Here is a 55,798-nt window from a genome sequence, read left to right as displayed (position 1 = left end):
GCTTGGGACGGCGCGGTGTCGACCGCCGCTGACCTCATGACTGCCTACACCCCGTTTGGCATTCCGCGCGGTGATGCGAGGAACTTCGTCGGAAAGCTACAGCGAAGCGGGTTAACAAAGGGGAAAACCTGACGCCGCTACTTTAGGATTTTGGATTATTCCCCGCGCCCGCCGTCGAATACGACCAGATGACGGATGCGGCGCGCCTGGCCGAGCGCCGAAATCGTCTGGGGCGGATCGAGTTCCGACGGGACAAGCGAGGGAACGTCGATGGCCGGCCGGTTCTTGAGGAATATCGGTTCCTTGTCCGGATCGACGACACGGATCGAATCGATCAGGGAGTCGGCGATCGGATCCGCGCCCAGCCAGAAGGGTTTTTCAGCGGCGCTTATCACGCCAAGGCAGCGCGGATTTTCGACGCCGCCGTCGAGCGGCAGGGCGAGCAGCTCGAACTTGCTGGAACGGTCGGTGCGGCTGAAACCTTCATAGGTGATGAGCACTACGGATTTCTGATCGAAGACGCCGTGGATCAGTTTCGAGATAAGCCGCTGGTCCTTCTCGCGCCACAGCGAGGGAAAGGAAAACCCCTTGAGTTCACGGCCATAGACCGCGCAAAGCCTGGTGCCGGCGAGCCGGAATACCGCTTCGCCGCGCGTATCCTTTTCCAGGATGAATGTGTCGGCCAGCAGCGACTTGATGTCGGCTGGCTCGACTTCCGAACGCTTCGGGGCAGGGCGCCCGTCACGCAGCCGGTTCCAATAATGGAACAGCGTGATCGATCCGTTCTGGTTCATGCTATGCTGCTCCGCGCAATCTGTCGTCTGATGTCCCATCGGTGAACAGAAGGGCGCCCTCCGAGGACCTACATGCGTTGCGGAGCAGGATGCGTGCCAGCATCGTTAACACTTGTTCACGGGTCGGGGCCGTTAAGGTTAACAAGTGGTTTACGTTGCGCTCCGCCCAGGCCCGTGGCACGTTAAAACCACTCCAGAAGCGGTCGTTTCGCAGCGATCGGCAGCATTTCAGTCAAGAGTTTTGGGGAGCACGGGGGCTCGACCAGCCGTTCAAGGGCAACCTTGGACGGCTTCTTTTTGATTCGCGCCAATTTTGATTCGCGCCATTTTGATTTGCGTGGGGCGATTCGCCCCTTTGTGAATCGGGTGACCGTGATCTACATGCTCGCGAAGTCGAATCCAGCGACTGAGTGCGAGCCATATGAGCGAACCAGCAAGCCCCTCGGAAATCGAACAGGGCGAGGGCGGACCTGTCGACCGCGAGCCGGAGCCGCGCCGCGAGCCGGTGTTCAACATGCCGCCCGTTGTGCTGGCGGTGATCGGCATCTGCGTCGTCGTTCACCTGATCCGGTTCTACTGGCTCACCGACGACCAGGATTTCTCCCTGCTGATCCGGACCGCCTTCATTCCGATCCGCTATTCCGGTCGCTTCGACCTCGATTTCTACGCGTTTTCGAGCCCATTCACCTATGCCTTCCTGCATGGTGGCTTTGCACATCTAGCCATCAACATGGTGTGGCTGGCGGCTTTCGGCTCACCGCTGGCGAACCGCTTCGGCGCGCTTCGTTTCAGTTCTTCGGGGCGACGGGGCTGGCGGCGGTACTGCTGTTCTGGGCGGTGCATCCGCTCGGCCAGACGCCGCTGGTCGGCGCATCGGGGGCGATTTCCGGCATGATGGGGGCCGCCGCCCGCTTCGGCTTCCGCATCGACCGCTCGTCCGGCAAGGCCGCCTTCGCCGGCGCGCCGCTGCCGATGGCGGCAGTGTTCCGCTCGCGCGGCGTTGTGACTTTTCTTGTCATCTGGATGGTGATCAATCTCGCCACCGGCCTCGTTGCCTTCGCGCCCGGCATCGACAGCCAGATCGCCTGGGAGGCCCATATTGGCGGTTTCGTCGCCGGTTTCTTCGGCCTGCGGGCTTTCGATCGGCGGCAGCAGGCGGATGAGTTCAGGGCCTGAAGTATGTCGCCCAAAAGCATGCCCTCGGTTTTGAACCGAGGCTGCGCCGCGGTTTGCGACAACGACATGCGATGCGCATTAAGGCGCCGCACTTGAAAACCAATCGATCGCGGCGCACGATGTCTGGCACTAGGAAAAGCCGGTCAGGGCAGGAACCGGCAAGTAAAACTGAGGAGGACGCCATGACTGTTAAGGCAATTCTCGAGCAGAAAGGCCACGACGTGTTGACGCTCGGGCCGAACGAAAAGCTGAGCGAGGCCATTCGTATCCTGGCCGAGCACAGGATCGGTGCGCTGGTCATCACCAATGGCGATCACAAGATCGTCGGCATTCTTTCCGAGCGCGACGTCGTGCGGGTCCTCGCCAGGGAAGGGGCCGCAGCATTGGATATCGCGGTCCGTTCGGCGATGACGCCCAAGGTGAAGATCTGCAATGAGAACCACACCGTCAACGAGGTCATGGAGATCATGACCAGTGGCCGTTTCCGCCATCTGCCTGTGGAAAAGGACGGCCTGCTCGACGGCATCGTATCGATAGGCGACGTGGTCAAACGGCGCATCGAGGATGTCGAGCGCGAGGCAGCGGAGATCAGGGCCTATATAGCGACGGCCTGACAACTTGTTTCTTCGGCCGGCTGGCGATTTGATATGAAAGCGCCAGCTTCGGCTTTGCGCTTGTCTCTTTTTGTGGTTTGCACTAGCGAGTGACTTTCACGTCCGACGTGACGGAATTCACGCCTTGACGTGAATTCCGTCACCGATAACTCGCAGGCCATTATGACCCTCATCGACACCCGCACGCCCGACGCCAAGCGCCTGATATCAGGCGCCACCGGCGATTGGGAGATCATCATCGGCCTCGAGGTCCATGCGCAGGTGACCTCGCAAGCAAAACTGTTCTCCGGCGCCTCGACGGCTTTCGGCGCGCCGCCAAACGCAAATGTCAGCCTCGTCGATGCGGCGATGCCGGGCATGCTGCCGGTCATCAACGAGGAATGCGTCAAGCAGGCGATCCGCACCGGCCTCGGACTGAAAGCCGAGATCAACCACAAGTCGGTCTTCGACCGCAAAAATTATTTTTATCCCGATTTGCCGCAGGGCTACCAGATCTCGCAGTTCAAGCAGCCGATCGTCGGCGAGGGCAAGGTGATCGTCTCTGTCGGCCCGGACCGGCAGGGCGAGTTCGAGGACATCGAGGTCGGCATCGAGCGGCTGCATCTGGAGCAGGATGCCGGCAAGTCGATGCACGACCAGCATGCGACGATGTCCTATGTCGATCTCAACCGCTCCGGCGTGGCGCTGATGGAGATCGTCTCCAAGCCCGACATGCGCTCCGCCGATGAGGCAAAGGCCTATGTCACCAAGCTGCGCACCATCGTGCGCTATCTCGGCACTTGCGACGGCAATATGGACGAAGGCTCGCTGCGTGCCGATGTCAACGTCTCGGTGCGCAGGCCCGGCGGCGAATTCGGCACGCGCTGCGAGATCAAGAACGTCAACTCGATCCGCTTCATCGGCCAGGCTATCGACTACGAGGCGCGCCGCCAGATCGCCATCCTCGAGGACGGCGGCAAGATTGACCAGGAAACGCGGCTGTTCGACCCCAACAAGGGCGAGACGCGCTCGATGCGGTCCAAGGAAGAAGCGCACGACTACCGCTATTTCCCGGATCCCGACCTTCTGCCGCTGGAATTCGACCAGGCCTATGTCGATGCGCTGGCAAAGGATCTGCCTGAACTGCCCGACGCCAAGAAGGCGCGGCTGATCTCCTCGCTCGGCCTGTCGACCTACGACGCCTCGATCCTGGTGTCGGAAAAGGCGGTCGCCGACTATTTCGAGAAGGTGGCCGCTGGTCGCGACGGCAAGCTCGCCGCCAATTGGGTCATCAACGATCTGCTCGGTGCATTGAACAGAGCCGGCAAGGGCATTGAAAACGCTCCGGTTTCGCCCGATCAGCTCGGCGCGGTCATCGACCTGATCAAGGAGGGCATCATCTCCGGCAAGATCGCCAAGGATCTGTTCGAGATCGTCTGGAACGAAGGCGGCGATCCGCGCCAGCTGGTCGAAAGCCGCGGCATGAAACAGGTCACCGACACCGGTGCCATCGAAAAGGCGGTCGATGAGGTGATATCAGCCAATCCCGATAAGGTCGAGCAGGCGCGCGCCAAGCCGAGCATGGCCGGCTGGTTCGTCGGCCAGGTGATGAAGGCGACAGGCGGCAAGGCCAACCCGCAAGCGGTCAACGACCTCGTCAAGGCCAAGCTCGGGATCGAATAGCGCAATGAACGCAAGACCACGGCCGCGCAATCAGGCAGGCGTCTCGTCGGCGCTGCTGGTCGCAGGTGCCGTGCTGCTTTTCGTCGGCACGCTGCTGCATCCGATGCATGAGGACCCGAATGATGCGCTTCGCGCCTTCGGTGAGTATTCCGCCGATCACAATTGGCTTTTTAGTCACATGGCTCAACTTGCCGGTGTCGTGGCGATGGTCGCCGGCATGCTGTTGATCATTGGCCGTCTGTTCGACGGTCCGGCGCGGGATTTTGCTCTGCTCACCATTGTATTTGGCGCGGCGTCGCTTGCGGCTGCGGCGGCTTTGCAGGCAGTCGACGGCATCGCGCTGAAGGCCATGGTCGACGCATGGGCCGTGGCCGACGATGCCGCAAAGGCATCGCTGTTCAACGCTACCTTTGCGGTGCGGCAGATCGAAATCGGCTTTGCCGCGGTGAGCGCCGTGCTGCTCGGCCTGACCGTCCTGCTCGCCAACATCGCGTTGCAGCAGGCGAAGCACTGTCCAGTCTGGATGTCGTTGCTCGGCAGCGCGGGGGCCGTTGGCGTCTTGATTGGCGGCGTCGCCACGGCGGCAACCGGTTTCTCCGATATCGCCATGGCGGCCAACATCCCGGGCAGCCTGGTGCTCCTCATTTGGGTCGTGCTGCTTGCCGTGATCGAACTCAAACGCAAGCCTGTCGAAGCATAAGGCGAGCCGTCAGCGAGAAAACCGATGTTCGTCCGCACTGCCAGCGAACGCGATCTGGTTGCCATCCGGGCGCTGCTGGTCGAAACGTGGCATGCCACCTATGACGCCATCTATGGTGCTGCCAAAGTCACCGAGATGACAAATGAGTGGCATTCGATCGCTTCGCTCAAGGCGCGGCTGACACGGCCGAACTCCGAATTCCTGGTCGCAGACGACGGCAAGCGCATCGGCGGCATGGCTTTCGCCGCAGCCACTACGGATGCGAAGATCGTCATGCTGAACCAGCTCTACGTGCATCCGAACTTACAGAGGCAAGGGATAGGCCATTCGCTGCTGGAAGAGGTCGAGGCCAGCTTTCCGGAGGCGCTGACGCTGCGTGTCGAAGTGGAAGAGGCAAACGCTCCGGCCGTCGCCTTCTACCGCTCGAAAGGGTTTTTGCCCGCCGGGAACACCGCCGACTGTGGCGGTGGCTCAGGGCTGCCGGCGCTGATTTTGGAAAAGGCGATCGGATAGATCTGACTGCCCGGCCACGTCGAGGTCAGCAGCGCTTTACGGGCTACGCCGGTCGGCTGCGGGTAGCCATGACGTCAATGCTGGCTTTTGAGGACGACAAGATAGCCGCGCTCGACGTGAAGGCGGAAAGCGATTTGCTCTGAAATCCCGGCGTCCTTGGATTTGTCGATGACATAGCCGACAGGATGGGAGCGAAGCCATTCCTCGGGATTGTCTGTTCTTTCGAGCGGCTTCTGCAGCCGGGCAAGAAAGCCGACCTCGTCCTGATAGTCGAAGGCGATAGCCCAGTCCGCATTCTTTCGCTCGTCGATGAAGTTGGCCAGCGGCATGAGATCTTCGCGTTTGAAAGCGGTCGCTGATGCCGCGGCATGACCGATGCCGAAAATGGCGAGCAGGACGAAAGCCGAGTTTCTGAGCTTCGCGAGGGGAATCTCCGCCATGAAATACCCAAACAGGATGGTCGCAAACGGCAACATCGGCACCACATAGTGAGGCTGCTTGCCAGATATGGCGCTGAAAACCAATAAAACCGCGACGAACGAGAACGACAGCAGGCGCAGCGCCCGCAGGTCCGGCGATCTCGTGTCGATCAGGCCACGTATCCGGGCGCCCAGCTTCAGCCGCCGCACTTCGGGTATGAAGATCCACGGCATGAGCATGATCGGCAGCAGCACGATATAGAAATAGAACGGCCGGCCATGGGAGTTGTGCAGGTTGCCGGTGACACGCCCTGCCGACTGGTTCCAGACAAGGTCATAGACGAAGTTGCCTTTCGTCTGGATGGTCGCCGGCACCAGCCAGATCGCCACCGGGATCAATGCAGCGAGAATTGCCAGACCTGCCCCGGCGAGGAATGTCGGGGTCGTCAGCCCGGCCTGCCGATCGCGCCAGAACGGATAGAGCAGGATTGGCGCGCCGACATGGATCAGCACCACCGGACCTTTCGTCAAGACACCCAGTCCGATGAACAGGCCCGCCAGCACGGCGTGCCAACGGTTGCCGCTCCTGGCAAAGGCAAGCAACGACAAAAGCGCGGCGAGCACGAAGACCGTCAGCAGCATGTCGAACAGGATCAGCGTCGAATAAATCACGAAGACGGTGCTGCCGGCGACGAGCCAGGGGATACGGCTTGCGATGTCGTCGCGCCCGGGAAAGAGGGTTTTAGCCAGACGCGTCGTCAGCCAGATGACGAGTGACGAGGCGACGATGATGACGAGCATCGCGGCAACCCGGCTTGCGCCGAAAATGCCCCAGGCCAGGTCGATAAGCCAGAACAGCAGCGGCGGCTTTTGCAGATAGGGCGCGAAATTCATCGTCGGAACGAAGATCTGGCCGCTCAGATACATCTCCCAGGTGACGCTGAGATATCGCGTTTCATCGACAGGCAGGAGCGGCCGAAAGCCGAGCGCGATGCAGATCAACGCAAGCAGGAACAGATAGGGGAGCAGCCGCTCGACTTGTGCCGGGTTCAAGATTGGGGATCCGCGCCAGAAATCATTGTCGTTCAAGCCGAGCATGTCCTTCCAGCCGAGCAATGATGCTGCGCTCCTGGAGCGCGCAGCACCGCATCATGATTTTGGCCGAATTGTAACGGAATCGGCTCGGTTCTCCGGATTTTGGCAATCAGCCATGCATCTTGTGCCAGAAATCCGAGGGACGGTGTCACACCCGATATTCCGCCGTGGCAGAGGCCAAGTCCTCCACATCGTCGGGGCGAACCATTGTATCGGGCAGGCGTGTTTGAGGCGGGGCCACTGTTCTGCAATTCTTGCCTGAATTTCTTTCTCGGCTGGGGTGCGCAAAGATGCTCGCAGGCATGAATTCACCAGTGGCTAACGCTGCGGCAAAAAAGCATGGTGCGACGCACAAAAATGTTGCAATGCAATGCAGATACCGTAACGTCAGGGTCCTAGATGAACGAGACGGCTTTTTTACAAAGGTCGCCCGCCGCAAAGGATGGAAACTATGACCAAGACCGCTGATAAAACTGCTGAAGTCATCGAGAACGTGGAAGTCCCGACCGAGGTAACCGATCAGTTCCGCGCTGTCGCCGAAAAGGGCGTCGAGCAGTCGAAAGAAGCCTTATCGAAATTTGCGACCGGCGCCGAGGCGACCCAGAAGGCCCTCAAATCGTCCATTGAAACAGCCAAGGCCGCCAGCGATGAACTGTCGCTGAAGACGATCGCCGCTGTGCGCGCAAATGTTGAGGCCAGTTTTTCTCACCTCGAAGCCCTGGTTGCCGTGAAATCGCCCTCCGAGTTCATCGAACTGCAGACTGCCTTCTTGCGCCAGCAAGTGGAAAAGACAATCGAGCAGGGCAAAGAGTTTCAGGCGGCGGCGACGAAAGCCGCAGAAGACGTATCCAAGCCGATCAAAGATGTCTACGAGAAGGCGATGAAGAACCTCAAGGTCGCCTGATTGGCCTAGGCGGAGGGAACTTCCACATTGTCGATCAGCCTGGTCTTGCCCAGCCAGGCGGCTGCGAGCAGGCGCCCGTCGCGGTTTCGCCGCCACGGGGCGAGCGTCAGGCTCTCGCGCGCCGCGACATAGTCGACTTTGTCGAAGCCGGCCTCGACGAGCGCGCGGCTGGCCTCGGCGGTCGCGCTGCCTTCATCCGCGCCTGCCGCAAGTGCCGCCGCCGCCCGGCGCAATATGGCGTTGAGCTGGCGCGCCGCCTTGAGCTCGGCATCGCCGAGATAGGCGTTGCGGGACGACATGGCGAGGCCGTGCGCGTCGCGTATTGTTGGCGCGCCGATGATGTCCACCGCCAGATCAAGATCGCGGCAGAGTTGCCTGACGACGCAAAGCTGCTGGTAGTCTTTCTCGCCGAAGACCGCGCAGTCGGGCGATGCCTGCAGGAAAAGCTTTGCCACGACCGTCGCGACGCCGTCGAAGAAGGTCGGCCGGAAATCCGATTCCAGCCCGGCGGCTGGCCCGCCGACCGCGATCGTGGTGGCGAAGCCGGCCGGGTACATCTCCGCCACACCAGGGGTGAAGGCGAGTTGTGCGCCGGCCTCGGCCAGCCGATCAAGGTCGCGGCCGAGCTGGCGCGGATATTTGTCGAGGTCTTCGCTCGGCGCGAACTGGGTTGGGTTGACGAAGATCGAGACGACGCAGCGATCGGCCTTTTCCAGCGCGATCCTGATCAGCGAGATATGGCCGTCATGCAGCGCACCCATGGTCGGCACCATGGCAAGGCTAAGGCCCTCGCGACGCCAGTCGCGGATTTGCGCGCGAAGGGCGGCGACGCTGTGGACGACGAGAGGCCGGCTCATTCTTTGTTCTTGTCGGCTGTGGCGGAAAAGACGTGGTCCGGGCTCGGAAAAGTCCGGCTTCGCACCTCCGCTGCATAGCTGGCTGCTGCCTGCGATATGACGCTGCGCAGGTTGGCATATTGCTTGACGAATTTCGGCACCCGGTCGACGGTCAGGCCGACCATGTCGTCGATGACCAGGATCTGGCCGTCGCAGTCGCCGCTGGCGCCGATGCCGATGGTTGGGATGGAAATGTGCCGGGTGAGGTCGGCGGCGACGGTCTCGACGGTGCCTTCTATGACTACCGAAAACGCGCCGGCCTTTTCGACCGCTTCGGCGTCGCGATAAAGCGCATCCACATTCTCCTCGGTCCGGCCCTTGATCCTGTAGCCCCCCTCGCTTTCCACCGATTGCGGCTGCAAGCCGATATGCCCCATGACCGGAATGCCGGCAGCGACAATCGCCGCAATCTGTCGGGCAACCGTGACGCCACCCTCCAGCTTGACGGCCTGACAACCGGTTTCGCCGACGACCCGCCGCGCCGAGGCGACGGCTTGGCGCGGCGTTGCCTCGTAGCTTCCGGCCGGCATGTCGACCACCACACAGGCCCTGGCTGACCCTCGCATCACCGCTTGTCCATGGGCGATCATCATCTCCAGCGAGGCGCCCAGCGTGGTCTTGTGGCCATGGAGAACCATGGCGACGCTGTCGCCGACCAGAAGCAGGTCGACATGATCATCGAGCAGGCGAGCGACGGGATAGGTATAGGCGGTGAGGCAGACGACCGGCACGCCGCCCTTGCGCAGGCGAATGGAGCTGGCACTTATCCGCAACTCAGGGTCGGATGCATCCGGGGTCATCTTTACCTCCTCAACCGTCAACCAGGCTGGGTACCTGCATGCGGCGCGCAGAGCTTTAGAAAGACGGGGCAGCCTTGGCAAGGCATGCCTCGACAGGACGCGAAAGGCTTGCCACGGTGCGTCGCTTTTCCGACGGCCATTTGGGCGGCTCGTGCGGCAAAACCCTTGCCTTGGCGATGGCCTGACGCCATAAGCAGGAAACGGGCGCCGCCGCTGTCGCCGCGAGGACTTGCCACTAGGACTTGCCACTAGGACTTGCCGCGAGGATTTGGATGAAGACTTTCCTTCTGCAGTTTTTCACCTGGTGGAACAGCCAGACGCTGGGCACGCGCTTCCACACCTGGCGGCATGGCAAGGAAGTCGGGCAGGACGAGGCTGGCAACGTCTATTACGAGGGCGGTGTCGATTCGGAAGGCCGCACACGCCGCTGGGTCATCTATCGCGACTATTCGGAAGCTTCGATGATTCCGCCCGGCTGGCATGGCTGGATGCATCACCGGGTCGATACGCCGCCGCCGAGCGAAAACTACAAGCCACGCGACTGGCAGAAGCCGCATCAGCCGAACCTCACCGGAAGTGCCGCGGCCTATCGCCCCAAGGGCTCCATACTCAGCAATCAGCACCGCCCGCAGGTGACCGGCGATTACGACGCCTGGACGCCGGGGTCGTAACCGCTCGCCGGGGATCGGTCCTTTATCGCCACAATTGGCGTTTAGCTGCTTGTCGATCTGACAGCAGCGACTAGCCTTGGGCGCGACAGAATCACCCCGGGCGCAAACCACCGGATCCTTGCATGAGCATTTTCAGCCGAATTTCGATGGGCGGACTGACGGTGGCCGCCGCTTTTGCGGCTTTTAGCATCGCCGCCGCACAGACGCTGGAGGCGCCAGTGGACCCGGGGGCGCCGTCGGAGTTTGAGGCACCAGTGGATCCGGGGGCGCCGACGGAATTCGAGGCACCAGTGGACCCGGGGGCGCCGACGGAATTTGAGGCGCCGATGGAGCCGGATGCGACAATGGAACCGGGTTCGCCATTGGAACCGGATGCGACCGTGGCTCCAGCGGCGCCGGCGGCGCCGCAACGCATCACCAATCCCGTCGCCGAATTCGCCGGCATCGACAAGATCACCGGCCGCATCATCACCTTCGATGTCTATATCGACGAGACGGTGCAGTTCGGCGCTTTGCAGGTGACGCCGCGCATCTGCTATTCGCGGCCGCAGACCGAAGAGCCGAAAACCGATTCCTTCGTCGAGGTCGACGAGATCACGCTCGATCGCAAGATCCGCCGTATCTTCACCGGCTGGATGTTTGCCGAAAGCCCCGGCCTCAACGCCGTCGAGCACGCGGTCTACGACGTCTGGCTGAAGGGCTGCAAGCAGAAGTCGGAGGTGCCGGCACCCGACGCGGCCAAAACCAATTAGCCAGGACCAATTATAATGCCTGGCGTGCGGGATCGCCTGTTCGCAATCACACACTGAGCCTTCCGGAACCGCACTGTTTGTCCGTGCGTTTGTCATCACTGGCGGTTCGGAGGATGTACCCATGATGGCTAACAAAAGCGAGCTTCTCGAACTCGAAAAAGGGTTCTGGACCGGCGACGCTGCCTATTTCAAAGCCAATGCCGACACCGAGTGCCTGGTGGCTTTCCCACAGATGGCGCAAACGATGAGCAATGCCGATCTGGCCGAAACCGCGACGGACCCAAATCGCTGGCGCGATCTCGACATCGACCTCAAGGGCATCATCGAGCCGGGCAGCGACATTGTCATGCTGACCTATGAGGCCCATGCCACTCGCGAGAATGGCGAGCCTTATGCGGCGCTGGTCAGCACCGGCTATGTCCATCGCGTCAATGGCTGGAAGATGATGTTCCACGCGCAGACGCCGCTTGAGCCTGCCGCAAAAACCTGACCAAGAACCTGACCTTTGGCGCAGATCATGGGAAAAAGACCGCCTCGCCCTTCAGCGCGTCGGCCAGCATCTTTTCGTATTTGCCCCTTGGCACGTCGACCGCGCCGAAGCGTTTGAGGTGCTCGGTGGTGAACTGCGTGTCGAGCAACGCGAAGTGTCGTTGCTTGAGGCGTTCGACCAGGTGCACCAGGCAGACCTTCGACGCGTCCGTTTCCCTGGCGAACATGCTTTCGCCGAAGAACACCCGGCCGAGAGACACGCCGTAGAGGCCGCCAACCAGCCGACCCTCGCGCCAGGCTTCGACCGAATGGCAATGGCCCATCCGATGGAGTTCGACGTAGGCCTCGCGGATCGGCGCGTTGATCCAGGTCGACCGGCGTTCCTCGCGCCTCTCGGCACAGCCGTCGATCGTCGCCTCGAAATCAAAATCGAAACGGATATCGAACAGGTCTTTCCGGATCGCCTTCCTCAGGCTTTTGGGCGTGTGAAAACCATCCAGCGGGATGATGCCGCGCGTCTCCGGCCGCACCCAGAACACTTCGGGATCGGTGGCGCTTTCGGCCATCGGAAAGACGCCCGAGGCGTAGGCCTTGAGCAACAGGTCGGTCGGGATGCGATAGCCTGGCGCGTAGGGACGGGTCATCGCGACATTATATTCTATAAGTTCACGTCCTAATCCTTATCAGCCAGATATTTTTCCAGCCAGTGGATGTCATATTCGCCGTTGGCGATATCGGCATTGCCGACGAGATCGCGAAACAGCGGCAGCGTCGTCTTGATGCCGTCGACGACGAATTCGTCGAGCGCCCGCCGCAGCCGCATCATGCATTCGACGCGATTGCGGCCGTGCACGATCAGCTTGCCGATCAAACTGTCGTAGTAGGGCGGGATCTTGTAGCCGGAATAGACGCCGGAATCGACACGGATGCCGAGGCCGCCCGGCGTGTGGAAGTGGGTGATCGTGCCGGGCGAGGGGGTGAAGGTGCGCGGATCCTCGGCATTGATGCGGCATTCGATGGCGTGGCCCTGAAAGCGGATCTCTTCCTGGCGCATGGAAAGCCCGCCGCCCGAGGCGACGCGGATCTGCTCGTGCACGAGGTCGATGCCGGTGATTGCCTCCGTCACCGGATGCTCGACCTGCAGGCGCGTGTTCATCTCGATGAAGTAGAACTCGCCGTTCTCGTAGAGGAATTCGATGGTGCCAGCCCCGGAGTAGCCGAGATCGGCGATCGCCCTGGCACAGACGCCGCCGATATGCGCGCGCTCCTCGGCATTGAGCGCTGGCGAGGGCGCCTCTTCCCAGACTTTCTGGTGGCGGCGCTGCAGCGAACAGTCGCGTTCGCCGAAATGCACGCCGCGGCCGGCTCCGTCGCCGAACACCTGGACCTCGATGTGGCGCGGCTTTTCGAGATATTTTTCGATGTAAACGGCGTCGTCGCCAAAAGCGGCACCGGCTTCCGAGCGCGCTGTCTGCAGCGCCACCACAAGATCGGCTTCGCTGCGCGCCACCTTCATGCCGCGTCCGCCGCCGCCGGCCGACGCCTTGATGATCACGGGATAGCCGATCTCGCCGGCGATGCGTCTGGCTTCCTTTTCCTCGGTGACCGCCCCGTCGGAGCCGGGCACCACCGGAATGCCAAGGTGCTTTGCGGTGCGCTTGGCCTCGATCTTGTCACCCATGATGCGGATGTGATCGCCGGACGGGCCGATGAATGTGATATTGTGAGCGGCGAGGATATCGGCGAATTTGGCATTCTCCGACAGGAACCCGTAGCCCGGATGCACCGCGTCGGCGCCGGTGATCTCGCACGCCGCGACGATCTGGTGGATGTTGAGATAGCTGTCGCGCGACGGCGGCGGGCCGATGCAGACGCTCTCGTCGGCGAGCCGCACATGCATGGCGTCGGCGTCGGCGGTGGAATGCACCACCACCGTCTGGATGCCGAGCTCCTTACAGGCGCGCAGCACCCTCAGAGCGATTTCGCCGCGATTGGCGATGAGGATTTTCTGGAACATTTTTCGGCTGTTCCCGGCTCTACTCGATCACGACGAGCGGCATGCCATATTCGACCGGCTGCGCATCCTCGAACAGGATCGCCGTCACCGTTCCGGCACGGGGCGAGGGGATCTGGTTCATCGTCTTCATCGCCTCGATGATCAGCAGCGTCTGGCCTTCCTTGACTTGTTGGCCGACCTCGATAAACGCCTTGGCGTCGGGCGATGGCGCCAGGTAGGCGGTGCCGACCATGGGCGAGGTCACTGCATTCTTCGACACGTCGGCCGCTGCCGGGGCGGCTGCGCCAGCCGGCTGCGCTGCCGGCGGCGCATAGGCCGGCTGCGGTGCGGCGACCGCATGAACGGCCGGCGCCTGTCGCGACACCCGCACCTTCAAGTCGCCCAGCTCGACCTCGATCTCGGTGAGGTTGGTGTCGTTCAGTATGCCCGCCAGATCACGGATAAGCTGCTGGTCAACACCATTCTTCTTTATCGACATTTTCGAGCCTTCTGTTTGTTGGCCGGTCATAGGCGTGCGACCAGCGCCTGCAGCGCCAGTGTGTAGCCGAGCGGCCCGAACCCGCAGATCACGCCGACGGCGACCGGCGAGACCATGGAGACGTGGCGGAATGATTCCCGCGCATGGATGTTGGAAAGATGAACTTCGGCGACGGGCAATGGCGCGACGGAGCGGATGGCGTCGTGGATAGCGATCGAGGTGTGGCTGTAGGCGCCCGGATTGATGACGATGCCGACAGCCTTGTCGGCGGCTTCCTGTATCCAGTCGACGAGGTCGCCCTCATGGTTCGACTGACGGAAATCGATCTCGAGCCCAAGTGCCGCACCTGCCTGCTTGCAATCGTCGGCGATCGCGGCCAGCGTCTTGCCGCCATAGATACCAGGCTCGCGCTTGCCGAGCGCGTTGAGGTTGGGACCGTTCAGGACGAAAACCGTTTTCAAAATGCCGACCTTTCCCCACGCCGGCATCAGTCGGCGCGCCGGACCTCTATAATGGGCTTAAACGCCTGCGAAAAGAGCGCAAGTGGGTTCTTTCGCTGTCCACAACAGCCGGAAAATGGCCTGCGCCGAAAGCCAGCGGCCGATCAGAGTGCGGCCTTGGCCGCCTCGATCTTCTCCGCCAGCACGTCCTGGCCGAGCGCACCGAACACCACCTCATTGCCGACCACATAGGAGGGCGTTCCGGTGATGGCCAGCTTGTTGGCAAGATCATAGGTCTTGGAGAGCGCCTCGGCGATCGAGGGATCCTTCATCTTGTCGCGCAGCGTCGCTTCGTTGGCGCCGAGCGAAAGCGCTACCTTGATCGCCGCCGCTTCGGTGGCGCGTCCCTGGGCGCCGAGCAGCGCGTTGTGGAACTCGCCGTATTTCTCCGGCATCATCAGGTGGAAGGCCATCGAGACGACGCTCGCCTTCTGCGAATCCGGGCCGAGGATCGGGAACTCCTTGAGCACGAAGCGCAGCTCCGGATCCGCTGTCGTCAGCGTCTGCATGTCCTCCATGGCGCGTTTGCAGTAGCCGCAATTGTAATCGTAGAATTCGACGATGGTGACCTTGCCGTTCGGATTGCCGACGACGCCGTCGAAGGCCGAATTGAAGATCTGGTCCTTGGCATCTTTGATGACGCCGAGACTGGCGACGCGCTGCGCCTCCTTCTGCTTGGCCTCGAGCGCTTCCTGAGCTTCCAGCAGCACTTCCGGGTTCTTCAGGAGATAATCGCGGATGATGCCTTCGACTTCAGCCCGGTCGATCTTGGTGTCGGCGGAGGCTGCCTGGGCGATCTGCGTGGCATCGGCCTTTGCCGTCTGCGGACTTCCGGTCACGAACCCGAAACCCAGCATGGCGAGAGCGACCGCCACGCCCGTGGTGCCCAGCAGAATTGCCTTGTTCATAATCGCTAATCCTCTTGCCTGGTTCCGGCCCGGTTGTCCGACCCGATTGGGTCCGACTACCCGATTGGTCCGACTACTTGTCGCCGCGCACGGCCGGACGGTTCACTTTTTCTTGCCTGATGGTGCGTAGTTTATGATGTCCTGCGCGCGGATCCAGCCCGGCTCGCCGCGCTTCATTTTCATCTGCGCGCGCATTGCGAAGATCTTGGCATCCTTGTAGGCGCCGGAATAGAAATGGCCTTCGGCGGTCGCAAGGTCGGCGGCCGGTATGTTGCCAAGCTCGCCATAGGCCTGCGCGAGGTGGCGGTAACCGACGGCGTTTTCTCGGTCGCGCCCGAGACCCTTGTTTATCTGCACCACCGCTTTCTCCAGGGAATCGGGCGTGCCGACGGCCATCAGCGCCTGGCCGTGGGAAACCGGCAGCAGCCCGGATCGCGCTGGGTCGAGGCTGACCGCCTTGGCATAGGCTTCCGCGGCAGCTTTCGGTCTGTTCGCCTTCATCAGGATGTCGCCGCGCAACTCCTGGAAATAGGGGTTCTTCGGCTGTGCCTTGATCAGCGCGTTGGCCTTGGCGAGCGCCCCGGCCAGATCGCCGAAAAGATAGCTCGTCTGCGCGTCGCCATATTGCGAGGCGAGGCTACCCGGCATCTTGCGCATCAGCCGCGATGCGGCGGCCTGGCCTCCCATATAGGCGGCGATCTTGACGCGCATCATGTCATGCCGCTGCTGCAGCGCCGGCGCATCGACCTTGTCGACATGGGGGCTCTTCTTGACCAGCACTTCGAGGTTGGCGATGCGTTCGCGCGGCAGCGGATGGCTGATCCGGTAGGGGTCGACCTGCGCCCCTGACAGCGAGAGCGCGCTCTGAAAGCGGCCGAAGGTCTTCAGCATGCCCAGGCCGGACTGGCCGGTGGCATTGAGATAGGTTATCGCCGAGCGGTCGGCGGTCATCTCTTCGGTGCGCTGATAGGCGAGGATACTGCGCTGCGCCATCTCGCCGCCGCCGGCCGCAACCCCCATGCCGGCGCCGGCCAGGCCCCGGCTTTTGCTGGTGGCGCCGGCAACGATGGCACCGGCGCCAAGCAGCGTCGCGATGATGGCCATCGTCTTGGCGCGTTCGAGCTGGTTGCGCAATTTTTGCTGGTGGCCGCCGGCGATGTGGCCGGCTTCATGGGCGATGACGCCGATGATCTCGTTGGGCGTCTCCGCCGACATCAGGGCGCCGGTGTTGATGAACAGGCGGGACCCGGCAACGAAGGCGTTGAAACTCTGGTCGTTGACCAGCACGATGTCGACGCCGTCTTCAGGCAGGCCCGCGGCCCTGAAGATCGGCCGCGCATAGTCGCGCACCAGCGCCTCGATCTCGGCATCGCGCACCACCGGCACGTTTTGCGCGAAGGCGCTGACTGTGCTGGTCACAGCGAGTGTCGCGGCAAGCGAAAGCGTCGCGAAGGCGCGCGCTGCCCGGGCTATCGTCGATCTGGGTCGGCTCAACATGGCAGGTCCACTGGTAGACGAGCGGGTGGAGGATGAAAAGTCGGCACTGAAACTTTACAGAACTTGTGATCCTCACATCAATCGGGCATTTGTGCGGCGCGGGACGCCAAAGCTCGGCTCCGGCAGCCGGCAAGCGCCGGCCCGAGGGCCGACCCAAGGGGCGACAAGGAATGAGGTCAAATGGTTGTATCGCTTTCGCGTCGCGGCGACGTCGAGCCGTTCCACGCCATGGACATTCTGGCGGAAGCGAATCGGCTGAAGGCCAAGGGCGTGCCGGTTGTTTCCATGGCCGTTGGCCAGCCGTCCGATCCGGCGCCGGCCGGAGTCAGGCAAGCGGCGACGAACGCATTGAAGATGGGGCGCATCGGCTACACCGACGCATTGGGTCTTGCGGGCCTGCGCGAAGCGATCGCGCAGCACTATGCCGACCACTACGGATTTGTCGTTTCGCCCGGCCGGACCGCCGTCACCACCGGATCGTCGGCCGCCTTCAACCTGGCATTTCTGGCGATGTTCGATCCGGGCGATCGTGTCGCCATCGCCGCCCCCGGTTATCCGGCCTATCGCAACATCATGGCCGCGCTCGGCATCGAGATCGTCGAGATCGAGCTCGACGGTGATGCCTATCTCCACGCCGAACATCTGAAGGCTGCGCATCGCGAAAAGAAGCTGAAGGGCGTGTTGTTTGGCAGCCCCGCCAATCCGACCGGGGCGATTATCCCCGCCGACGAGCTGTCGGCGCTGGTGACGACGGCGCAAGAACTCGGCATCGCGGTGATCTCCGACGAGATCTACCACCGGCTGGCTTACGCTGCGCCGGACACCACAGCACTTGCCTACGGCCCGGACGTGACGGTGATCAATTCCTTCTCGAAATACTACTGCATGACCGGTTGGCGCATCGGCTGGATGGTGCTGCCGGAAGCATTGGTGCGGCCGGTCGAGCGCATCGCCCAGAGTCTCTACATCTCACCGCCGGAACTGTCCCAGATCGCCGCGATCGAGGCGTTCAAGGCAACCGCGGAATTGGAGGCGGTGAAGGCGCGTTACGCGGGCAATCGCGAGCTTTTGATGAAACGTCTGCCCGAACTCGGCTTTACCCTGGCGGCACCGATGGACGGGGCGTTCTACGCCTTCTGCGATGTCACCAGGCACACCAACGACAGCATGGCCTTCGCGCGCAAGATGCTGGCCGAGGCGCATGTGGCGGCGACGCCCGGCCGCGATTTCGATCCGCTTCAAGGCCATCGAGCCATGCGCTTTTCCTACGCCGGCAGCCACGACGAGATGGTCGAGGCGATGATGCGCATCGAACGCTGGCTGAAGTAGCGCGATGCCGGAACTCGAGCAGGCTTTGACCGAGATTGCCGCCGAAATGGCCGAGCGCACGGATCGCGGCGACGTCGCGACCTACATTCCGCAACTCGGCAAGGTCGATCCGAAAAAGTTCGGCATTGCCGCGGTTACCAATGACGGTTGCGTGCTCATGGCGGGCGACGCCGATGAGTTGTTTTCGATCCAGAGCATTTCGAAGGTGTTCACGCTGACACTGGCGCTCGGCAATGTCGGCGACGCGCTGTGGCAGCGTGTCGGGCGAGAGCCTTCGGGCAACCCGTTCAACTCGATCGTCCAGCTCGAGCACGAGAACGGCATTCCGCGCAATCCGTTCATCAATGCCGGCGCCATCGTCATTTCCGACATTCTGCTCGCCGGCCACCAGCCGCGCGAGGCGATCGGCGAGATCCTGCGCTTCATCCAGTTCCTGGCCGACGACGAGACCATCATCATCGACCGCGAGGTCGCGGCTTCGGAACGTGCTACCGGTTTTCGCAACCTGGCGCTCGCCAACTATATGAAATCCTTCGGCAATCTCAACCACGCGCCGGACCTGGCGTTGGGCGTCTATTTCCATCATTGCGCCATCGCCATGAGCTGCCGACAACTGGCTTTGGCCGGCCGCTTCCTCGCCAATGGCGGCAAGAACCCGGCGACTGGCCATTCCGTGGTGTCGGCCGAGCGCGCGCGCCGCATCGGCGCGATGATGCTGACCTGCGGCCACTATGACGGCTCAGGCGATTTCGCCTTTCGCGTCGGCATTCCCGGCAAGAGCGGCGTCGGCGGCGGCATTCTGGCGATCGTGCCGGGCGTGGCTTCGCTCGCCGTCTGGTCGCCCGGCCTCAACGCCAACGGCAATTCCAGGCTGGGGTCGATTGCGCTGGAAAGGCTGGCGAAGACGATGAACTGGTCGGTCTTCGCGCCATAAAGAGTTGGGGGCGCCATAAAGATTTGGGGGCGCCATAAAGATTTGGGCGCCATAGAGATTGTGGCGCTTCAGACAAGAAAAATCCCGCGCTATCGACAGGACAGCGCGGGATTCTTTTGGTCAAAAGATTAGGCTAAACTACTGAAAAGCTTAGAAAAAGCCTTTCCGCTGCCACCAGCCGGCACGCTTCGGCTTCTCTTCGGTCTTTTCCTCTTCGGCAACAGTCGAGGACACGATCGGCTCAACCGGAGCATCCGCCGGTACGGGCTTGCGTCGCGATAGGCGGAGCTTCGGTTCGTCGGCGGCGGCCACGGCTGTTTCCGCTGAAACAGGTGCGGGAGCCTCGGCAGAAATTTCCGGCTCGGCTAGCGGCGTCTCGGCAACGACGTCCGCCGCAGCCTTCTTCGGCCTGGCGACGCGGTGCGGCTTCTTCGGCTTTTCAGCGCTTGGCATGTCGTCATTGGCCGGAGCAAGGTCCACAGGCTCTTCGACCGGCATTGCTTCGACCGGCGTTGCTGCTGCCGGTTCGTCTGAGAAGGCTACGCCCTCCAAGACCTCGGGACGGTCAGCCGATTCGGCAGTGCCTGCATCGACCTCGCCTTCGCCGTCTTCACGGCGATTGCGCTTGCCGCCGCGCTTGCCGCGCCGACGCTTCTTGCCCAGACCTTCATCCGGCCCCCGACCTTCATCAGGCTCTTGACCTTCATCAGGCTCCCGATCTTCACCAGGCTCTTGGCCGTCATCCGACGCTTCCACCACATCAGCGACGCCGACCTGGTCCTCGTGGTCTGCTTCGGCGCCTTCATCGCTTGAGGCTTCGGAGATGCCATCGGCAGCGGTGGAGAGGGATGCACCTTCCATTTGGGCGCCATGCTCGCGGTCGCGATCCTTGCCGCCGCGCCGTCTGCGGCGCTTGCGGCGCTTGCGGTCGCGGCCTTCGCCTTCCTCGCTGGGCCTTGGCTGCTGCGGCTGCTGAGCTTGGCGGGGTTGTTCCGCCGGTGCAACGGCCTCGTCTTCCTCCTCCTCGATGACGATTTCGTCGGCGGGCTCTTCCGGCTCGACATAGGCGGGCAAGGTCCGCACCTCAACGAAGCCTTCAGGCTTTTCGGCCAGCGCGCCGCGGAAGATCGCATAGTGCTGGGCGCCGACCGTGTCGTCGGCCTCGACGGTGATGGTCAGGCCGAAGCGGTTTTCGAGCTCCACCAGCGTGCCGCGCTTGTGGTTGAGCACATAGAGCGCGGTCGCCGCCGGCGTCCGCACCGTGATGTGGCTGCGCGAATCCTTGAGCAGGAATTCCTCGATCGCCCGCACCACCATCAGCGCGACGGACGAATCGGACCGCACATGGCCGGTGCCGCCGCAATGCGGGCAAGGCTTCATCGTCGATTCCAGCACGCTGGCACGGATGCGCTGGCGCGACATCTCCATCAGGCCGAAATGCGAGATGCGGCCGACCTGGATGCGGGCGCGATCGTTCTTGAGGTGGTCCTTCAGCCGCTTCTCGACGGAGCGGTTGTTGCGGTTCTCCTCCATGTCGATGAAGTCGATAACGATCAGGCCGGCGAGATCGCGCAGCCTCAGCTGCCGTGCGACCTCCTCGGCTGCTTCCAGATTGGTGTGAAGCGCTGTGTCCTCGATCGAGTGCTCCTTGGTGGAGCGGCCCGAATTGACGTCGATGGCGACCAGCGCTTCGGTCTGGTTGATGATGATGTAGCCGCCGCTCTTCAGCGTCACCTGCGGCTGCAGCATGCGGTCGAGCTGCGCCTCGATGCCGTTGCGCACAAAGATTGGCGTCGTGTCGCGGAACGGCTGCACGACCTTGGCGTGGCTCGGCATCAGCATGCGCATGAAGTCCTTGGCCTCGCGATAGCCCTCTTCGCCGGAGACCAGGATCTCGTCGATGTCCTTGTTGTAGAGGTCGCGCACCGAGCGCTTGATCAAGCTGCCTTCCTCGTAGACGAGGGCAGGGGCCGTCGACTGCAGCGTCAGGTTGCGGACGTTTTCCCAGAGCCGCATCAGATATTCGTAGTCGCGCTTGATCTCGGCCTTGGTGCGGCTTTCGCCGGCCGTGCGCAGGATTACGCCCATGCCCTGCGGCACTTCGAGATCGGCGACGACCTCCTTCAGCCGCTTGCGGTCCTGTGCGTTGGTGATCTTGCGCGAGATGCCGCCGCCGCGCGCCGTGTTCGGCATCAGCACCGAATAGCGGCCGGCAAGCGACAGGTAGGTGGTGAGCGCCGCGCCCTTGTTGCCGCGCTCTTCCTTCACGACCTGCACCAGAAGGATTTGCCGGCGCTTGATCACTTCCTGGATCTTGTACTGGCGGCGCACCGGCTTGCGGCGGTTGCGCGCTTCTTCCAGCGCATCCTCGGCGCCGACCGATTCGACCTCATGGTCATCCGGATGCGATGACTGCACCTCTTCCAGCATGCCGCGATCATTGTCGGTGGACGTGGCTTCGCCGGCCGCCTCAGCCTGCGGCACGGCTTCGGAAATCACATCCGATTCGACGCTGGCGGCGATGGAATTCGGACCGCCTTCGGAAGGCCCGATCTCATCATGGCCAGTCTCGTCATGGCCAGTCTCGTCATGGCCAGTCTCGTCATGCCTCGTCTCATCACGACTTGCCTCGTCACGACTTGCCTCGCTATGACTGGCGACATCCTCGCCAGTTTCCGAAGTAGCGGACGGCGTGTCGACTTTTTCGGAAACGGCATCGACGTTCTGCGCGACCGCATCCTCGTCGTGTTCGCCGCCCTCGTTGGAACGGCTGTCATTGGACCCGCTGTCGTTGGACCCGCTGTCGTTGGAATCGACAGAATCGTCCGAATCGGCCGCACCAGCATCACGCTTGTGCTCGCCTCGGTCGCGGCTCTTGCCGCCACGGCGGCGTCCGCGCCGGCCGCGATCACGGTTCTGGCGATCGTCGCCATCGCCGTCCTCATCGTCCTCGTCTTCAGCCTCCTGCGCTTCCGCGCGCAGCAGCGCCTGACGGTCGGCGACCGGAATCTGGTAGTAGTCGGGATGAATTTCACTGAAGGCGAGGAAACCGTGACGGTTGCCGCCATATTCGACAAAGGCTGCCTGAAGCGAGGGTTCGACGCGGGTTACGCGGGCGAGGTAGATGTTTCCTTTGAGTTGCTTCTTGTCCTGAGATTCAAAGTCGAATTCTTCAATACGGTTACCGCGAACGACGACAACTCGTGTTTCCTCCGGGTGGGAGGCGTCTATCAGCATTTTGTTGGGCATTATTTCGTTTCCCCCCGGCAGCCGTCAGCCGCAGCTTGCGGGGCAAAGCCCGCCGCTGTGAGTGTGGATGAACATGGGTGCCGGGCAATTGAATGTCCGCCGGCCGCTGCCTGAGCGCCATGGCGGTGCCGCCCGCAGCCATAATGGCGCGGTTTGCTGCGGACCCTTCCATGATTGCGCTTGAAGCCATCGTAACCAGCAGAACCTTTTTGAACCAAAGCCCGGGAAAACCGGACCAGCTTGTTGCTCGTACAGAGCCGGCGCGGGACAATCCCGGCCGTTTTCCTCACGCAGGCGCTTCCCCCGCCACGGGCTCACACCTGCGAAATTCGTCGCGATCACCTGTTGCCTTTTTCGCCTGACGCGAAAGGAGCCGTCGTTCATCTCACCTGTAGCAGGATGCTGCGGAGAAGGACGGTTCCAGGATTGCAGTGATCCACCATCGCTTTTATGATTTGGCGGGTTGGAAGGCAACCCCGATTTCCGATGCCGGCAAAATGCAGTTCCGCAACGGAAGCTCGGCTTTAAGCGTTGCGTGAAAAGACTTGGTTAACCTTCTCTGGATACCAATCGTTAATCGAGTTCGCGGCCTGACCGGCATTTCGACAAGACGACGACACTCCGACACGCAGGATTGGGCGCCTGGCGCCAAACCGGAGCAACTGGAAAGAGATGGGACTGGCAGTCTTCACGCACAAGAGTGGTCGTGCCGGAGGCACTTTCTTCCACGCTGCCTATTTCCACGCTGCTCGTCTGCTGTTGCTGGTTGTCGCTTGCCTGGCCTTTTCGCCAGCTTCCTTTGCCGCCGACGCGCCGCTCGCCATGACGAGCTACAAAATGGCGGGTGACGCCACCAAGATGCGCATCGTCATGAATTTCGATCGCGAGCCCGACGTCAAATGGTTCCTGCTGCGCGGCCCCCACCGTCTGGTCATCGACCTGCCAAGCACGAGATTTGCCATCAATGCCAAGGATGTGAAGGCGCGCGGCCTGGTCAGGAGCGTGCGTTACGGCGATCTCGGCGAGGGGGTATCGCGGCTGATTCTCACCGGCAAGGTCCCGTTCGCCATCGACGGGCTTGACGTGCTCAAGAATGATGACGGCAACGGCTACCGCATCGCCATCGACATGTCGGCGGCGTCCGTGCGGGAGTTCGACGCCGCTCTTGCCAATCAGGCGTTGACCACCGGCTCGACGGTCTCCTCCGACAAGGGTGGCAGGGTCGGCACCGGCCCGGTCTCCAATCCAGGCCATCGCTTCACCGTCGTCATCGATCCAGGCCACGGCGGCATCGACGGCGGCGCCGAGGGCATGAACGGCACCGTCGAGAAGAACGTCACGCTCGCTTTCGCCATCGAATTGCGGGACAAACTCGCCGCAGTCGGCAAATACGACGTGTTCATGACGCGCGAGACGGACCAATTCCTGCGGCTGGACGACCGCGTGCGCATTGCCCGCCAGCACGAGGCAGATCTGCTCATTTCGATCCACGCCGACACGATCAGGGTCAAGGGCCTTCGCGGCGCAACCGTCTACACCGTCTCCGACAAGGCTTCCGATCCCGAAGCGCAGGCGCTCGCCGACCGAGAAAACCTTTCCGACCAATTCGCCGGCATGGAAATCAAGGACGACAACAAGGAAGTAACCGACATCCTGATCGACCTGATTCGCCGCGAGACGCACAGTTTCTCTATGAGTTTTGCCCAAACGCTGGTCGGCCAGCTTTCCACCAGTGTCGGCCTGATCAACAATCCGCAGCGTTCGGCCAGCTTCAAGGTGTTGAAGGCGCCGGATGTTCCCTCCGTGCTGGTCGAACTCGGCTATCTGTCGAATGCCAAGGACGAGGCGCAACTGCTCAGTGCCGATTGGCGCAGCAAGGCGGCCCAGAGCATAACCAATGCCATCGCCCTGTTCGCTTCAGCCAAGGCCGGAGCCGGAACCGGAGGCTGAGATGCCCGCCGCCGCCCACAGCCAGAGGGCAGCGTTGCATGGCAACAACACCCCGCACTTTTATTTCCGCCATTCGAAGCCGAAATTCCATGCTGCCGCATTTTGCCCACATGGTAGCGACATGGATTTTCGATTACCGGTCGGGATCGTCTCGAAAGCTTGCGCGAAAGGCGGCTTCGTTTAGGCAATTCCCGAACCAAGGACTGGAGCGGGCATGATTCGTCTTATTGGCTATTTCTTCGGCATCGGCACCGCGCTGGCCCTTTTGGTCGCGGCGGGCGTGGCGATCTATATCAGCCATTTGTCGAAGGATTTGCCCGACTACGAGGTCCTGGCCAAGTATGAACCGCCGGTGACGACCCGCATCCATGCGTCCGACGGTGCGCTGATGGCCGAATATGCGCGCGAGCGGCGCCTGTATTTGCCGATCCAGGCGGTGCCGGATCGTGTCAAGGCGGCCTTCCTGTCGGCCGAGGACAAAAACTTCTACAATCACCCCGGCATCGATATGACCGGCCTTGGCCGCGCAGTCATGGTCAATCTGCAGAATTTTGGCTCGGGCAAGCGCCAGGTCGGCGCCTCGACGATCACCCAGCAGGTGGCGAAAAACTTCCTGTTGTCCTCGGACCAGACCTACGAGCGCAAGATCAAGGAGATGATCCTCGCCTTCCGCATCGAGCAGGCCTATTCGAAGGACCGCATCCTCGAGCTCTACCTTAACGAGATTTTCTTCGGGCTTGGCGCCTATGGCGTCGCCGGCGCAGCGCTCACCTATTTCGACAAGGCGGTGAATGAACTCACTGTGGCGGAGGCGGCCTATCTGGCGGCTTTGCCGAAGGGCCCCTCCAACTATCATCCCTTCAAATATGCCGACCGCGCCATCGAGCGCCGCAACTGGGTGATCGACCAAATGGTCGGCAACGGCTACGTCACGCAAGAAGAAGGCGCCAAGGCCAAGGCCGAGCCGCTCGGCGTCAAGCCACGCCGCTCCGGCACCTATCTGTTCGCCGGCGAATATTTCACCGAGGAAGTGCGTCGCCAGATCAGCGCCCGCTACGGCGAGAATGCGCTCTACGAAGGCGGCCTGTCCGTCCGCACGACACTTGATCCCAAGATGCAGCTCATCGCCCGCAAAGCCATGCAGAACGGCCTGATGAAGTTCGATACGCTGCGCGGCTATCGCGGGCCGCTGAAGACCATCAGCGTATCCGGCGACTGGGGCGTGCCTTTGAGCGAAGTCAAGGGACTGGACGACGTGCCCGAATGGTCGCTCGCCGTCGTGCTCGACAGCTCGGAGAGCGGCCTGTCGATCGGCCTTCGGCCGACCCGGCAGGTCTCGGGCGAACTCGTCAAGGATCGCATCGAAGGCACCGTCAGCCGCGAGGACATGAGCTTCGCCATGCGTCATGTGGTCGGCGGCAGGACCGTCAAGGCCAAATCGCCGGCGGACGTGCTGAAGCCTGGCGACGTCATCTTCGTGCAGAAGAAAGAAGGCACGGATGGGGCCTATATCTTGCGCCAGGCTCCCGAAGTGGAAGGCGGCTTGATCGCCATGGATCCGCATACCGGCCGCGTTCTGGCCATGGTCGGCGGGTTCTCCTATTCGCAATCCGAATTCAACCGTGCCACGCAGGCCATGCGACAGCCGGGTTCGTCGTTCAAGCCGATCGTCTATGCGGCCGCCCTCGACAATGGCTATACGCCGGCTTCGGTGATCATGGACGGCCCAATCACCATCAAGAGCGGCAACACGACCTGGACGCCGAAAAACTACGATGGAAGGACAGCCGGCCCGGCGACCTTGCGGTCCGGCATCGAGAGGTCGCGCAATCTGATGACTGTGCGCCTGGCCAACGACATGGGCATGAAGCTGGTCGCCGAATATGCCGAGCGCTTCGGCGTCTATGATCGACTGGCGCCGTATCTGCCGATGGCACTGGGGTCGGGCGAAACGACCGTGATGCGCATGGTATCGGCGTATTCGATCATGGCCAACGGCGGCAAGTCGATCAAGCCGACGCTGATCGACCGGATCCAGGATCGCTACGGCAAGACGGTATACAGGCAGGACGAACGCGGCTGCGAAAATTGCAATGCCGCCGAATGGCAGAACCAGCCTGAGCCGGAACTGGTCGACAATTCCGAGCAGGTGCTCGATCCGATGACCGCCTATCAGATCACCTCGATGATGGAGGGCGTCGTCGAGCGCGGTACCGGCGCTACCGTAGCCGAACTTGGCCGCCACATCGCCGGCAAGACCGGAACGACAAACGACGAGAAAGATACCTGGTTCATCGGCTACACGCCCAACCTAGTTGTCGGCCTTTATATGGGCTATGATCAGCCGAAGGGTCTTGGCAAGGGCGCGACCGGGGGCGGCCTCGCCGCGCCGATCTTCAAGGACTTCATGCGCGTGGCGCTGGACGGCACGCCCAATGTCGATTTCCAGGTTCCCGAAGGCATGAAGCTGATCGCCATCAATCGCAAAACCGGCATGCGGGCCAACCCGGACGACGCCGGCGCCTTTATCGAAGCCTTCAAGCCGGGCACCGGCCCCGCCGACAGCTATTGGGTGATCGGCATGGGTGCGGACGGCTCCAACGCCTCCGGCGGCGCGCTGTCGCCACAGGCCAACCAAGCCATCCAGTCCGGCGGCGGCGGGCTCTACTGACATAGGTTCGAGCAATTCCACGAAAAGTGTGAAACGGTTTTCCCGGGAAAAGCGCATAGCGCTTTCCCTAGGGAATTGCGCAAAAAAAGATATAGAGCCGTTCGGCGTTTCCGTGAAACGATGAACCGCTCCAGCGTATTTGGCCCGGCTTTCGAGCCGGCCCATTTCGCTTTACAGGCGGCGGTGCCGTCCCTATGTATCGCGCCAACCCAAGCTTTGTTCACGCAACAGGGCACCATTTCAGCACAGGACAGAAGCCAGCCATGCGCGCGGAAACGCAGAATATTGTCGACGAAATCAGGCAGGCGATAACCCTGCTGAGGAGGCATCTTTGACTGGGATCAAGCCATAAAGCGGCTTGAATACCTGAATGTGCGTGCTGAGGATTCGAGCCTCTGGAACGAGCCGCTGGAGGCGCAGAAGCTGATGCGTGAGCGCCAGGGCCTCGAGGAAGGCATCGCCGCGGTCAAAGGCCTCACCCAGGCGCTGGAAGACAATATCGGCTTAATCGAGCTTGGCGAGGAAGAGGGCGATGAGAGCGTCGTCGCCGAGGCGGAAGCGGCGATCCGCTCGATGCGCGGCGAAGCAAAGGCCCGCCAGATCGAGACGCTGCTTTCGGGCGAGGCGGACGCCAACGACAGCTATCTCGAAATCCATGCCGGCGCCGGCGGCACCGAAAGCCAGGACTGGGCCTCGATGCTTCTGCGCATGTACACGCGTTGGGCCGAGCGCCGCCACTTCAAGGTCGAGGTGCTGGAAGTGCATGACGGCGAAGAGGCCGGCATCAAGTCCGCCACGCTGCTGATCAAGGGCCACAATGCCTATGGTTGGCTGAAGACGGAATCCGGCGTTCACCGTCTCGTGCGTATTTCGCCCTATGACAGCAATGCGCGCCGCCACACGTCCTTCGCCAGCGTCTGGGTCTATCCGGTGATCGACGATACGATCGAGATCGACGTTTCCGAATCGGATGTCCGTATCGACACCTATCGTTCGTCCGGTTCGGGCGGCCAGCACGTCAACACCACCGATTCAGCGGTCCGCATCACCCATCTCGCCACCGGCATCGCGGTCGCCTGCCAGGCCGAGCGCTCCCAGCACAAGAACAAGGCGAAGGCCTGGGAGATGCTGCGTTCGCGGCTCTACGAGGAAGAACTGAAGAAGCGCGAGGCGGTGGCGAACGCCACCGAAGCGTCGAAGAGCGATATCGGCTGGGGCCATCAGATCCGCTCCTACGTTCTGCAGCCCTATCAGCTGGTCAAGGATCTGCGCACGGGTGTCGAGAGCACAAGCCCGTCGAGCGTGCTGGACGGCGACCTCGACGACTTCATGGAGGCGTCGCTGTCGCAGCGCATCGAGGGCGGCGCCGGCGAAGTGGTGGTCGATATCGACTGAAGCTCCTACCACTTAAGCAGCCGGAAACATCACGCTACAGTAACAGGCTCTCACGCTAATTGAGCGGTCGCTTGATGGCTTTGTTTTTTAATCGAATTTTTCAAGACGACTTCCACCTTCGGGTTGGATGTTGCAGGCCTGCCGGGGCCTGGCCCGGAACCACTGCGAGCCGATTCCCGTTATCTGCGATCCCATGTCGGAGTTGATGAAGTCACTCTCGTCAGCCCCGGCAGGCTGGTTCCGGCTGCAGATGTCGGCGCTCGGTTTGCACAGCAATTTCTTGCGCCAACAAAGGAATCAGCCCAGCATCCGAAGGCTGGGGGAAAAAGCATTTATGGCCGGACGCGGCGTATCTGCGACCTGACGAGCCGGCCACTGGGAAGATACGTTCCAAGAACGGGCAAGCGAAACGCTTGATAACTCGGTGATAGGAATTGCGCCCATGCCTGCATTCACAGCCCGATCGGCCTCAGCCGTCCAGACGGCGCGCCGCCTCCTGAATTTAATCATTGCGGTGGTTGCTCTGACGGCCGCCACCATTCTATTTGCAGCGCCCGCTTTGGCGCACGACGCAACGCCGACTGCGGCGAGGCCGCAAGGCTGGAGTTATCCATTCTCCTGTTGTTCTGGTTATGATTGCCGCGCGGTCTCGCAGACGTCGATCAGCGAGCGTCCGGAGGGTTATGTCATCAAGGGGACAGGCGAGGTCGTAGGCTACAGCGATGCACGGATCAAGAATTCGCCCGATGGCGAATATCACTGGTGCTCGGTCGCCGGCGCCAATGACGGAAAGACCATCTGCCTGTTCGTGCCACCGTCGTCGTTTTAATGCATGTCGCCCATAGGCTTGCTCCCAAAAGCTTGCTCCAAGGGGGCCATGGCCTGACCCGAGGGTGCGCAGCGGTTTTGGGATAGCGACATGCCTCAACGAGATTGAAGCGCGCCACGCGTCCGATGCAGGCAAGCGAGTCTGCTGACAGACAGTTGTCAACAGCGCCTCTTTATGTTGCCTTACCGCGCTGGCGGGAAGCAATCGTAAGGGAGGCGTAATGACCATAAAGGCAAGCTGCCACTGCAGGGCGACGACGTTCGAGGTTTCGCAAGCGCCGCTAACCGTGACGCAATGCACATGCTCCTTCTGCTCGAAACGCGGCTCGTTGTGGGCCTATTACATCCCTTCGCAATTCAAGCTCACCAGCCCGCTCAAGAATGTCTCTTTCTATCGATGGGGCTCAAAAACGGTAAAGCATGGTTTCTGCGCCACCTGCGGCTGCGGCACCTTCACCGAAACGCCGGACTGGTCGACCGGCAAGCCGGATTTCGACAATCCGAAAATCAGTGTGAATTCTCGCCTGTTCGACGATTTCGACCTCAATCAGGTCGAGGTCGTCGTCATCGACGGCAAGAATCTCTGGTAGCCGACAGTCTCAGCCAGCCGATTAGAATTGCGCAATAGAGCGGCCGTTGAATTGACCGGGAAAAGCCATAGCCAGCCGCTTTTCCCCTTCCATTTTTCGCCGCATTTCATGTTACAAGCATAAGAGCGACGTGCGTCCGCCTGGACGCACAAAAGTACGCTCTAAGACTTTGAATCTATGCATCGTGCTTTCCGAAAATCGATGATTTTCGGGCCGATGCAACGGAAGGGCTGATGCGGCGCGCCACTGGTGGGACCGCGGACTGGAGAGGGACTACCGAATGAAAAAGACTGTGCTCGTCGCCGTGGCGACGGCTGTGCTCGTGAGCGCCTGCACCACCACCGATCCGTATACCGGAGAGCAGAAAGTGTCCAACACTGCGGCCGGCGCCGGCATCGGCGCGCTGGCGGGTGCGGGGCTCGGCCTTCTTGCCGGTGGCAACGATCGCCGCAATGCGCTGATCGGCGCTGGCGTCGGCGCGCTGGCTGGCGGCGCCATCGGCGCCACGATGGACCAGAACGAGGCCGAATTGCGCCGGCAGCTTCAGGGTTCCGGCGTCAGCGTCACCCGCAGCGGCGACCAGATCATCCTCAACATGCCATCCGACATCACCTTCAACATCGACCAGGACGCGGTCAAGCCCGGCTTCTATCAAGTGCTGAATTCGGTCGCGCTTGTGCTGAACAAGTTCCGGCAGACCACGGTCGACGTGTTCGGCCACACCGACTCGAGCGGTGGCGACGAACACAATTTCGACCTGTCGCAGCGCCGCGCGCTGGCGGTCGCCAACTATCTATCCGGGCAGGGCGTCGATACCCGCCGCTTCGCCGTCACCGGCTTCGGCGAGTCGCGTCCGATCACTTCCAATTCGACGGCCGCCGGCCGCGCCCAGAACCGCCGCGTCGAAATCCAGCTTTCACCGCTCACCTGAGCAAGACACGCAAGAAGACCGCATTGCACATGAAAACGGCCCCGCAAGGGGGGCCGTTTTTACTGGTATTTGAGAATTTCTGCTGTGATTAGCCCTTGGCGACGATGCGCATGAACGCCGGCATGTCGTCTCCGAATCCGACGGTCGCGTCGTTGTCTTCCTGGCGATGGCGGGCCGGGCGATTGCCGTCGCGCTGCGGCCTGGTGTCGCCACGTTCCGGCGCGCGCTGTTCGTTGCGATGGCGATCGGGCGAAGCCTTGCGTTCGGGTGAAGCTTGGCGTTCGGGTGAAGCCTGGCGCTCGGTGTTTTCCGAGCGGATCGCTTCCTTGCGCGCGCGCCGCTCACCGGCATCGGCGACTGCGGTCTCGGCCGCCACTGGCTGTTCCTCGCGCGCCGCATCCGGTGCCGCAGCTTCGCTTTGCTTGGCGTGGCGCTCGCGTGGTCTACGTTCGCCCCTCTCCTTGCCATCGTCCTTGCGGCCGGCGCGGCGCGGGGCACCGCGGCCACGGCGGGGAGCATCGTCCTCTCCGCCCTCGCTGGCGACGACCGTCGACAGATCGCCGTCATGCCACTCGATCTTGTTGCCGATCAGCCGTTCGATCGCATCGATGTATTTGGTGTCGGACTTGGTGGCGATGGTGAAGGATTTGCCCGAGCGGCCGGCGCGGCCGGTGCGGCCGATGCGGTGGACATAGTCCTCGGCATGGATCGGCACGTCGTAATTGAAGACGTGGCTGACATCGGGGATGTCGAGGCCGCGCGCCGCGACGTCCGACGCAACGAGATAGCGCAGTTTGCCATCACGGAAATTGGCCAGCATCTGCATGCGCGCGCGCTGGTCCATGTCGCCATGCAGCGCGCCGGCGTCGAAATCATATTTCAGCAGCGAGCGGAAAAGCTCCGAGACCTCGATCTTGCGGTTGCAGAAGATGATGGCGTTCTTCAGCTCCGCATCCTCGGCCTTTATCAGATTGCGCAGCGTCTCGCGCTTGTCCCAGGGTTTCGAGCCGGATTTCACCAACCGCTGGATGATGTTGGTCGCGGCGGACGCGGCCTTCGAAACCTCGACGCGCACCGGCGCGTGCAGGAATTTCTCGGTGAGCTTGGTGATCTCAGGCGGCATCGTCGCCGAGAAGAACAGCGTCTGCCTGGTGAACGGGATCATCTCGCAGATGCGCTCGATGTCGGGAATGAAGCCCATGTCGAGCATGCGGTCGGCCTCATCGATGACCAGGATCTCGACGCCGTTGAGCAGAAGCTTTCCGCGCTCGCGATGATCGAGCAGGCGGCCTGGCGTCGCGATCAGCACGTCGGCGCCGCGCTCCAGCTTCTTGTCCTGCTCGTCGAAGGATACGCCGCCGATCAGCAGCGCGATGTTGAGCTTGTGGTTCTTGCCGTATCTGATGAAGTTCTCTTCGACCTGCGCGGCAAGCTCGCGCGTTGGCTCGAGGATCAGCGTGCGTGGCATGCGGGCGCGTGCCCGGCCTTTTTCGAGGCGGGTCAGCATCGGCAGCACGAACGAGGCCGTCTTGCCGGTGCCGGTCTGGGCGATGCCCAAAATATCCTTACCGAGCAAAGCGTGCGGAATGGCGCCGGCCTGGATCGGTGTCGGTTCGGTGTAACCGGCGTCGGTGACTGCGGAAAGGACCTTCGGCGACAGGCCGAGGTCTGCGAAGGTCAACACTGCTTGAGCGATCTGGGTGTTCGAGGACAAGTTTGGCTGTCTTTGGCTGGTTCGGGGGCGCAACGCAAGCGGTCGCGGCAAGCGCCGCGCGCCTGCAAGATTGGTATTGCAGGTAGGCGCAAGCCCACGATTTGTCAACACAAACAGGCGGGGGACGGCACGATTGTGAAGTCGTAAGCTTAATCGCGATGCTTAATCGAGCTGCTGTCGCTGCGCAGGCTCAATAGCGGAACTGTTCGGCGAGAATGCGCTCGTTCCACGAGTGGCTCGGATCGAACAGCAGCGTCGCCGTTACCGCTGGCGATTCTTGCACCGTAACCGAGGTTACGGCCTTCACCTCGGTGTGGTCGGCGGCGGCGTTCACCGGCCGCTTTTCCGGCTCCAGAATGTCGAAACGAACGGTCGCCTTGTTGGAGAGCAGCGCGCCGCGCCAGCGGCGCGGGCGGAACGGACTGACCGGGGTCAGCGCCAGCAGCGGCGCGTCGAGCGGCAGGATCGGTCCGTGCGCGGAGAGGTTGTAGGCGGTCGAGCCGGCCGGCGTCGCGACCATCACACCGTCGCAGTTCAATTCCTCCAGCCGCACTTGCCCGTCCACGGTGATGCGGATCTTGGCCGTCTGGTAGGACTGGCGCCACAGCGCAACCTCGTTGATTGCCAACGCCGAGATCGTTTCGCCCTCTGCCGTCACCGCCTGCATCTCCAGCGGACGAATCGTTTCGGCAACGGCCGCCGCGATGCGCCCGGTCAAACCGCTGGCGCGATATTCGTTCATCAGGAAGCCGATTGTGCCACGGTTCATGCCGTAGACCTTTTTTCCCGTGCTCATCGTGTCGCGCAAGGTCTGCAACAGGAAGCCGTCGCCGCCCAGCGCCACGACGATCTCTGCATCCTCGATGGACGCCTGGCCATAGCGCGCCGACAGGCTCTCCAGCGCCGCCTTGGCGTCGGCGGTGTCGGACGAGACGAAGGCGAAGCGGCTGGCGGCTTTGTTCATGGCTCCCAATGGCGATGTTGATGGCGACCGGTTGGTGGCGACCGGTGGCTAGGGCCGCGCCAGCGCCGGGTTAGCATGGGCGGGTAGATCTGCAAAGCGCGACATGTGGCGCCCCCAGTGGCGCCCTCGATACAGCGCCGGCAAGAGCCGCAGGTCTGGTGCTCGCGCATCGTGTCGAGTGACAAGCGAATGTGATGGTTAAGACGAGAATTAAGCTCTCGTAAAGCCGGATCGACCATGCTAGCCGGCAGTGGATGGGCGGCGTGGGGGCCAGCTAGTCGGACCGATCTATTGCCGGTAACACGCCTGATTTTCATCGTCTTTATGCTGGGAAGTTTTGCGCTTGCCTTTGCCCAACTGGTGCGCCAGTCGGAAGAGACGAGTTTGAGACCCCAACCGACGGCTTCACGCTGCGGCGATGCCGCCGGCACGCCGTGCCCGCAACGGGCGTTGTGAATTCGCCAGGCACTTTCCGCGATATCAGACGCGAAGCGCTTTAGCGCGCCTGCAGCAGATGGCAGCCGGCCTGCCGCTTTTGTGCGAGATACTCGTCGATAAGCTGGCGGTAGCGCACTTTGCCGAAGCTCGGGAAGTGCCCGCCATGCGCGACCGCAACATCGAGTTCGCGCATCCGCAGCAGCGTCTCGACATAGTCGTCGACAGCGGAATGATAGACATCGTCGATCAGCGGCCCGTCATAGACGATGTCGCCGGAAAGCAGGATGCCGGACTTTCTCTCGTAGAGCGCGATGCCGCCGGGTGAATGACCCGGCGTGTGGATCACCTCGAAGGCCCGGTCGCCGAGATCGACGAAATCGCCTTGTCCAAGCAAACGCTCGGCCGGCGCCGGCTGGATCCGGTAGCGCGTGGCATCCCAGCCCTGCGGCATGCCGTCGAACATTGCGTCGGTCGCGTAGCGGTCGGCGACCGTCCATTCATTGCGCGGATCGGCGAGGATTTCTGCTTCGGCCGCATGCACGCAGCGGTCCGGGAATTCGTGATGGCAGCCGATATGGTCGAAATGCGTGTGGCTGGCCACGCAAACGAGTTTTCGCTCCGTCACCAGCGGGACGTGGCGCCGCAGGCTGAAATGGCCGAGGCCGGTGTCGAACAGAAGATCGCGATCGCGGCCGCGCACATGCCAGATGTTGCAGCGGAAGAACGGCTTGATCCATGGCTCGTGGATCAGCGTCACGCCATCGCCCATACGGATGGCTTCGTACCAGTTCGGAGCGTCGATGACCGGAAGCATGGCCATGGCCTCAACTCGCCAAAAGGATGATGTCGCCAGCGTCGCACGAAACCGCAACGATGTCGCCCGGCTGGACGGCCGCAGCAGCGGGAACCCTGGCGATGAAGTGCAGCGCCGGGTCTTTCTCGGAGACAGCAAGCACGCGCTTGAAGCTGCCTTGAAACACAACGTCGGTCACCTTGGCCGTGCCGAACCCTACAGCGCCGCCGGCCGCGCCGAGGACAAGATGCTCCGGACGGACGGCGAGTGCGACAGTCGTCCCGGCCGGCAATGTGCCGGTCAGCAAAAGCGATCCGACCTGCGTAGCAACAGTGATTGTTCCGTCCTTCGCCGCCGTCACCGCTCCTGAAATCAGCGTGCTCTCACCCATGAAGGTTGCGGAAAAGCGCGTTGCCGGCCGCGCATAGACGCGCTCCGGCGGACCTTCGTCCTCGATGCGCCCGTCATTCATCACCACGCAATGGTCGGCCAGTGCCATCGCCTCTTCCTGGTCGTGGGTGACATGGATGAAGGCGGTGCCGACCCGCTTCTGGATCGCTTTCAACTCGTCCTGCATCTGCCGGCGCAATTTGAGGTCGAGCGCGCCGAGAGGTTCGTCGAGCAGCAGCACGGCCGGCTCGACGACAAGGGCGCGGGCCAGCGCGACGCGCTGCCGCTGGCCGCCGGAAAGCTGGTGCGGCTTCTTGTCGAAGGCGGTGGCCAGCCCGACCAGCGCCAGCGCCTCGCGCGCCCGCGCGGTCCGTGTCGCGGCATCGACGCCTTGCATGCGCAGGCCGAAGCCGACATTGCTGCCGACGCTCATATGCGGAAACAGCGCATAGTCCTGAAACACCGTCGTCGTCGGCCGCTTCGCCGGCGGCACGGCGGTGCAGTCCTCGCCGCGGATCAGCACCTTGCCTTGGCTCGGCGTGACGAAGCCGCCGAGAATGGACAAAAGCGTCGTCTTGCCTGAGCCCGACGGGCCGAGCAGGATGGTGTAGCTGCCCGGCTCGATCGTCAGCGAGACATTCTTCAGCACGGTATGCTGGCCGAAGCGGTGCGAGACAGAGCTTATATCGACCAGTGGCGCGGTCATGCCGGCTTCCTCCGCAACAGCATCAGTTCAAAAAACACCACCAGCACGATGGAGACGGCGAAGACCAGCGAGCCGACGGCGTTGGTCTTGGGATTGAGACCTGAGCGCAGCAGGTTCCAGATCTCGACCGGCAGCGTCGTGTCGAAGCGCGTCAGGAGGAACGAGATCACGAACTCGTCCCAGGAGAAGGTCATCGACAGGAAGAAACCGGCGAAGATCGCCGGCGCCATGACAGGCACGGTGATCAGCAGCAGCACCTTCCATTCGGGCGCACCGAGGTCGCGCGCGGCACGCTCGATATTGATCTGGTGGTCGCCCATCTGGCTGTAGATGATGGCAAAGCACAGCGGCAGGTTGATAACGACATGGCCGATGCCGGCGGCAAGCAGCGATTTTGGCACGCCGGCCCAGTTGAACAGCACCAGCAATCCCATGCCGATGATGAGATAGCTCACGGTCAGCGGCAGCGTGATCAGCCCGCGCAGCAGGGCCGAGCCCGGCAGCGCGAAACGCGCAAAACCCCAGGCAGAGAGGAATCCGAGCGTGACGGCGGCAGCCGAGGAGAGGGCCGCGACTAGAAGCGAATTGACCAGCGCCGAGGTCAGCCGCGTGTCGGCGAGCACGGCGTCGTACCAGCGCAGCGACGGCCCGGTGAAGGGCGGGATCGGAAACGACGTCGCCTGCAGCGAAAACAGCACCAGCACGACCACCGGCAGGAAGATGAAGCCATAGATGGCGACGGCGTAGAGCCAGGAGACGATGCGGACAAGGGCGCGCACGGTCAGGCCCGCTCGATCTTGAGCCAGCGGGCGCAGGCGAGATAGGCAATGGTGACAACCGCCATCAGGATGATCGACAGCGCCGAGGCGAGCGGAAAATCGCCGCGCCGGCCGATCTGCATCATCACCAGCTGCGGCATCAAAAGCTCGTTGTTGCCGCCGAGGATCTGCGGCGTGATGTAGTCGCCGATGCACAGCACGAAGGTGAGGAAGGCGCCGACCATGATGCCGGGCAAAGTCAGCGGCAGGACGACATGCAGGAACGTGCGCACCGGCCCGGCGCCGAGATCGGCGGCTGCCTTGCGGTAGCTCGGGCTGAGCTGCTTCAGATTGGCGAAGATCGTCAGCGTCAAAAGCATGACGAAGAAATGCACGAAGCCGGTGACCGTGGCCAGCCGTGTGTTGGCGAGCTGCAGCGGCTCGCTGAACAGGCCGGAGCCGGTCAGCGCGCGGTTGATCACGCCGTTCTGCGCCAGCACCAGCAGCCAGGAATAGGAGCGCACGACATAGGAAGTCCAGAACGGCAGCACCGCCAGCATCAGCGCCAGCCGCTGCCAGCGTTCCGGCACCTGTTCGGCCAGGATCCAGGCGAAGGGGTAGGCGAGCAGCACCGAAATCACTGTGACGATCGCTGTAACCTGCAGCGAATTCACCAACGCCTGCCAATAGGCCGGATTGGTGAAGAACTGGCTGTAGTTGGCGCGCGTAAAGCCGCCACCGTCATGCGCCGTCAGGCTGGAAAATCCCATCGCGACGAACGGCAGCACGAAGAACAGCAGCGTCCAGCCGAGCGCCGGCGTGACCAACGCCCAGGGCAGGGCACGCCCGCTGTTCGTGGCGGAGTTCACGACCGGCGACCGGTCACTGCGCCTGCAGCATTTCGGTCCAGACGTCCTGCATCTTCTTGTCGAGATCGGCGTCCGGCGCCGGGTAGGGCTGGGCACGGGCGAGGAAATCCGGCTGCTCGTCGAAGCGCAGGATCTTCTTCTGCTCATCGGTCAGAGCCGCCTTGGTATTCGCCGGCATGCCCCAATAGCAGGCAGAGGTGGCAAGCCGCGCCTGGCCTTCAGGGCTCATAATGTACTGGATGAATTTTAGCGCCGTGTCCTTGTTTTTGGAATCCTTGAACATAGCCAGCGACTGCGACCACAGCACAGCACCTTCTCTGGGGATCGAGAAATCGAGGGCAGGGTTCTCCTTGGCCAGCCCGGCCGTCACCCATTCGCCGCCGCCGACCAGAATGTCGACCTCGCCGGTCGCCAGCGCGGTCTGGCTGGCGGTCACTTCGCCGACCAGCTTGGCATTGGCCTTCATCTTGAGCAACTCTTGCTTGATGTCCGGAAGGTCGGCTTCGGTCAGCTCAGTGGTCTTCTTGCCGATCGCCAGCGCTGCCATGCCGATGACCGGCAGGTAATAGTCGTAGATGGCGATCTTGCCCTTGTATTTGTCGCCGGTCAGCGCGGCCAGCGACTGCATGTCGGCCGGATCGACCTTGGTCTTGTTGTAGCCGATGGTGTTGTAGCCGAATTTTTCGGTGATGCCGTAGCGCTTGCCGTCGACCACGGTGGAGCTGTCCATCTTCACCTGGGGAAAGAGGTCGGCCAGCGGCAGCTTGTCCTCCGGCAGCGGCTCGAACAGGCCTTTTTCGACGCCGCGCGGTATGTCGATGCTGTCGATCACCATGACGTCCCAGTCGCCGGGCTGCGACTGCTCGACAATGGCCATGCCGGCGCCGGTGCCTTCGAATTCCTTGACATTGACCTTGACGCCATTGGCCTCTTCGAAGGGCTGCAGCAGCGCCGGGTCGGCGTGATCGCACCAGATCAGAGCGTTGAGATCAGCAGCCTGAGCGAGGCTGCCCGTCGCCAGCAGCAGCGCTGTCGCAGCACACGCGGCGTGGAGGTGGCTCTTCAGAACGGAAATCGGCTTCCTGGTCGTTGGATGCGGGGCGTTTGGATTGATGGTCATCGAGTGTTCTCCCTTGCCTTTCTGGCTTCTGCCAAAAAATTGAACCAATTCTAAAATTGAGTCAATTCTGTTTTTATGGCAGATAGCCGTCATGAGCGGATTGCGGGCAAGGCAAAAGGCGGATCGGCATCGCCGCATCATCGAGGCGGCGGCGGCGCTTTTTCGCGACACCGGCTATGAAGGCGCCAAGATCGAGACGATAGCGGCGCAGGCGGAAGTCTCGGTCGGTACGATCTACAATTATTACCAGAACAAGGGCGACATCCTCGGCGCCATCGTCTCGATGGAGGTCCATGAGGTGCTCAATGCCGGGCAGGGCGTCGTCGCCAACCCGCCGGCCAATGTCGGCGATGCGCTCGACACGCTGCTCGGCATCTATATCGAGCATTCGCTGCATTATCTCAGCAAGGGGATGTGGCGGCAGGCGATGGCGATCTCGACGCAACTGCCCGACAGCCCGTTCGGCCAGGCTTACACAGCGCTCGACCGGGCGCTGACGGAGCAGATCCGCGCGCTGATCGCCCGGCTGCAGGCGATCGGCCTGGTCCGCCGGGATATCGACGGGCAGGCGCTCGGCGAACTGGTGTTCAACAACATGAACATGATGTTCATCGAGTTCGTGAAGCGCGACGAGGCGAGGATTGCCGAACTGCGCGCCGCGATACGAAGGCAGAACCGGATTCTGGTGGCGGCGATCGCGGTGTGAGGGCTCCCGATGGGATTTCTGGTGGCCCGGACGCCGCTAAGCCGCAATCGCGCAGGTTCAATTCCGCTGGTGGCGCGTGGAGCACTTCCGCTGTCGACCACATCGGCGGTGTTCTACCGAGCATGCCTGGGTGGCCGCGCACGTGGAAACGGCACGACGGTCAAGGGCGCCTTACGGAATTCCGCGATGGCTATTTCTTCAATCAGCGAGTCCAATGCCTCGCTGACGCGTTGGCTCGTTTCGTCCATGCCGCAGAGCCGGTTTTGGGCACACTCCAAGAGCTCGCGCGCTGCAGCGAAGTCGCTTCGCATGACACCACCCGTTGTTTAGCCCACCGCCCGGACATTGTCAGCGCGCTAAATTGAGCGATTGCTAATATACACATGGGCATTTTAATCGAATGGCATTAAATGGCCGGGAGCGGGAGATGCCGGTCCGCATCCCTGTTGCATCCATTGGTTCTGATGCGCCGGACCGGAGGCGGGGGCGCTTTGCTTTGCGAACGCGGGGATTACTGCTGATACGATCTTGGACGGCTTAGAAATTCTCTGGCGGCAGCAATCTGGCGTCGATGCTCGCGAAGGAAGGCCAGGTTGAAACAGATCGAAAAGGCCACTCCCGCAAGGGCTATCGTTGCTTGCGAGGTCGGATCGGGATCGGGAATCATCAGGAAGCGGAAACCGAACGCGAACGCGAGGGCAGCAAGACCACCATACATGCCACCAATTAAGGGGGCGATCGTGCGTTTCTGCTCCAACGGCGACTCCTCTGGTTTCCACTACGGAATACCTGTGGTTTCCACTACGGAATACCTTTGGTTCCACAAGGGGAATATCTGTGGTCCGCTAGCGAATATATGCATTGAAGCTGACGGGCTATGGCCCCGGCCTGTGGAAATCGGGGATGAGCACCGATCCCGGCAGGTTATCACAAGAAGCTGTATGCTGGTGCCCCGGACGGAATTCCTGATTGCCAGTAGCACGCGTCGATCGCCTCGTTTGCAGTCCGCTCAGGTGCTTTTGAGCGTTCCGTTCATTCCGTTCAAATCCGCCCTTGCTGACGCCGGACTGATCGGTCAGATAGACGATCCGAAGCACTTCTTACGGTGTCCTGGTGAGTGCGATCGCATCCGGGGTCGATGGAGCGATATTGGCCTTGTCCTCCAATCGGATGCCTTGGTCCTTGTCTTCCGGATCCATCAATCTTGTCACGGGCGTCGGAAACCGCATTGGCCGCGTTCCAGGCATCCTCGCCCATTCGGTAAAGCGACGATCGTGCCATCCCCATGTGGTAAGCCTCGACTGCCAGAATGCCCGCGGCGGCCGCCAGGCGCACTGATCCGCGTTGGCCGGCCGCCCTTCCGAAGGCGTCTGGGTTCAATAGCGATAGATGTAACGCGGCCTCCTGAAGCCGCGCTTGCACTTCACCTCTTCCTTGTATTCATCGCCTTCCCACTTGCGCTCAATCTTGCAATTGCCGCGCCGGAATTCTTTTTTGTTGCTGTAGCGTTCGCGCTTCCGCTCATAATCATCTTCGTCTTGGTAGCGGCCCTGCCATTTGCCATGACCGCTCTCGTCCTTCCACGGATCGGCAGCGGCCACGCTGATGCATCCGGCCATTGCAATGCCGGCCACGAGGGTAACGAGCATCTTCATAAGCGATCCTTCTTTGCAGGTCCCGCAACTGATTGAAACTCCGTCGAACGGCTTTCCGTTGCGTGGGCCGCTTTGCGGAGTGTGGACGGCCCTCAACGTTTTCATCAAGCCCGGAAGCGCATCCCGCCGGGCCCGATATCCGATGTCACAATCAGCCGCCGTTAGCAGGTGCTGCCGGAGCGGGTGCTGCCGGAGCAGGTGCGGCCGGTTCTGCCGGAGCGGGCGCGGCTGGGGCAGGTGCGCTCGGCTCAGCCGGAGCGGACGCAGCTGGCGCTTCGACGTTGGGCGCTTCGACCGTAGGCGCTTCAACCTTTACGTCGACGTCCTTTCCAGTGCCCCCGCCGTTGATGTTGATAACGCCGGTGAACAACAGTAGGATCACGATTGCGATAATTGCGAGAACGACGGCGACAGCGGTGCCGGCGCCATTTCCGCCTGAGTTAACAACGGTGGGACCGTCAGCCATGACTATCTCCTATTCTGAATTATCACTGGTCGGCAACGGGACCGGCGGGCACTTAGTTCCGGCGCCGGGCTATGGTCCATGACGCAGTAAGACTGAAGTCTGTGCGTTAAAGACAGAGGGCTGAGGCTGGCAACCAAGATCTTGGCAAAGGATTGGTATTTGGCCGCCGAGCAAAGTCCCTTCATCGGCGGTTCGGGCTGCCCGCTGTATACTCGTCGGCGGGCACCCGATGTGGCACCCTAACGGCGGAAAGAACTGTGACCATTATCCAGAGCAAACAGAATGTCGATGCGGTCGCAAGCCGACCCGCCAATGACAATCAAGCTCCTGACCCAACAGATTGGTCGGTGGTTGATCTTGTTTCGTCGAGCGACGACGACGTCGTTGCAATCGTCAGGCGAACAGAGCGCCTGGCCCTGGCCGTGATCATAGTAATGGCGATCTTCCTGATCTTTGCACCGGTATTCTTCATTGCCCTGATGTATGGGATCTAGAGGTCCCGATTATCCCTCGTCCCACAAACCCTGCAACGATGCGTGGCGAAGGTCTTCCTCGCCCCTTAGATGCTTTACGCGGGCTTTGATGCCCGGCTTGACCCACTGCGTTGCTGGCAGCTTTGGCATGTCCTTGGGCGGTGGCCCGGCGCGTTCCTGGACACGCTTCCACAGCCGCTCCCGCATCTCGCGATTGACGCTGACGAAGGCACTGCCGACATATTTGCGGCTCGCCGGCTCGGCCATCAGAGCGAAGGCTGGCTTGCCCCGCTCGCGTTCAACTCCGAGAAGTTCAAACTCGCTTTCGGTGAGGGATTTTGTTTTCAGCCAATTGGTAGTCGGCCCGCTGCGGTATTTGCTGTCTCGACGCTTCGATACCATCCGTTCCAGGCCGGCCGCGTCGATCAGATGATAGATCGCATTAGCCTCGCCTGGCATTGTCTCGCTGAACTGGATGCGGCTGTCGGACCCTATAAGGCCGGCCAGGATTTCCCGCCGATCCTCAAGCGCCATGTCGCGCAAGTCGTGGCCATTGAGATGCAGCAGATCGAACGCGACGAAATAGAGGTCGTGCTGGCGCCTGGTGATTGCCTTGCGCAGCGCGGCAAAATCCGAAAGGCCAGCGTCATTCAAGACGACGACTTCGCCATCGATGATGGCATTCTCGACGTCCAGCGTATTGGCCGCCGCCGCGAGATCGCGGTACTTCGATGTCCAGTCTAGTCCGCGGCGAGTGAAGATCCGCACACCGTCGGCGTAGATGATGATCTGGGAGCGGTAGCCGTCGAATTTGGCTTCATGCATCCAGTCATCGCCTTGGGGCGGCTTGGCTACCAAGGTCGGCATCATCGGAGGAATGAACTCAAGCCGGCCGCCGGCACTCACTCGTTTAGCCACCAAATTGACTCTAGGCTCATCCGATTTGACAGCCAGGGGAACGGAACGTGACCATTTTACTAAATTAGCAATGATGCATGAGAGGCTTATGTTAGAACTAGCCGGCGTACCGCCCCAAACCCCCGCCGGTTAGGCCCGGCGGTCGGTTGCCTACTCCGCAGCGGCTGTCGGGCCGACCATCTCAGCGAGGAAGCATGCAAGCCCAAGATAGCATCCGCAACGCCTGGGCCGCCCTCAAACTGGTTCGCATGGCGATCGAACAGACCTGCCCCGCTGGCGTGTTGCCGAGCGAAGAAGCTGTCTTGCTGCTCTATGGTCCCGAGCCGGTCTATGAGGGCGAAGCGCTGGCCAAAGCCATCATTGAGACCGTCGGAAGGCTGAGCCGCTGAACGTCAGACGGCTCGCCCATGCCCGGGCACCTCGCGACTAGCGTTTCCGAACCAGAAAGCGGGCTTCTCGCATAAGCGACGCCCAATTGTAGCCTAGGTGAGCGAGTTGACCGACCACGAGGATGTCGCTTCAGACGCGCTGGACTGGATTGTGCGTCTCCAATCAGGATACCCTGCGCTACCCACGCGAAGCAGCAGTGAGCCCGTGACCGAACGTCAGAATGACTTAGGCGGCACGTAGAGGCAGATCGTAATGTCAGGGTTGCGAGATGGGAATTCACGATGCCGGCCTGCCGTTACTTTTTGGGCATGGCACCAATGAAAACGCATGTCGTGCGACTGACGCACCCTGCCGTCCGCGTAACGCAGCAATTCGCCTGACGGCACCTTGAAGCCCTTGCTTGTTTCGCGAACGGCACCGTCTGCCATCGGCTCGCAATGCTCGTCATGGCAGCACTGTTTTTCGTACCAGTCATCATGTGCCGATGCCAAAGGAGTTCCGAAAGCGCAGGCTGCGGCGATGCTAGCGCCCAACCCGAATGCGCAGCCGCGCCCCCTAAATGGCCAGATCATGAATTACATTAGGCTTATCTGATATGACGGCGCAAGCGCTGCGGGAGCGGGCGCTTCGGCTTGGGTCTTGGGCGAAGGAAACTAATTCGGCTCACTCTCGCGTCATCGTGCATTAGCACGCGCTTGTATTTCGCCCGAAGCAGGATCATCATGCAAGCTGTCAGGTGGGTTTGAAGGGGTAGAGCGTTATGGAATTCGCAAGTTGTTATGTGCAGGACGGGACTGTTCTCGCGTCCTCGATCTTCCTTACCGTCACGGCTGCCTTCATGGTTTTGGCCGCATTCGCCGCTAGACGGTTGATTGCAATGTCAGGCTCGAGTTCTGTCGAACAGCTTCAGACCGCGTAAGCCACGCCGCAAAGCTGGACTCTCCTCCGCAATGGACGCATTCTCTCTTCGGGAGAGAGGGCGTGGGCAAAGACCACCGTTATCAAGGCGCCAATCAGGCTGACCGCTGGCGAAAGCGCGCCGGTAGAAGAATGCCGTCACGGCGGATGCCGCGACCGCTCTCGGGGCTAATCGTTCTAGGCGTTGGTGCGCTTGCAAGACCTGGAGGGCTTGCCGGAAGCGGACAGGGGAGCGGTGGAGCAGATACGGATAAGCTACCTGCGGGAAGCGCTGAGGCTCCGTCATGGCGCGACCCTTCTCTGGCGGGCGGCTGCAAATGGGCGTCCAGCGACGATCTAAGTGTATATTGAAGTGTGTAAAGCGCCAATCTGGAAATCCCTAACCGATTGATTTTATGTCGATTTTCCAGATTAACTGGTGCCCCCGGACGGAATCGAACCGCCGACCTTCGGTTTACAAAACCGCTGCTCTACCAGCTGAGCTACAAGGGCACGGCGCTCCGGTTAGCATATTTGGTGCGCCAGTAAAGACAAAACTCCGTTTTGAGCGCGCCGGAGGAGCCGGCGCAGGCATCCTGAAAACGGCCAATTGGCTTCCTATATCGTTCGAAGGTGCAATCGCATGGGCGAAGGTATCGCATGATCAGACTTGTCGTCATTGCCCTGATCGTCGTCGTGGCCTGGTTTCTCCTGGTGAAGCTCATCAAGGTTTTGAAGAGCGCCAACGTCAACTGGACCGGCATCACCACCATCATCGGCTTCATCGCGCTCGCCTTCTGGCTGCGCCATATTACCGGCATGGGCTGAGGCCTCCCGCCGGCGGACTGCCGACCGGTGCTCCTCGCCGGCCGTAATTGCGCGCCTGACGGCAAAACCCTGTTCAGACCGCAGCTTTGCACTTTCGAAAAATTCAAAAAACCATCGAACCTTTTTCCCTGCCGCAACGACTGATGGTCAAGAGGCGGATGGATCGGCTCTCACAACGCAGCAGGGAGATCGTCATGTTCAAGCGCACCATCGTTTCCGGCCTCATCGCCACCACTGTCGCCGCCGCCATGCTGGCCGGCTCCGTTCAGCCTTCGGCCGCCCATCACAAGCACCATCACAACAAGCATCTTGGCATCGGCATCGCCGCCGGCGTCGGCGGCTTCCTGCTCGGCAGCGCGCTGGCCCAGCCGCGCACCGTCTACATCGATGAGAACGGCGGCTCATGGCACGTCCGGCGCTGCCTCAACCGCTATCAGAGCTACGATCCGTACTCCGATACCTATGTCGGCTACGACGGCTATCGCCACTATTGCCGGCTTTGAGGGGAGGTGAACCGTTTCAGGCAAGGGAAAAAGGGGCACCCACTGCCCCTTTTCAGCTGTCTGGTTTGCAAAATTGAACCCGGCACCGCAACCGGTTCCAGCGAGGGATGTACAGGGATTTTTCGACAGCTTAGTCTGGCGTGAAGGCACCAGAGGGAGAGGGACGCTTGGACGAGCACGAACCCAAGGAAGAGCAGATTGAGACGGATTTCCGCAACGGCAGATCACCACCGTCGGCATTCTACTGGCTTTCTCGCTGGGCTTCATCACGCATTGGGCCGCCAACCCGCTCCCTTGGGAAATCTATCACCTCGCAGCCGTCGTGCCGATTTTGATAGGCATTGCCTTGCAGATACGAGCGCTGCGGTTGCTGCTCGACACAACGTCTCTACAGCGACGCGTCTATGAACGCGCCACCCGCATCTTCATCGCCGGCCTCATCTTCACCGCCTGCGGAGTTGGGCTGGCGATGCTGCTTGATTTCTACGACCTATCGACCAAGAGCGCGGTGCCCGGGGCCTAGCTCATCCTGACAGATGTCGCACCATTCGGCGCCGGTCAGCGCTGCCATGCGCTCGACGCCTATTTTCACCGCTGCATTGGTTGCGCCGGCCGCTGGCACGACCTGATCGTAGGCGCGCAGCGATACGTCGCAATAGACCGGCAACGGCGAGGCGAGGCCGAAGGGGCAGACGCCGCCAATCGGATGGCCAGTGATTTCGGCCACCTGCTCGGCATCGAGCATGCGCGGCTTGCCGCCGAATGCATCGCGCGATTTGCGATTGTCGATGCGCGCGTCGCCGCGGGCGACGACCAGCATGACCCGGTCACCGACGCGCAGGCAGATGGTCTTGGCGATCTGCCCCGGCTCGACGCCGTGCGCCTCGGCCGCGAGCGCGACGGTCGCCGAGCTTGTCGGCGTTTCGATCACCTCGATGTCGGGGGCATATTCGGCGAAGAAGGCTTTGACGGATTGGAGGCTCATGCGTCTTTCGGGCGTCGGCTGGCGGAAGGTGGACGCAAACTTGGCCGTAGCCGGGCGGCTGTCAAGGTGAGCGCGCAGCGCCAATCTCGAAGAGTGAACCCGGTTCGGCGGCGCGGCTTGGTGAAGAAGGGGGCGGCAGACCACCAATCATCCTGGTTATTTCCGTTGCGGCTTCGCGCACCAGGGGGCCGATCTCGGCCAGCCGCTCCGGCGTCACCCGCACTGTCGGTCCCGAAACCGACACGCCGCCAATCGGCTCGCCGAACTCGTTGAAGATGGCCGCGGCAACGCAGCGCATGCCGGGGTGCCGTTCCTCGTCGTCGACTGACCAGCCGCGCAGCTTGATCGTCACCAGATCACGGGCCACCGCCGAGACGTCGGACAGCGTCTTTTCGGTGAAGCGCTCCAGCCCGGTCCGGCGCAGGACGGCGCCGACGCGCTGCGGCTCGAGATGCGCCAGCACCGCCTTGCCGATGCCCGATGCATGGAAGGAGCTGCGCGTGCCCGGCCGGAAGAAGGCGCGGATCGCCTGATGCGTCTCGACCTGGCTGACGAAGACGACGCAATCGTCCTCGGCGACGCCGAGATTGGCGGTCTCGCCGGTCTTCTCCATCAATTCCTGCATGACGATGCGGGCGCGGTCGACCAGCTTGCGGCGGCGCAGGAACGCCGCGCCCATGCGATAGGTCTCGACGCCGATCGACCACAGCTGGTCGGTGCTGTCGAACTCGACCACGCCGTGGTTTTCCAGCGTCGTCAGCATGCGGTAGGCGGTGGAGGCGGGGAGGCCGCTCTGCGCGGCGATCTCGCTCAGCGACAGACCGCTGCCGTCGGCGACGATGGCGAGGATGCGCAGCGCCCGGTCGAGCGACTGCACCGAAGCGGCGTCGGACGGACCGTGGAAGGCACGCGGCCGCCCGCGCTGGCGTTTTTCGGTGGTTTCCATGGCGGCATTCTTGCCGATTTCGCCAAACGGGCAATGAAAAAGTTTTTCACTAATTTGCCAAGGCAGTTTTATGGAAAACGGAAAACACAATGAAATCAGAATGTAGTTGCCGGTTCTTCGAAATGAAAAAATATTTTGAAAAAATTGAAAAATAGCCGGCGCGCTGCCATTCTCGGCCCTCAACAATTCCGTGGAGGCTAACATGGCCAGGATGCGCGCAGTCGACGCAGCGGTTCTCGTTCTCGAAAAGGAAGGCATTTCCTGCGCGTTTGGCGTGCCGGGTGCGGCGATCAACCCGTTTTATTCGGCGCTGAAGGCGAGGCGCACCATCCGCCACATTCTCGCACGCCATGTCGAGGCGGCCTCGCACATGGCCGAAGGCTATACCCGCGCCAAGTCAGACAATATCGGCCTGTGCGTCGGCACTTCCGGCCCGGCCGGCACCGACATGATCACCGGCCTCTATTCCGCCGCGGCCGATTCCATCCCGATCCTCTGCATCACCGGCCAGGCGCCACGGGCGCGTCTCAGCAAGGAGGATTTCCAGGCCGTCGACATCGCCGCCATCGCCGCGCCGGTCGCCAAATGGGCGGTCACCGTGATGGAACCCTATCTCGTGCCGATGGCACTGCAGAAGGCGTTCCACCTGATGCGCTCGTCGCGGCCGGGGCCGGTTCTCATCGATCTGCCGGTCGACGTGCAGCTGGCCGAGATCGAGTTCGACATCGATGCCTATGAGCCGCTGGTGCCGTTCAAGCCGGCAATGTCGCGCGGCCAGGCGGAGAAAGCGCTGAAAATGCTCAACGCGGCGGAAAAGCCTGTCATCGTTGCGGGCGGCGGCATCATCAATGCGGATGCCTCGGATCTGCTGATCGAGTTCGCCGAAGTCACCGGCGTGCCCGTGATCCCGACGCTGATGGGCTGGGGCGCGATCCCCGACGACCACCGGCTGATGGCCGGCATGTGCGGGCTGCAGACATCGCATCGCTACGGCAACGCAACCATGCTCGAGGCCGACTTCGTCTTCGGCATCGGCAACCGCTGGGCCAACCGCCACACCGGCTCCGTCGATGTCTACACCAGGGGAAAAAAATTCATCCATGTTGACATCGAGCCTACTCAAATAGGCCGCGTCTTCGCGCCGGATCTCGGTGTTGTCTCGGATGCCGGTGCGGCGCTGAAAATGCTGCTCGACGTCGCCACCGAGTGGAAAACGCTGGGAAACTGCGCGACTGGTCGGGTTGGACCAGAGAATGCCAGGGCCGCAAGAAGACGATGAAGCGCAAGACGCATTTCGACCAGGTGCCGCTGAAGCCGCAGCGCGTCTATGAGGAGATGAACAAGGCATTCGGCCGCGACACCACCTATGTCACCACGATCGGGCTTTCACAGATCGCCGGCGCGCAATTCCTGCATGTCTACAAGCCGCGCAACTGGATCAATTGCGGCCAGGCCGGCCCGCTCGGCTGGACGCTGCCGGCAGCACTTGGCGTTCGCGCCGCCGACCCGCAGCGCAACATCGTGGCGCTGTCCGGCGACTATGATTTCCAGTTCATGATCGAGGAGCTGGCGGCCGGCGCGCAGCACAGATTGCCCTATATCCATGTCGTCGTGAACAATGCCTATCTCGGCCTGATCCGCCAGGCGCAGCGCGGCTTTTCGATGGATTTCGAGGTCAGCCTCGCCTTCGAGAACGTCAACCGGAAAGACGATCCCGAGGCTGGCTATGGCGTCGACCATGTCGCTGTCGCCGAGGCGATGGGCTGCAAGGCGCTCCGGGTGCGCAGGCCGGAGGAATTCGCCGGCGCCTTCAGGCAGGCGCAGCGCCTGATGAAGGAGCACCAGGTTCCCGTCGTGCTGGAATTCATTCTCGAGCGCGTCACCAACATTTCGATGGGCACCGAGATCGACAAGATCACCGAATTCGAGGAGCTTGCCGAGAGCCATGAAGACGCGCCGACGGCGATCGTGATGCTCGATTAGATCATAAGGACCTGCTGCCATGCCGCGGTTTTCGGCCAACCTTTCGATGCTCTTTGGCGAGCATGAATTCCTCGACCGCTTCGAGGCCGCCGCCCGCGCCGGCTTTAGGGGTGTCGAATATATCGGCCCTTATGATCATGCGCCGGAGGCGGTTGCGGCGAGGTTGAAGAAGAGCAGCCTGACCCAGGTTCTATTCAACCTGCCGGCCGGCGACTGGGTCAAGGGCGAGCGCGGCATTGCGGTGTTGCCGAATCGCGTTCCGGAATTCCGGCAAGGCGTCGCCAAGGCGATCACCTACGCGCATGCGCTGGGTTGCGAACAGGTCAACTGCCTCGCCGGCATCGCGCCGCGAGGCGTCGAGCGTTCAGTGCTGGAAGATGTCTTCGCCGAAAACCTGGCTTTCGCCGCCGAGAAGCTGGAGCAGGCCGGCATCAGACTGCTGATCGAGCCAATCAACACCCGCGATATTCCCGGCTTCTTCCTCAACTATTCGGACCAGGCCCTGGCGCTCATCGACCGCGTCGGCTCGAAGAACCTGTTCCTGCAATACGACATCTATCACATGCAGATCATGGAGGGGGATCTCGCCCGCACCATCGAGGCCAACCTCGGCCGCATTGCGCATATCCAGCTTGCGGACAATCCCGGCCGTCATGAGCCGGGGACGGGCGAGATCAATTTTCCTTTTCTGTACAGCCACATCGACGGTATCGGCTATACCGGTTGGATCGGGGCGGAATACAAGCCGAAGGCTGGCACGGAAACCGGGCTGGGCTGGTTCCGGGAGTTTGCCGGGCAGGCGGCGGCGTAGGGGTCAAGGATTATTGAAGTCGAGTTCCCTCGCGCCCCCTCTGGCCTGCCGGCAGGCCAGAGGGGGGCGCGAGGGAACGCGGCCTCAACAACGAAAACACCAGGGAGACAGAAATGGACACCATCGGCTTCATCGGCCTCGGCATCATGGGCGCGCCGATGGCGGGGCATCTGCTCGACGCGGGCTATCAAGTCGTCGCCAGCCACCATCGGTCGAAACCGCCGGCCGATCTTGTCGCCAAGGGTTTGAAGACCGTCTCCGGCCATCACGCCGTGGCGAAAACGGCCGACGTCATCATCACCATGGTTCCCGACACGCCTGAGGTGGCCGACGTGCTGTTCGGCGACAACGGTGTCGCCTCGGGCCTGACCGCGGGCAAGCTGGTCATTGATATGAGCTCGATCTCGCCGATCGAGACCAAGGAATTCGCCACAAAAATCAATGCGCTCGGCTGCGACTATCTCGATGCGCCGGTGTCGGGCGGCGAGGTCGGCGCCAAGGCCGCATCGCTGACCATCATGGTCGGCGGCGAGGAAAAAATCTTCGAGCGCGCCAGGCCGGTGTTCGAAAAAATGGGCAAGAACATCACGCTGGTCGGCCCGAACGGCGTCGGCCAGACCACCAAGGTCGCCAACCAGATCGTCGTCGCGCTGACCATTGAAGCAGTCGCGGAAGCGCTTGTTTTTGCATCGAAAGCCGGCGCCGATCCGGCCAAGGTGAGACAAGCGCTGATGGGCGGGCTGGCGGCCTCGCGCATCCTCGAAGTGCATGGCGAGCGCATGATCAAGCGCAGCTTCGCGCCGGGTTTTCGCATCGAACTACACCAGAAGGATCTTAATCTCGCGCTGGAAGGGGCGAAAGCGCTCGGCGTGGCACTACCCAACACCTCGACGACGCAGCAATTGTTCAACTCCTGCGCGGCCAATGACGGCGCCAAGGAGGATCATTCGGCGCTGGTCAGGGCGCTGGAGCGAATGGCGGGACATCAAGTGAGGGAGTAGGGCAGTAGGGCAGTAGGGCAGTAAGGCAGTAAGGCAGTAAGGCAGTAAGGCAGTAAGGGAAGGCGGATGCGGCTCGCAGCAGGTCGTGTGCTGAGAGTTCTGCAAATTCGCTGAGAGGGGGCGGTCATGGCAGGCTGGTGATGTTCAACGTCACCTGATTCCCGCGAAGGAACGCCACCATGACCAAGACTGAAAGTAAGACCGCCAGCGCCGCCGTCAAAGACATTCTGCTTTCGGACCCGCAAGGTCTGCACGAAGTGATCCGTGCGGTGATGCAGGAGGTGCTCGAGGCCGAGATGGACGAGGCGCTTGGTGCTTCGAAGGGCGAGCGCACACCGGATCGGCTCGGCTACCGCTCGGGTTATTGTGGCCGCACTCTTGTCACCCGTGTCGGCAAGCTTGAGCTGCGGGTTCCGCAGGACCGGCCGGCCGCTTCTCCACCGAGCTGTTCGAGCGTTACCAGCGTTCGGAGCGGGCCTTGGTGGCGACGCTTGCGGAGATGTATGTGCAGGGCGTTTCGACCCGCAAGGTCAAGGCGATCACGGAAGAGCTGTGCGGCCATGCCTTCTCGGCCTCATCGATCTCGGCCATCAACAAACGCCTGGACGAGAGCCTGAAAGCGTTTGCCGAGCGCCCGCTTCAAGAGCCGTTTGCCTACCTCATCCTCGATGCCCGCTACGAGAAGGTGCGCGAAGCCGGCATCGTCATGAGCCAGGCGGTGCTGATCGCGGTTGGCATCGACTGGGACGGCCGGCGTCAGATCCTGGCCGTGGAGATGGCCAATCGCGAGAGCCGCTCGGCCTGGAGGGACTTTCTCGTCGGCTTGAAGGCGCGCGGCCTCAAGGGCGTCGAGCTGGTCGTGTCCGACGATCATGCCGGCCTGGTCGCGGCGATCGGCGAGGTGATCCCGGAAGCGGCATGGCAGCGCTGCTACGTGCACTTCCTCAGGAACGCGCTCGATCACCTGCCGCGCAAGCACGGCGACGATTGCCTGCAGGAACTCAGATGGCTTTACGACCGGCGCGATCTCGCCGAGGCCAAGGCCGATCTCGCCGCATGGCTTTCCAAATGGTCGGCCCGCTACCCACGACTGACGACATGGGGGGAGGAAACTATCGAATACACGCTGACCTTCTTCCGTCTGCCGCGCCAGCACCACAAGCACTTGAAGTCCACCAACATGCTCGAACGCCTCAACGAGGAAATCCGCCGCCGCACCTATGTCGTGCGCATCTTTCCAAACTCACAGAGCTGCCTGCGCCTGGTCAGGGCACTGGCCGTCGAAACCAACGAAAACTGGATGGAGGCCAACCGCTACATCAACATGGACGACCTGCGCGAGCACAAGAAGCTCGCTCTGCGCCAAGCCGCATGACCAGCACCAGGGCCGCCCTTTTGCAGAACTTGACGCACACAACCTCGCAGCAAGTGCTATACTCCCCAACTCCCCTACTCCCTACCCTAAGAACTTCCTCGCCGCATAAAGGCTCACCGCCGCGGCGTTCGACACGTTCAGCGAACGGATGGCGCCGGGCATGTTGAGGCGGGCGAGCGTCGTCACCGTTTCGCGGGTCTTCTGGCGCAGGCCCTTGCCTTCGGCGCCCAGCACCAATGCGATCTTTTCTCCCGAAAAACTCTTTTCGAGTTCCGCCGGTCCGTCCGAATCGAGGCCGATGGTCTGGAACCCGGCCTCGTGCAGCTGGCCGAGCGCGTCGGCAAGGTTCTTTACCTCGATCTGGTCGATATGCTCCAGCGCGCCGGAGGCCGACTTCGCCAGCACGCCGGATTCATGCGGGCTGTGGCGCGCCGTGGTGATCAGCGCGCCGGCGCCGAAGGCGACCGCCGAGCGCAGGATCGCGCCGACATTGTGCGGGTCGGTAACCTGGTCGAGCACCAGCACCAGCGTTGTATCGCCGAGCGCATCGAGGCGCTTCGGTTTTAGCGGCTCGGCTTCGATCAGCACGCCCTGATGCACGGCATCGGAGCCGGTGACCTTGTCGATGTCTTTCGGTTCGACCATCTCTGTCTCAAAGGGCAGGGCGGCGAGGTCGGCAATCGCCAGCCGCTCGGCGGCGTTGCGCGTCACCAGCATCTTCTTGATCCGCCGGCGCGGATTGTCGAGTGCCGCCCGCACCGTGTGCAGGCCGTAAAGCCGCACCAGGCCGTCCGCGGCTGTCTCTCCTGGCGGCACCGGCTGGCGCGGCCTGAACGCCGGCGCGCCGCCGCTTTTCTCGTCGCGATGCGCACGCCGCAGCTTGGCGTAGTGGGTGTCTTTCGGGGTCTTGGGCTTGTTATCGTTGCTCATGGCCGGTTCTATAGCCGTGTCGTCTGTCTATGGATACAGCCGGATACCCCGCTCGGCGGGTCGTCAAGAAATTCAGCGCGTTTTGCCGGGATGTTGCGGTTGACAGTTTTGGGCGCTGCCGCCATAAGGCGCTTCGCGAAGGGCTGCTCACGCGGTCGCGACGCGTCGATACCTCGTTGCATGGCTCCGGCGGCAGACTGGAGAGGTGCCCGAGTGGTTAAAGGGGACGGACTGTAAATCCGTTGGCTATGCCTACGTTGGTTCAAATCCAACCCTCTCCACCACTGCCGGCCCGGAAGCCCTGAAACGCAAAGCATCGGACCGAAAAGTGCATAGCGGTTTTCGGGCGAGAGGCGCGGGTATAGCTCAGTGGTAGAGCAGCAGCCTTCCAAGCTGAATATGCGGGTTCGATTCCCGCTACCCGCTCCAAGCATGCTGTTGAAGTCATTATCGAAAATAACTTCCTTGAAAATGCGCCGTGTCACTGCGTGTCATTGTCTGTGGCGGTTTTGTAGTGCCTTGCCGGCAATGCCGTCAGCCACATCGCCAGGTCTTCAGTCGGCACCTCCGGCGACATGCTCTTCATATTGAGGCAGGTCGTCGGCGATCGTGAACCACTTCGCCTTGGAGCCGACAAAGATGTGCTGCGTCGGACGGATGGCCGGCTCGTCGACGAGGGTTCCCATGGTGACGTGGACGAAGGCGCCGTCGCTTACGACCGAATAGAGCAATGAGCCGCAGGTCTTGCAGTGCGCGTCGTGGCCGGTCTCCTCGCCAAAGATCAGGACGTTGTCCTCCCCCTTGGTCAGGCTCAATCTCTCACGCTCGATGCCGGCAAACGGCTTGAAGGCCGAACCGGTGGTGCGCCGGCAGTTCGAGCAGTGGCAGTTGGCGGCGTAGATGAACTCGTCGGCCACCGCGTATTGCACGGCGCCGCACAGGCATTTTCCGGCAAGCATGCGGTTGCCGGCATTCTCCTGGCTTGTCACAGGTTTCTCCATTTTTTGCGGCAGCGGCCAAGTTGAAATTTGTGGTGTAACTGTTGCTTGGTCACCACAGCCCAAATTATGCGACGACGGTCAGCCGGCGCAGGCGCTCGTCGAGCGACACGATGGTCAGCCCGCTGGCCACCACCAGCAGGATACCGCCGATCGCCAGCGCGTTCGGCAATTGCTGGAACACCACCAGGCCGGAAATGACCGCCCAGACGGTGAAGCAGTAATAGAACGGCGCCACGACGCCGGTTGGTCCGGCGCGATAGGCCATGAAGATGAAGAAATGGCCGAAGATCAGGAACAATCCTGCCCCGGCCATCAGCAGCAAATGATGTGTCTCGGGCATCACCCAACGCTCCGACATCAGATGCGCAACGCCTGAGCCAAACAACACCACCACCACCGCGGAAATTGCAACGATCATGCCAGGCACGTCGGCAGTAACCCGCCGCCCGGCCAGATCGCGCGCGGCGGCGAACGCCGCATTGCCGAGCGCCAGCAAGGCGTAGACCGAGATGCCCTGCATGGTCGGCTGCGCCACCATCACCGCGCCGATGAAGCCGAGCCCGATCAGCGCCATGCGCAAGCCGCCGATGCGTTCGCCGAACAGGACAGAGGATCCAATCAGCATGAGCAGGGGCGTGATCTGCCCCAGGGCGGTCGAATCGGCGATCTGCATGTTGGCGAGCGACACCACGTAGCAAAGGATTGCCGCCAACTCGAGCAGGTTTCTTTGCAACACTCTCCTGTCGAGGATCAGCGGGATCTGCTTGGCGTATCCCAGCGCAAACAGCAACGGGATGCCCCACAGCGTTGCTGCCGTCCCGCGCAGAAACAGCACTTCATAAGGCGGCAGCCCCGCCGTGGCGAGCTTCAACATGGTGTCGTTGGCGACATAGGACCCGGTCGACAGGATCATGAACAGCGGGCCGCGGATGGCGATCGGAATGAAATGCATCGGATCAGGAAATCAGACCGGCGTCACACCGGCAATGGGCCAGATCCGGCTGTAAATCCGGCAGGCGGACAGGCGGGAGCGGCGATATCCGTCCGCTGAATGCCGGTAGCCGCGGAACCTATCTTCGGCCATTCCATTTCTTCTTGTTCATTCCTATATCCGCGCGACATCCCCGAAAACCGGATCATGGGTTCAGACCGGGTGAGAAAGCGCCCGGCCACAAGACACTTGTGTTTTTCGGCCGCAGTCGCTAATCGCCCCGCATTCGACCGAACTGAAGGTCCAGGCCGTCCAAGGAAAGAGACTATGGCAAAAGGTAAATTTGAGCGTACAAAGCCTCATGTGAACATCGGCACGATTGGCCATGTCGATCATGGCAAGACGTCGCTGACGGCGGCGATCACCAAGTATTTTGGCGAATACAAGCGCTACGACCAGATCGATGCGGCGCCCGAGGAGAAGGC

At 61.9% G+C, this 55,798-nt stretch carries 54 protein-coding genes, 3 tRNA genes and 5 pseudogenes (1 of these 62 cut by a window edge); 31 read left to right on the top strand and 31 right to left on the bottom strand.

What is annotated here, in order from left to right; all coding sequences use genetic code 11:
• Positions 1-38, bottom strand: partial view of a PilZ domain-containing protein gene (locus NMG70_RS14620; RefSeq protein WP_254025185.1) — the 5' portion only. The gene continues 580 nt to the left of window position 1, outside the view; the window shows 38 of its 618 coding nt (coding positions 1-38); the start codon lies at positions 36-38; the stop codon falls past the left edge of the window.
• 117 nt (positions 39-155) lie between these two features.
• Complete coding sequence (locus NMG70_RS14615; protein WP_254025184.1) at positions 156-794, bottom strand: PAS domain-containing protein; 639 nt, start codon at positions 792-794, stop codon at positions 156-158.
• Positions 795-1,215: 421 nt separating this feature from the next.
• On the opposite strand from NMG70_RS14615, the pseudogene NMG70_RS14610 reads away from it, so the two are divergent.
• The 5 genes and pseudogenes from NMG70_RS14610 (at position 1,216) to NMG70_RS14590 (ending at position 5,459) form a co-directional block, all read left to right on the top strand.
• A pseudogene (locus tag NMG70_RS14610) lies at positions 1,216-1,970 on the top strand (rhomboid family intramembrane serine protease).
• A gap of 182 nt (positions 1,971-2,152) precedes the next feature.
• Positions 2,153-2,584, top strand: coding sequence for a CBS domain-containing protein (locus tag NMG70_RS14605; protein ID WP_023798170.1), 432 nt, complete (start codon positions 2,153-2,155; stop codon positions 2,582-2,584).
• A 162-nt stretch (positions 2,585-2,746) separates the two neighbouring features.
• Positions 2,747-4,246: an Asp-tRNA(Asn)/Glu-tRNA(Gln) amidotransferase subunit GatB gene (gene gatB, locus NMG70_RS14600; protein WP_254025183.1), complete on the top strand. Its 1,500-nt coding sequence runs from the start codon at positions 2,747-2,749 to the stop codon at positions 4,244-4,246.
• A 4-nt stretch (positions 4,247-4,250) separates the two neighbouring features.
• Positions 4,251-4,946: a hypothetical protein gene (locus NMG70_RS14595; RefSeq protein WP_254025182.1), complete on the top strand. Its 696-nt coding sequence runs from the start codon at positions 4,251-4,253 to the stop codon at positions 4,944-4,946.
• 24 nt (positions 4,947-4,970) lie between these two features.
• Positions 4,971-5,459 carry a GNAT family N-acetyltransferase gene (locus NMG70_RS14590; RefSeq protein ID WP_254025181.1) on the top strand — a complete coding sequence of 163 codons (489 nt, stop codon included), beginning with the start codon at positions 4,971-4,973 and terminating at the stop codon, positions 5,457-5,459.
• Positions 5,460-5,533: 74 nt separating this feature from the next.
• On the opposite strand, the gene NMG70_RS14585 is transcribed toward NMG70_RS14590, so the two are convergent.
• The gene (locus NMG70_RS14585) at positions 5,534-6,994 is read right to left on the bottom strand and encodes an ArnT family glycosyltransferase (RefSeq protein WP_254025180.1); all 1,461 of its coding nucleotides are present in this window, start codon (positions 6,992-6,994) and stop codon (positions 5,534-5,536) included.
• A gap of 430 nt (positions 6,995-7,424) precedes the next feature.
• On the opposite strand from NMG70_RS14585, the gene NMG70_RS14580 reads away from it, so the two are divergent.
• Complete coding sequence (locus NMG70_RS14580; RefSeq protein ID WP_254025179.1) at positions 7,425-7,877, top strand: phasin; 453 nt, start codon at positions 7,425-7,427, stop codon at positions 7,875-7,877.
• A 5-nt stretch (positions 7,878-7,882) separates the two neighbouring features.
• Here the strand turns inward: NMG70_RS14580 and panC are convergent, their stop codons facing one another.
• Both panC and panB read right to left on the bottom strand, forming a co-directional pair.
• Positions 7,883-8,734, bottom strand: a complete 852-nt coding sequence (gene panC / locus NMG70_RS14575; protein WP_254025178.1) for a pantoate--beta-alanine ligase — start codon at positions 8,732-8,734, stop codon at positions 7,883-7,885.
• The gene (gene panB / locus NMG70_RS14570) at positions 8,731-9,573 is read right to left on the bottom strand and encodes a 3-methyl-2-oxobutanoate hydroxymethyltransferase (RefSeq protein WP_254025177.1); all 843 of its coding nucleotides are present in this window, start codon (positions 9,571-9,573) and stop codon (positions 8,731-8,733) included. Before panB ends, panC begins: the two co-directional genes overlap by 4 nt.
• 272 nt (positions 9,574-9,845) lie before the next feature.
• On the opposite strand from panB, the gene NMG70_RS14565 reads away from it, so the two are divergent.
• The 3 genes from NMG70_RS14565 to NMG70_RS14555 all read left to right on the top strand — a co-directional run bounded on the left by NMG70_RS14565 (position 9,846) and on the right by NMG70_RS14555 (position 11,486).
• Entirely contained in the window at positions 9,846-10,244 is a 399-nt protein-coding gene (locus NMG70_RS14565; RefSeq protein ID WP_254025176.1) for an NADH:ubiquinone oxidoreductase subunit NDUFA12, read from the top strand.
• Between the two features lie 344 nt (positions 10,245-10,588).
• On the top strand, positions 10,589-10,996 hold the full coding sequence (locus tag NMG70_RS14560) for a DUF2155 domain-containing protein (RefSeq protein ID WP_436798390.1): 408 nt from the start codon (positions 10,589-10,591) through the stop codon (positions 10,994-10,996).
• Positions 10,997-11,117: 121 nt separating this feature from the next.
• Positions 11,118-11,486 carry a hypothetical protein gene (locus tag NMG70_RS14555; protein ID WP_254025175.1) on the top strand — a complete coding sequence of 123 codons (369 nt, stop codon included), beginning with the start codon at positions 11,118-11,120 and terminating at the stop codon, positions 11,484-11,486.
• 25 nt (positions 11,487-11,511) lie between these two features.
• Here the strand turns inward: NMG70_RS14555 and aat are convergent, their stop codons facing one another.
• From aat to NMG70_RS14525, 6 genes are all read right to left on the bottom strand, one after another.
• A complete protein-coding gene (gene aat, locus NMG70_RS14550) occupies positions 11,512-12,129 on the bottom strand; it encodes a leucyl/phenylalanyl-tRNA--protein transferase (protein WP_254025174.1) in 618 nt (205 codons plus the stop codon).
• Between the two features lie 29 nt (positions 12,130-12,158).
• Positions 12,159-13,502 (bottom strand): acetyl-CoA carboxylase biotin carboxylase subunit, encoded by a 1,344-nt coding sequence (accC, locus tag NMG70_RS14545; protein WP_254025173.1) that lies wholly within the window; start codon positions 13,500-13,502, stop codon positions 12,159-12,161.
• Positions 13,503-13,521: 19 nt separating this feature from the next.
• Entirely contained in the window at positions 13,522-13,980 is a 459-nt protein-coding gene (accB, locus tag NMG70_RS14540; protein ID WP_254025172.1) for an acetyl-CoA carboxylase biotin carboxyl carrier protein, read from the bottom strand.
• A 26-nt stretch (positions 13,981-14,006) separates the two neighbouring features.
• Positions 14,007-14,441 (bottom strand): type II 3-dehydroquinate dehydratase, encoded by a 435-nt coding sequence (aroQ, locus tag NMG70_RS14535; protein ID WP_254025200.1) that lies wholly within the window; start codon positions 14,439-14,441, stop codon positions 14,007-14,009.
• A 143-nt stretch (positions 14,442-14,584) separates the two neighbouring features.
• Positions 14,585-15,388 carry a DsbA family protein gene (locus NMG70_RS14530; protein WP_254025171.1) on the bottom strand — a complete coding sequence of 268 codons (804 nt, stop codon included), beginning with the start codon at positions 15,386-15,388 and terminating at the stop codon, positions 14,585-14,587.
• A gap of 102 nt (positions 15,389-15,490) precedes the next feature.
• Positions 15,491-16,885, bottom strand: coding sequence for a M48 family metalloprotease (locus NMG70_RS14525; RefSeq protein ID WP_254025170.1), 1,395 nt, complete (start codon positions 16,883-16,885; stop codon positions 15,491-15,493).
• Between the two features lie 180 nt (positions 16,886-17,065).
• Here NMG70_RS14525 and NMG70_RS14520 point away from each other — a divergent pair, with 180 nt between their 5' ends.
• Positions 17,066-18,214: a pyridoxal phosphate-dependent aminotransferase gene (locus tag NMG70_RS14520; protein ID WP_254025169.1), complete on the top strand. Its 1,149-nt coding sequence runs from the start codon at positions 17,066-17,068 to the stop codon at positions 18,212-18,214.
• A 4-nt stretch (positions 18,215-18,218) separates the two neighbouring features.
• On the top strand, positions 18,219-19,148 hold the full coding sequence (locus tag NMG70_RS14515) for a glutaminase (RefSeq protein ID WP_254025168.1): 930 nt from the start codon (positions 18,219-18,221) through the stop codon (positions 19,146-19,148).
• 150 nt (positions 19,149-19,298) lie between these two features.
• Here NMG70_RS14515 and NMG70_RS14510 read toward each other — a convergent pair whose 3' ends face one another.
• Entirely contained in the window at positions 19,299-22,397 is a 3,099-nt protein-coding gene (locus tag NMG70_RS14510) for an Rne/Rng family ribonuclease (protein WP_254025167.1), read from the bottom strand.
• A 672-nt stretch (positions 22,398-23,069) separates the two neighbouring features.
• Here NMG70_RS14510 and NMG70_RS14505 point away from each other — a divergent pair.
• The 7 genes from NMG70_RS14505 (at position 23,070) to NMG70_RS14475 (ending at position 30,762) form a co-directional block, all read left to right on the top strand.
• Positions 23,070-24,347, top strand: coding sequence for an N-acetylmuramoyl-L-alanine amidase (locus NMG70_RS14505; protein ID WP_254025166.1), 1,278 nt, complete (start codon positions 23,070-23,072; stop codon positions 24,345-24,347).
• 1 nt (position 24,348) lies between these two features.
• Positions 24,349-24,531, top strand: a complete 183-nt coding sequence (locus NMG70_RS14500) for a hypothetical protein (protein ID WP_254025165.1) — start codon at positions 24,349-24,351, stop codon at positions 24,529-24,531.
• A gap of 30 nt (positions 24,532-24,561) precedes the next feature.
• Positions 24,562-27,018, top strand: a complete 2,457-nt coding sequence (locus NMG70_RS14495) for a penicillin-binding protein 1A (RefSeq protein ID WP_254025164.1) — start codon at positions 24,562-24,564, stop codon at positions 27,016-27,018.
• Between the two features lie 263 nt (positions 27,019-27,281).
• Positions 27,282-28,413 (top strand): peptide chain release factor 2 gene (gene prfB / locus NMG70_RS14490; RefSeq protein WP_254025163.1). Its coding sequence is split into 2 segments (ribosomal slippage): positions 27,282-27,347 and positions 27,349-28,413, totalling 1,131 coding nucleotides; the frame shifts between segments, so codons are not numbered across the junction.
• A 442-nt stretch (positions 28,414-28,855) separates the two neighbouring features.
• Complete coding sequence (locus NMG70_RS14485; protein WP_254025162.1) at positions 28,856-29,242, top strand: hypothetical protein; 387 nt, start codon at positions 28,856-28,858, stop codon at positions 29,240-29,242.
• Between the two features lie 220 nt (positions 29,243-29,462).
• Positions 29,463-29,831, top strand: a complete 369-nt coding sequence (locus NMG70_RS14480; protein WP_254025161.1) for a GFA family protein — start codon at positions 29,463-29,465, stop codon at positions 29,829-29,831.
• A 280-nt stretch (positions 29,832-30,111) separates the two neighbouring features.
• On the top strand, positions 30,112-30,762 hold the full coding sequence (locus NMG70_RS14475) for a YiaD family glycine zipper/OmpA-like lipoprotein (RefSeq protein ID WP_254025160.1): 651 nt from the start codon (positions 30,112-30,114) through the stop codon (positions 30,760-30,762).
• 88 nt (positions 30,763-30,850) lie between these two features.
• On the opposite strand, the gene NMG70_RS14470 is transcribed toward NMG70_RS14475, so the two are convergent.
• The 7 genes from NMG70_RS14470 to NMG70_RS14440 form a co-directional block, all read right to left on the bottom strand.
• Positions 30,851-32,476, bottom strand: coding sequence for a DEAD/DEAH box helicase (locus NMG70_RS14470; protein ID WP_254025159.1), 1,626 nt, complete (start codon positions 32,474-32,476; stop codon positions 30,851-30,853).
• 190 nt (positions 32,477-32,666) lie between these two features.
• Positions 32,667-33,440 (bottom strand): NAD kinase, encoded by a 774-nt coding sequence (locus NMG70_RS14465; protein WP_254025158.1) that lies wholly within the window; start codon positions 33,438-33,440, stop codon positions 32,667-32,669.
• A gap of 496 nt (positions 33,441-33,936) precedes the next feature.
• The gene (locus NMG70_RS14460; protein WP_254025157.1) at positions 33,937-34,698 is read right to left on the bottom strand and encodes an MBL fold metallo-hydrolase; all 762 of its coding nucleotides are present in this window, start codon (positions 34,696-34,698) and stop codon (positions 33,937-33,939) included.
• 4 nt (positions 34,699-34,702) lie between these two features.
• Positions 34,703-35,767, bottom strand: coding sequence for an ABC transporter ATP-binding protein (locus NMG70_RS14455; RefSeq protein WP_254025156.1), 1,065 nt, complete (start codon positions 35,765-35,767; stop codon positions 34,703-34,705).
• Positions 35,764-36,546, bottom strand: a complete 783-nt coding sequence (locus NMG70_RS14450) for an ABC transporter permease (RefSeq protein WP_254025155.1) — start codon at positions 36,544-36,546, stop codon at positions 35,764-35,766. Before NMG70_RS14450 ends, NMG70_RS14455 begins: the two co-directional genes overlap by 4 nt.
• 2 nt (positions 36,547-36,548) lie before the next feature.
• Positions 36,549-37,394, bottom strand: a complete 846-nt coding sequence (locus NMG70_RS14445; RefSeq protein WP_254025154.1) for an ABC transporter permease — start codon at positions 37,392-37,394, stop codon at positions 36,549-36,551.
• A 13-nt stretch (positions 37,395-37,407) separates the two neighbouring features.
• Entirely contained in the window at positions 37,408-38,514 is a 1,107-nt protein-coding gene (locus tag NMG70_RS14440) for a polyamine ABC transporter substrate-binding protein (protein WP_254025153.1), read from the bottom strand.
• Positions 38,515-38,605: 91 nt separating this feature from the next.
• Here NMG70_RS14440 and NMG70_RS14435 point away from each other — a divergent pair, with 91 nt between their 5' ends.
• A complete protein-coding gene (locus NMG70_RS14435; RefSeq protein WP_254025152.1) occupies positions 38,606-39,220 on the top strand; it encodes a TetR/AcrR family transcriptional regulator in 615 nt (204 codons plus the stop codon).
• 511 nt (positions 39,221-39,731) lie between these two features.
• Here NMG70_RS14435 and NMG70_RS14425 read toward each other — a convergent pair.
• The 4 genes and pseudogenes from NMG70_RS14425 to NMG70_RS14410 form a co-directional block, all read right to left on the bottom strand.
• Positions 39,732-39,977, bottom strand: a complete 246-nt coding sequence (locus tag NMG70_RS14425; protein ID WP_254025151.1) for a hypothetical protein — start codon at positions 39,975-39,977, stop codon at positions 39,732-39,734.
• A gap of 252 nt (positions 39,978-40,229) precedes the next feature.
• A pseudogene (locus NMG70_RS14420) lies at positions 40,230-40,549 on the bottom strand (ferritin-like domain-containing protein); the annotation flags it as partial.
• Positions 40,550-40,596: 47 nt separating this feature from the next.
• On the bottom strand, positions 40,597-40,875 hold the full coding sequence (locus NMG70_RS14415; protein ID WP_254025150.1) for a hypothetical protein: 279 nt from the start codon (positions 40,873-40,875) through the stop codon (positions 40,597-40,599).
• 151 nt (positions 40,876-41,026) lie between these two features.
• Positions 41,027-41,341: a hypothetical protein gene (locus NMG70_RS14410; RefSeq protein WP_236393095.1), complete on the bottom strand. Its 315-nt coding sequence runs from the start codon at positions 41,339-41,341 to the stop codon at positions 41,027-41,029.
• A gap of 257 nt (positions 41,342-41,598) precedes the next feature.
• Here NMG70_RS14410 and NMG70_RS14405 point away from each other — a divergent pair, with 257 nt between their 5' ends.
• Complete coding sequence (locus NMG70_RS14405) at positions 41,599-41,835, top strand: hypothetical protein (protein ID WP_254025149.1); 237 nt, start codon at positions 41,599-41,601, stop codon at positions 41,833-41,835.
• Positions 41,836-41,844: 9 nt separating this feature from the next.
• Here the strand turns inward: NMG70_RS14405 and NMG70_RS14400 are convergent, their stop codons facing one another.
• The gene (locus tag NMG70_RS14400) at positions 41,845-42,684 is read right to left on the bottom strand and encodes an ATP-dependent DNA ligase (protein WP_436798389.1); all 840 of its coding nucleotides are present in this window, start codon (positions 42,682-42,684) and stop codon (positions 41,845-41,847) included.
• A gap of 242 nt (positions 42,685-42,926) precedes the next feature.
• On the opposite strand from NMG70_RS14400, the gene NMG70_RS14395 reads away from it, so the two are divergent.
• Positions 42,927-43,121, top strand: coding sequence for a hypothetical protein (locus NMG70_RS14395; RefSeq protein WP_254025148.1), 195 nt, complete (start codon positions 42,927-42,929; stop codon positions 43,119-43,121).
• Between the two features lie 216 nt (positions 43,122-43,337).
• Here the strand turns inward: NMG70_RS14395 and NMG70_RS14390 are convergent, their stop codons facing one another.
• Both NMG70_RS14390 and NMG70_RS14385 read right to left on the bottom strand, forming a co-directional pair.
• A complete protein-coding gene (locus tag NMG70_RS14390) occupies positions 43,338-43,613 on the bottom strand; it encodes a hypothetical protein (protein ID WP_254025147.1) in 276 nt (91 codons plus the stop codon).
• Positions 43,614-44,456: 843 nt separating this feature from the next.
• Positions 44,457-44,532 (bottom strand) — tRNA-Thr (locus tag NMG70_RS14385).
• A gap of 147 nt (positions 44,533-44,679) precedes the next feature.
• Here NMG70_RS14385 and NMG70_RS14380 point away from each other — a divergent pair.
• From NMG70_RS14380 to NMG70_RS14370, 3 genes are all read left to right on the top strand, one after another.
• Positions 44,680-44,847 carry a hypothetical protein gene (locus tag NMG70_RS14380; protein WP_254025146.1) on the top strand — a complete coding sequence of 56 codons (168 nt, stop codon included), beginning with the start codon at positions 44,680-44,682 and terminating at the stop codon, positions 44,845-44,847.
• Between the two features lie 194 nt (positions 44,848-45,041).
• A complete protein-coding gene (locus tag NMG70_RS14375; protein ID WP_254025145.1) occupies positions 45,042-45,350 on the top strand; it encodes a BA14K family protein in 309 nt (102 codons plus the stop codon).
• A gap of 322 nt (positions 45,351-45,672) precedes the next feature.
• The gene (locus tag NMG70_RS14370) at positions 45,673-45,873 is read left to right on the top strand and encodes a hypothetical protein (protein WP_254025144.1); all 201 of its coding nucleotides are present in this window, start codon (positions 45,673-45,675) and stop codon (positions 45,871-45,873) included.
• Here NMG70_RS14370 and NMG70_RS14365 read toward each other — a convergent pair.
• Together NMG70_RS14365 and bhcR are read right to left on the bottom strand one after the other, a co-directional pair.
• Positions 45,841-46,335: a YbaK/EbsC family protein gene (locus NMG70_RS14365; protein ID WP_091591224.1), complete on the bottom strand. Its 495-nt coding sequence runs from the start codon at positions 46,333-46,335 to the stop codon at positions 45,841-45,843. The two genes, NMG70_RS14370 and NMG70_RS14365, sit on opposite strands and share 33 nt — an antisense overlap.
• A 61-nt stretch (positions 46,336-46,396) precedes the next feature.
• On the bottom strand, positions 46,397-47,281 hold the full coding sequence (gene bhcR, locus NMG70_RS14360; protein ID WP_254025143.1) for an HTH-type transcriptional regulator BhcR: 885 nt from the start codon (positions 47,279-47,281) through the stop codon (positions 46,397-46,399).
• A 202-nt stretch (positions 47,282-47,483) separates the two neighbouring features.
• On the opposite strand from bhcR, the pseudogene gcl reads away from it, so the two are divergent.
• From gcl to NMG70_RS14340, 4 genes and pseudogenes are all read left to right on the top strand, one after another.
• Positions 47,484-49,264 (top strand): annotated as a pseudogene (gcl, locus tag NMG70_RS14355) (glyoxylate carboligase).
• A gap of 19 nt (positions 49,265-49,283) precedes the next feature.
• Positions 49,284-50,075, top strand: a complete 792-nt coding sequence (gene otnI, locus NMG70_RS14350) for a 2-oxo-tetronate isomerase (RefSeq protein WP_254025142.1) — start codon at positions 49,284-49,286, stop codon at positions 50,073-50,075.
• Between the two features lie 101 nt (positions 50,076-50,176).
• A pseudogene (locus NMG70_RS14345) lies at positions 50,177-51,076 on the top strand (2-hydroxy-3-oxopropionate reductase); the annotation flags it as partial.
• 179 nt (positions 51,077-51,255) lie between these two features.
• Positions 51,256-52,451, top strand: a pseudogene (locus NMG70_RS14340) (IS256 family transposase).
• A gap of 81 nt (positions 52,452-52,532) precedes the next feature.
• Here the strand turns inward: NMG70_RS14340 and NMG70_RS14335 are convergent.
• Positions 52,533-53,381, bottom strand: coding sequence for a TrmH family RNA methyltransferase (locus NMG70_RS14335; RefSeq protein WP_254025140.1), 849 nt, complete (start codon positions 53,379-53,381; stop codon positions 52,533-52,535).
• Positions 53,382-53,580: 199 nt separating this feature from the next.
• Between NMG70_RS14335 and NMG70_RS14330 the strand changes: the two genes are divergently transcribed.
• Positions 53,581-53,665, top strand: a tRNA-Tyr gene (locus tag NMG70_RS14330).
• Between the two features lie 71 nt (positions 53,666-53,736).
• Positions 53,737-53,810: transfer RNA gene (locus NMG70_RS14325), tRNA-Gly, on the top strand.
• Positions 53,811-53,935: 125 nt separating this feature from the next.
• Here NMG70_RS14325 and NMG70_RS14320 read toward each other — a convergent pair.
• Both NMG70_RS14320 and NMG70_RS14315 read right to left on the bottom strand, forming a co-directional pair.
• Positions 53,936-54,382 (bottom strand): GFA family protein, encoded by a 447-nt coding sequence (locus NMG70_RS14320; RefSeq protein WP_254025139.1) that lies wholly within the window; start codon positions 54,380-54,382, stop codon positions 53,936-53,938.
• A gap of 64 nt (positions 54,383-54,446) precedes the next feature.
• Entirely contained in the window at positions 54,447-55,334 is an 888-nt protein-coding gene (locus NMG70_RS14315; RefSeq protein ID WP_254025138.1) for a DMT family transporter, read from the bottom strand.
• A 306-nt stretch (positions 55,335-55,640) separates the two neighbouring features.
• Between NMG70_RS14315 and NMG70_RS14310 the strand changes: the two genes are divergently transcribed.
• On the top strand, positions 55,641-55,798 hold a 158-nt coding region (locus NMG70_RS14310), incomplete at its 3' end, for a GTP-binding protein (protein ID WP_254025198.1).

Source organism: Mesorhizobium ventifaucium (assembly GCF_935822925.1).
Taxonomy (GTDB): Bacteria; Pseudomonadota; Alphaproteobacteria; order Rhizobiales; family Rhizobiaceae; genus Mesorhizobium; species Mesorhizobium ventifaucium.
This window is presented reverse-complemented; position numbering and strand designations above follow the sequence as displayed.

What these genes read in the sequence shown, in the direction of transcription:
- NMG70_RS14565 (WP_254025176.1), top strand. Translation starts at nt 9,846, where the DNA reads ATGAAGACTTTCCTTCTGCAGTTTTTCACCTGGTGGAACAGCCAGACG.
- NMG70_RS14595 (WP_254025182.1), top strand. Translation starts at nt 4,251, where the DNA reads ATGAACGCAAGACCACGGCCGCGCAATCAGGCAGGCGTCTCGTCGGCG.
- otnI (WP_254025142.1), top strand. Translation starts at nt 49,284, where the DNA reads ATGCCGCGGTTTTCGGCCAACCTTTCGATGCTCTTTGGCGAGCATGAA.
- NMG70_RS14480 (WP_254025161.1), top strand. Translation starts at nt 29,463, where the DNA reads ATGACCATAAAGGCAAGCTGCCACTGCAGGGCGACGACGTTCGAGGTT.
- panB (WP_254025177.1), bottom strand. Translation starts at nt 9,573, where the DNA reads ATGACCCCGGATGCATCCGACCCTGAGTTGCGGATAAGTGCCAGCTCC.
- NMG70_RS14485 (WP_254025162.1), top strand. Translation starts at nt 28,856, where the DNA reads ATGCCTGCATTCACAGCCCGATCGGCCTCAGCCGTCCAGACGGCGCGC.
- NMG70_RS14460 (WP_254025157.1), bottom strand. Translation starts at nt 34,698, where the DNA reads ATGGCCATGCTTCCGGTCATCGACGCTCCGAACTGGTACGAAGCCATC.
- NMG70_RS14515 (WP_254025168.1), top strand. Translation starts at nt 18,219, where the DNA reads ATGCCGGAACTCGAGCAGGCTTTGACCGAGATTGCCGCCGAAATGGCC.
- NMG70_RS14375 (WP_254025145.1), top strand. Translation starts at nt 45,042, where the DNA reads ATGTTCAAGCGCACCATCGTTTCCGGCCTCATCGCCACCACTGTCGCC.
- NMG70_RS14435 (WP_254025152.1), top strand. Translation starts at nt 38,606, where the DNA reads ATGAGCGGATTGCGGGCAAGGCAAAAGGCGGATCGGCATCGCCGCATC.
- NMG70_RS14530 (WP_254025171.1), bottom strand. Translation starts at nt 15,388, where the DNA reads ATGAACAAGGCAATTCTGCTGGGCACCACGGGCGTGGCGGTCGCTCTC.
- NMG70_RS14495 (WP_254025164.1), top strand. Translation starts at nt 24,562, where the DNA reads ATGATTCGTCTTATTGGCTATTTCTTCGGCATCGGCACCGCGCTGGCC.
- NMG70_RS14505 (WP_254025166.1), top strand. Translation starts at nt 23,070, where the DNA reads ATGGGACTGGCAGTCTTCACGCACAAGAGTGGTCGTGCCGGAGGCACT.
- NMG70_RS14455 (WP_254025156.1), bottom strand. Translation starts at nt 35,767, where the DNA reads ATGACCGCGCCACTGGTCGATATAAGCTCTGTCTCGCACCGCTTCGGC.
- NMG70_RS14410 (WP_236393095.1), bottom strand. Translation starts at nt 41,341, where the DNA reads ATGGCTGACGGTCCCACCGTTGTTAACTCAGGCGGAAATGGCGCCGGC.
- NMG70_RS14395 (WP_254025148.1), top strand. Translation starts at nt 42,927, where the DNA reads ATGCAAGCCCAAGATAGCATCCGCAACGCCTGGGCCGCCCTCAAACTG.
- NMG70_RS14525 (WP_254025170.1), bottom strand. Translation starts at nt 16,885, where the DNA reads ATGTTGAGCCGACCCAGATCGACGATAGCCCGGGCAGCGCGCGCCTTC.
- NMG70_RS14560 (WP_436798390.1), top strand. Translation starts at nt 10,589, where the DNA reads ATGGAACCGGGTTCGCCATTGGAACCGGATGCGACCGTGGCTCCAGCG.
- accB (WP_254025172.1), bottom strand. Translation starts at nt 13,980, where the DNA reads ATGTCGATAAAGAAGAATGGTGTTGACCAGCAGCTTATCCGTGATCTG.
- NMG70_RS14590 (WP_254025181.1), top strand. Translation starts at nt 4,971, where the DNA reads ATGTTCGTCCGCACTGCCAGCGAACGCGATCTGGTTGCCATCCGGGCG.
- NMG70_RS14580 (WP_254025179.1), top strand. Translation starts at nt 7,425, where the DNA reads ATGACCAAGACCGCTGATAAAACTGCTGAAGTCATCGAGAACGTGGAA.
- NMG70_RS14555 (WP_254025175.1), top strand. Translation starts at nt 11,118, where the DNA reads ATGATGGCTAACAAAAGCGAGCTTCTCGAACTCGAAAAAGGGTTCTGG.
- NMG70_RS14615 (WP_254025184.1), bottom strand. Translation starts at nt 794, where the DNA reads ATGAACCAGAACGGATCGATCACGCTGTTCCATTATTGGAACCGGCTG.
- NMG70_RS14520 (WP_254025169.1), top strand. Translation starts at nt 17,066, where the DNA reads ATGGTTGTATCGCTTTCGCGTCGCGGCGACGTCGAGCCGTTCCACGCC.
- NMG70_RS14510 (WP_254025167.1), bottom strand. Translation starts at nt 22,397, where the DNA reads ATGCCCAACAAAATGCTGATAGACGCCTCCCACCCGGAGGAAACACGA.
- NMG70_RS14500 (WP_254025165.1), top strand. Translation starts at nt 24,349, where the DNA reads ATGCCCGCCGCCGCCCACAGCCAGAGGGCAGCGTTGCATGGCAACAAC.
- NMG70_RS14365 (WP_091591224.1), bottom strand. Translation starts at nt 46,335, where the DNA reads ATGAGCCTCCAATCCGTCAAAGCCTTCTTCGCCGAATATGCCCCCGAC.
- accC (WP_254025173.1), bottom strand. Translation starts at nt 13,502, where the DNA reads ATGTTCCAGAAAATCCTCATCGCCAATCGCGGCGAAATCGCTCTGAGG.
- NMG70_RS14415 (WP_254025150.1), bottom strand. Translation starts at nt 40,875, where the DNA reads ATGAAGATGCTCGTTACCCTCGTGGCCGGCATTGCAATGGCCGGATGC.
- NMG70_RS14315 (WP_254025138.1), bottom strand. Translation starts at nt 55,334, where the DNA reads ATGCATTTCATTCCGATCGCCATCCGCGGCCCGCTGTTCATGATCCTG.
- NMG70_RS14335 (WP_254025140.1), bottom strand. Translation starts at nt 53,381, where the DNA reads ATGAGCAACGATAACAAGCCCAAGACCCCGAAAGACACCCACTACGCC.
- NMG70_RS14320 (WP_254025139.1), bottom strand. Translation starts at nt 54,382, where the DNA reads ATGGAGAAACCTGTGACAAGCCAGGAGAATGCCGGCAACCGCATGCTT.
- NMG70_RS14475 (WP_254025160.1), top strand. Translation starts at nt 30,112, where the DNA reads ATGAAAAAGACTGTGCTCGTCGCCGTGGCGACGGCTGTGCTCGTGAGC.
- aat (WP_254025174.1), bottom strand. Translation starts at nt 12,129, where the DNA reads ATGACCCGTCCCTACGCGCCAGGCTATCGCATCCCGACCGACCTGTTG.
- gatB (WP_254025183.1), top strand. Translation starts at nt 2,747, where the DNA reads ATGACCCTCATCGACACCCGCACGCCCGACGCCAAGCGCCTGATATCA.
- NMG70_RS14380 (WP_254025146.1), top strand. Translation starts at nt 44,680, where the DNA reads ATGATCAGACTTGTCGTCATTGCCCTGATCGTCGTCGTGGCCTGGTTT.
- NMG70_RS14465 (WP_254025158.1), bottom strand. Translation starts at nt 33,440, where the DNA reads ATGAACAAAGCCGCCAGCCGCTTCGCCTTCGTCTCGTCCGACACCGCC.
- panC (WP_254025178.1), bottom strand. Translation starts at nt 8,734, where the DNA reads ATGAGCCGGCCTCTCGTCGTCCACAGCGTCGCCGCCCTTCGCGCGCAA.
- NMG70_RS14400 (WP_436798389.1), bottom strand. Translation starts at nt 42,684, where the DNA reads ATGATGCCGACCTTGGTAGCCAAGCCGCCCCAAGGCGATGACTGGATG.
- bhcR (WP_254025143.1), bottom strand. Translation starts at nt 47,281, where the DNA reads ATGGAAACCACCGAAAAACGCCAGCGCGGGCGGCCGCGTGCCTTCCAC.
- NMG70_RS14440 (WP_254025153.1), bottom strand. Translation starts at nt 38,514, where the DNA reads ATGACCATCAATCCAAACGCCCCGCATCCAACGACCAGGAAGCCGATT.
- NMG70_RS14605 (WP_023798170.1), top strand. Translation starts at nt 2,153, where the DNA reads ATGACTGTTAAGGCAATTCTCGAGCAGAAAGGCCACGACGTGTTGACG.